This is a genomic window from Aromatoleum sp., assembly GCF_032027225.1.
Taxonomy (GTDB): domain Bacteria; phylum Pseudomonadota; class Gammaproteobacteria; order Burkholderiales; family Rhodocyclaceae; genus Aromatoleum.
Map to the genome: position 1 here is coordinate 1 of NZ_JAVSMM010000004.1, position 56,929 is coordinate 56,929.

Here is a 56,929-nt window from a genome sequence, read left to right on the forward strand (position 1 = left end):
CCAATTGCCGTTGCACAATCGGCTGAAAAAGCAGCTGGAATCGTCATCAGGGCGGCTCAGGTCGGATCTTTTCAGCATCGATTTTTTTCCAGGCGGCCGGAAACCGAAGGTGAAGGCGGAATTTTCAACACCCTGCTAGGTTCTGGATCCCAGAAGTCTGGTTGATCGACCCAGTCGTCAGCCGAACCGCGTAGGCGGCGGCGTGAACGTACCTCCAAAAGGATGGACACATATCGGGAGCAAGCACCATCCGAGCGACGAAGTTGGAGCAAACGGCAGCCCTAGCATCGTCATACATGACAACACATCCGACGGGCTGCTTCTCACCGCCGCCGGATTTCTCAAGCAATAGATTGCCTCTTTCAAGCAAACGCCCGACACGTTCCCTTATCCCGATATTTCGTATAGTCGGGTCGGAAAGGGTTACGGTCAGGCCGGTGCGATCGAAGTCAGCGACGCGAACACAGGGAACGTCATTTTCATCGCCTTGCGCTTCGTTGCCCCAGATTCCGTTCGTGCACGTCGCGATAGAGCGTTTAAGTCTGTGAATTTCCCAATGCGCCGGCACCTCCCCCAGCCACTCGACGCCGGAGTCCTTGTATTCCTCATACCGTCGAAAACTCATTCCTCTCCCCCCGCGTCCGCGGCGTTCTGCAAGTAGAACTCGTGCAGCTTCGCCTGCAGCATCTTCTTGTCGGGCAGCTGGGTCCGATACTCGGCGATCAGCGCGGGCGACAGGCTGCGGCTCAGCGCGTATTCGACGACCTCGTCGTCCTTGCTCGCGCATAGCAGCAGGCCGATGGCCGGGTTCTCGTGCGATTTTCTGACGTCCCGGTCCAGCGCCTCGAGGTAGAAGCCGAGTTTGCCGAGGTACTCCGGCTCGAAGCGGCCGACCTTCAGTTCGATCGCGATCAAACAGTTCAGGCCGCGGTGGAAGAACAGCAGATCGAGCGCGAAATCCCGATTGCCGACCTGCAGCGGAAATTCGGAGCCGACGAAACAGAAATCGCGCCCCAGCTCGATCAGGAAGTTCTTCAGCTGGTTCAGCAGGCCGCGGTGCAGGTCGGACTCGCTGTGGCCGTCCGGCAGGCCGAGAAATTCGACCATGTAGGCGTCGCGGAAGACGCTGAGTGCCTGGGGGTGCATTTGTGTCACCAGCGGTGACACTTTTGCGGGATTCAGCATGACACGCTCGAACAGCGCGGCCTTGAGCCGGCGTTCCAGCTCTCGTTTGCTCCACTGCTCGCTGATCGCGGCGCGCAGATAGAACACACGCTCCTCCGGGCGCTTGCACTGGCCGAGGATTATAAGGTTGTGAGTCCACGGCAACTGCCTCAGCAGCGTCGCAACGCTTTCGTCATTTTGATAGGTTTCGTAGAACTGCCTCATCCGGAACAGATTGCGCGCCGTGAAGCCGCGCAATCCGGGATGGGCGCTCGCGATATGCGTGGCGAGCTGCGCTACCACGCCGTCGCCCCACTCGGCGGCGGCGATCCTGCGGCTGATGATCGCGCCGATTTGCCAGTACAGGTCGATCAGCCCGCTGTTGACGGCCTGCACCGCGCGTTGCCGTGCCGCAGCGATCAGTCCGAGGATTTCGCCGAAGCTAGCTGCGGCGTCGGGGACCGGGGGTTTCATGCGCGGCCCCTTACAAAAGAGTAACCCGCCGGTTTGAGGATGCGCACGAGCGTAAAGCCTTGGCGGGTTTTGTTGGCGCGATTTATACGCAATGCAATTTGCAAGTACAAACCAGAGCGCCTTTTCATCCCGCCAGCCCCTCGATCATCTGCTTGATCCGGTCCGTCGAGCGTTTGAGGTCGGCGTCGATCTGGGCGAGCGGGCGCGGCGGCTCGAAGACGTAGAAGTGGCGATTGAACGGGATCTCGTAGCCCACCTTGGTCCTCACGTGATCGATCCACGCGTCGGGGGCGTGCGGCAGCACCTCGCGCCGGAAATAAGCATCGATGTCCTCGGCCAGCGGCACGTTCTCGGTGTCGCGCAGGCTGCTGTCGGGCTGCCGCTTGCCTTTCTGCTTGCCGCGCTCGCCGAGCACGACATTGCCGGCCGCGTCGCGCAGCGGCCGTTCGACCGTGATCGTGCGGTAGCCGAACTCTTCGTTGCGGAACACCTTCGCGATCGGCACGCGCCGGACCTTGCCGCCCTCGGGCGCCGATGGCAGCGGCACGTCCGGGAAGAGCGCCACACGCGCGAGATCCTTGCCTTGCGCATCGGTCACGACCGCCTGGTCGAGCTCGAGGAAGCCGCCGAAGATGCGCGTGATGTCCGCGATGTGCGCCTCGGACAGCTCCTTGCGCTTCGAGCCCAGGCTCTTCCGCATCTTCTGCCAGAAGCTCGACGCATCGATCAGCTGCACCCAGCCGCGCCGGTCCTCGACCTTGTGGTTGCACAGGATCCACACGTAGGTCGAAATCCCGGTGTTGTAGAACATGTCGGTCGGCAACGCGACGATCGCCTCGACGAGGTCGTTCTCGAGCACGTAGCGCCGGATTTCCGACTCGCCGGAGCCTGCGCCGCCGGTGAAGAGCGGCGAACCGTTGAGCACGATCCCGATGCGGCTGCCCCCCTGCTCGGCCGGTCGCATCTTCGAGATCAGGTGTAGCAGGAAGAGCAGCGAGCCGTCCGACACGCGGGGCAAGCCCGGTCCGAAACGGCCGGCGAAACCCTTTTCCTCGGCCTCGCGCCGGACTTCCTTCTCGACCTTCTTCCATTCGACTCCGAACGGCGGATTCGACAGCATGTAGTCAAACTGCCGTCCGGGCAGGCCGTCGTCCGACAGCGTGTTGCCGAGGACGATGTTGCGCACGTCCTGGCCCTTGATGAGCATGTCAGCCTTGCAGATCGCGTAGGACTCGGGGTTGAGCTCCTGGCCGAACATCGTCATGCGCGCGCCGGGATTGACGTCAGCCAGATGCTCGCCCGCTACCGAGAGCATGCCGCCGGTGCCAGCGGTGGGGTCGTAGATCGTGCGCACGGTGCCGGACTTCGTCAGCGCCTCGTCGTCCTCCACGAAAAGCAGACTCACCATCAGGCGGATGACCTCGCGCGGCGTGAAGTGCTCGCCGGCGGTCTCGTTCGAGATCTCGGCGAAGCGGCGGATCAGCTCCTCGAAGACCAGGCCCATCTGTGCGTTGTGGACGGAATCGGGATGCAGGTCGATGCCGGCGAACTTCTCGACGACGAGGTACAGCAGGCCGGCTTTATGCAGACGCTCGACGGTGTTGGCGAAATCGAAATGCTCGAAGATGTCGCGCACGTCCGCGGCGAAGCCCTGGACGTAGCTGTGCAGGTTCGCGCGCAGGTTGTCCTGATCGCCGATCAGTTTCGGCAGGTCGAGCGGGCTGATGTTGTAGAACGAGGCACTGGCTTTCTTCAGCACGAACGGCTCGAACGGCAGATCTGCGGCGACCTTGGCCTGATGCTCGGCAAGCACCGCCATCTTAGTCGGCGCGAGCGTACAGTCGAGGCGACGCAGCACGGTGAAGGGAAGGATGACGCGGCCGTACTCGGACTGCTTGAAGTCGCCGCGCAGCAGGTCGGCGACGGACCAGATCAGAGCGGAAAGGGCTTGCTGATTCATATGGCGTAATTGGACCGGGAACGTTTGCGGGAGATTATGGCCGAGTCGGTCCGAAATCCGTCGTCCCGGGATGAATTGAAGCACGGCCGGCGTACCATTTATCGTTTTCGCTGCGCCCGCTGACACGCGTACTTACGCGTCGCTACGCGTGCAATACGCGTGGTGCACGCGTGAAGGCAGAACGTATCGCTGTTCTAGCGCTCGAGCGGCAGTGCAAGATTGCAAGGCGCAAGGAGGCGGCGAGCTCTCTGCATGACCGCATGGCGCAGAACCTCGTCCGGCTCATAGCCTTCGACGCGCAGTTTCGCGAGCGCATTCAACGCAAGGTTAATGGCGCGCGGCGTAAGCGGAGCTCCGATTATCCCTCTCATCCGCACGAAGGCGGTCCACGCTGCACTCGGCAGCCAATCCGGCAACGGCGTGACGCTCGAGTCCGGCGACATCGAGACACCCGGCTCGGCGAGGCCGACACGTTTCGCTCGCGGCTTCACCTTGCTCGCCGGGCCGGCTGACAGGCGTCCCTCCGACGCCGCGTGTTCGTCGACCATTCGTCGCGCATTCGCCAAGCGCTCGACCGAAAGCTCGTCCGGCCAAAAATCACACTGAATGCCGTAGACGGGCTCACTCATCCTTTCCCTCCGCCCGAACAGCCTTGCGGCGATTCAGCTCGTCGAGCCAGTCGCCCGAAACGGACGGGATCACGACATCAACCTCGTACCGGAGGCGTGACAACCGCTGTGCCGCTAATGCGGCTGCCTGCTCGCCTACAGCGTTCGGGTCATTGTCCGCGAAGAGGATCACCTTTCGAACCCCGTCCGGCGGCTGGAAGGAGCTCATGCCGTTCGCCGAGATGCAGGACCAGCAGGGGACGTTGAAGAGCTCGCTGACGGCGAGCGCCGTCTCGATGCCTTCGGCGACGCCCAGGCAGGGTGCGAGCGGCGCAAGTCGGATGGCCGCCCCGGAGATCGGCTGCAGAGCGGGCATGAGACGCTTAGGATTGGGAACGGGTGCCTTCCGAGCGTCCTTCAGATAGGTTCGATGAACGGTCAGCGCCTTACCGCTCGGGGCGGTGACCGTCCCGATCATGGCAGGGAAGCTGTCGACAATATCAGCGTCGCGGAACTGGAGGCAGGGATGCGTGCGAATCGCGTTGGGGAGGTGATCGAGTTGAAGCCCGCGTGCGCGCAAGTACTGGAATACCTCGTCGCCCATCTGGATCCCCGTCGCCCCTTCCCACACTCGGCGCAGCGCTCCGCGCTTATCCTCGACGGTGCGCTTTGTCTTCTCGACGCTCGGCAGCCCGCGTTCGACCACGCGCTCGATTTGTTGTGCGGCAGCATGAAAATTCTGACCGGTGCAGCGCATGACCAGCTGAACGCCGTCGCCGGCCCCGCACTGCGAGCAGAAGTAGGTTCCACGCCCCTCTTGGTCATCAAAGCGGAAGCGATCAACGCCACCGCACATCGGGCAGGGGCCGTGTCTGCCGGACAGCGCGCTCGCGTCGATACCCACAAGGGGCAAGATCTCCCGCCAACGGCCTTGCGCGACTTGTCGCACTTTCGGCTTCGTGCTCGCGTACTTGATCAGAGCCTTCATGCATTCCTCCCATCGCCCACACCCTCGGCCATGCTCACGTCGTTTTCGAAGTCGTCGCGCGAACACACCTTCCCCTTGGCAAGGGCCGCTGCCGGTCGAGCCGCCCCGAAGGAGGGGGTCGGTATACTTTCGTTTGGGACAACGTCACGTACGTCGTCATGGGCCGCTGTCCGGACCTTACGTGCTGCGGTAGCGGCCTTGGTACGCGCGTGGTTCTTATTGATAGCGACGCACGCTGCCTCCAATTCTTCGTCGAGCTGACCGTGCAGCCACTCGCCTTGCCGCACGTCGAAGAACACTTCGACTTCGCGCCGCAGCTTTTGCCATTTGCGCACAGGCAGCCCTACGATGCGAGCCAGCACCTCATCAACGTCCTTCGGCGGCCCCACGCGCCAGTAGGACACGAGCAGCCGGATGTAGCAGCCGAACGCCTCCGGCGGGAGATGCTGCGTATCGGCGATCAGGTCGGACGCGTGGATACTGAAACGGTACGGCCGCCGCATGTTTGCGCTCGCGCATTTGACCGTCATCACAATCCCCGCGCGCCGACGGAGACGAGCGCAGCCCCGACGGAGACTGCGAGCGCGAGCAGAGCGGCGACGTGCGGGGCGACGAAGCCCTGCTGGCGACCCATGCAGCCCGTGCTGTCGTCGGTATGCTCGGGTCGGGTCAGCTTTTTTTCGACGCGCCCCGCCTTCTTTCGGCCGGCTGCGAGCCGTTCTCCGACCGCCGGCGCCTCGTTCGCGCGTGCTCCCGCAGCCAACGCGTCGATTTCGTCCGCGGGCCACAGCAGCCGGCCGTTCGGGAGGCGCGCCGGGACGACGCCGCAGTAGTGTCCGTGGCGGTACAAGGCGGTCGCGAGGCTGGCGGGCCGAATGCCGCCGAGCACGGTGGCGGCGCGACGGGTGTTGTAGTAGCTGCGGGGGTGTTGATTCTGTTGCATGAGGATCGCTCCATGTCTAGGAAGGCGATCCAAATTAATCCCCGCTAAATCGGGTTGCGGTTTAGCGCGCTTGGCGCGTGTTCCGCACGCTTAGCGCGTGTTCCGCGAGTATTCTGCGCGTTTTGTGCGCCTCGCGATCTCTCTGGCGGGCGAGGCGGTCGTTCAGATTTTTGACGGTCAACTTTTCGTGCTGTCCGTTGCTGCTGCGGATCCAAATAACGCCCTCGCGGATGCACTCATGAATGCAGCTACCTTTCGTGCCGGCGCGAGCTTGTAGCCGGGCCATCACCGTCGCGGCGGTTACGCGCTCATCTCCCGCATGCATCTTCTCGAGGACGTCATACAGTTCGATTGCCAAGTCGTCTTGCTTCGTTGACGTTTCGACACGGTTCGTGCGCAGGATCTCGACGGGCGGTGGCGGCGTACGGCCGGGATCGTATTGCTCTTGTGCGAGGCGGAGGGGCTTTTCCTCCTCATCAAGGCGGCGCAGCCGTTCACGCAAGTCCTTCAATTTCTCATCCTTCACGACAATCTCGGCAACGGTCTGCGGCGGCAACCGTTCCAGTGCATTAATCTCGTTCGACAGGAATAAAGATTGAATCATCAGTTGCTCGACCCGCTCGCGATCGGCCTGCGTTTGAGGATCATGGTTGTAGTCCCAGCTGACCGCCCGTCGGCGACGTTGATCCGACGAAAGCTCGTCCCACCGGCCCGGAAAACACAGTGAGGCGACGCGACGCTGATGTCGTTTAGGCAGTTCAGCGAACCGTGTCTCGAACCAGTCGGACAACACGGCAGAGACAGGTTCGTACGGCGGTTCGACGGAAACTGGCGTCTGCCCTTTGCCTCCCCCCCACCGTAGGAGCGCCACCAAGATGTGATGTTCCAGTTCGTCGAGATATTTAGCCGATTCCAGCCTCTGCACGACGGACTGCCGAACCCATTGAAGGAACTCGCGCGCCTCTACGAATTTACCATCTGCCCGAACGGTGACCGCAGGCGCGGATCCGTCTGTCTGGGCCAGATGGAAAGCCGTCATCACCAGATCCTGGTCTACTTCACCAGCCTGTTTTTGCGGCGGCTCGAGCAGCGGATCATCGTTGTCATCCCAGCCCACCGGAATATATCCCGCCCCCAGTTTGATCGCGTCGTCGAGCCGCCACCATATACGTTTGTCCTCGGAAATATGCAGCACTGGATCGTAGTTCTTGTTCATCTTTAAATTGCCTTCCACCGCAGCGGAGCTGGTTGTGACGAGGGCGAAGTGAGCTGTTATGACAGCCTCAAATTGCGTCGAGCTCGGCCTCCCACGCGAGCAGGGCGGCCCGCTTCTCGGCCGCGTAGCTGTGTCGGTCGTAGTGCGCGGCTTGAACGCCGCTGATACCGTGCGAGAGAAGCTGTGCCCGAACATCGCGCGATATCCCCATGCCGGCGAGCATCGTTTCGCACGTACGACGTATGTCGCGGAGGTCGAACGGCTCGCCGCCCATGGCAGCGCTAATTTCGGCGACGCGTTTGCCCGGCGTCGTCTCGGTCATAGGTACGCGGCCGTGAGTTGAGAAAAGCCACAGGCGCGTCATATCGGGCGTTCGCCCCTCCTCAGCTGCCCGCACCTGTTCGTGCTTCTTCGCGCGCTCGGCAAGACTCGCAGCGATCGCGGCCCCCTTGGGGGCAAGCGGCAACAGATGTTCGCGTGCTTCGGCGCGCTTGCCCTTCCCATCCCAAAGCCTGAGCGTGGCCGACGCGCGATCGAAGTCGGCGACCTTCGCGCGCAGTAGTTGTGCCATGCGTTGGCCCCCGGCCAGCAGGGCGAGCAGCAGCGCCTGGTCGGGCAAGGCAGCGCCGTCCACATCGGCTCGCCCGACCCGTAGCGCGAACCCAACGTACGCTCTCAACTCCTTCGCCGACAACGTCCGGTCACCGCGCCGTACCGCAATCGCCGGCACCGCGTCCACGGGGTTATGCTCGATCTCGAACGCGATCAGATCTGATGGCAGCGAGGAATCGAAGGGCGCTCGCTTAGCCGCGTTGTAGGCGGCGGATAGGTACGAGCGCAAAATGCCGGCAGCGCGCTCCTTGCCCGCCTCGCGAACTTTACGAACCATGGCCGCGATTTGATGAGGAGTGACTTCGCGGGCCGGTAAGAGTGCAATTTGGGTGTTTGGGAACACATGGCACTTGAAGGCCGAGCGCGTCGCGGCCGCGCTTTTCGCCTTGCCGACCCGCTGCAGAGCGTCGGTGTAGGCGTCGCACAAGGCACGAAGGGTAAAGCGCTGCCGCCGTTCGGCGTCCGCCCTTGCGGCCTCTATCGCCGCCAGGGTTGCCGCTTTCGCCTCCTTCTGCTGTCGGTCGAGCTCGCGCGGGTCGACACCTTGATCAACGAGAGTTGTCAGCCGGTTCGCTTCGGCGCGCGCGTCCTCGACCGTCCACGCGCGCACGTCGCCAATCTTGCGCCGGATAGTCTGGCGGTTCAGCTTCGTTTCGAAAATGAAAGCCTTCGCGCCTGCCGTCGCACGGACGGCCAACCGGGGCGACAGGGTGTCCCACAAGAAAGCCTGCTTCGTGCCGTCGGGGCAAGTGAAGCGGCGGATCCGCTCAGGGGTGAGGCGTTCGCGCTGCATAGCATCGGCTCCCGACGAGGGGTGGTAACAGGCGGCTGGTGTAGCCACGGTGTAGCCAAATTCTACCGATGGATGTCCGTTTCTGTCTATTGCCACGAGCATGACGAAATCGTCTATCACTATGAAAGTACTGGCATTTTACGGGTATAGTGGGGGCAAGCGATGATATATGTCTATGATCCGAAAGCCGGTTTTTTTGTGACTCTTAATCAGTAGGTCCTAGGTTCGAATCCTAGTGCCCCCACCACGGACAGCAAGCAAAAAGGCCAACTCTTCGAGTTGGCCTTTTTGCTTGCTGTCCGTTTTTACCGCTTCGTTACCGCTCTGCCATTAGCTGCCCGTGCCACGGTTAGCGGCCAGTGCAGCACGCGACGACTCGCCGAGGCCCCGGAGCGGCGCGCGCCTCAAACCCTAGCCCCGCATCGCCCCCCACTTGCGCCCCCCCAGAGGTGCCCCTACTGACCGCACGCAGTCATGCTCGCGGCTCTCTACCCCCAGACGGCAAGCATGCCCATTACCCCGCTTCTTGCTTGCGGGGGCAATCCGTCGCGGATATCATTTGTTACACATGAAAGGGCAAACCCATCGAAAGGCGGGGACGCAAAGCTTCTGAGCTAAGGCGAGATGGTCGCTACGCTAGCAGGGCTGCCGGAATTCCGCCGTCACTCCGGCGCATCCCGCCATCCAGCTAGCCAAAGCCCCATCGGGGGCATCAAGGTTATCCTTCTAGTCGAGGAAAGGCGATGAATCACAAAGCAGTGTTTGCAACCGTGCTCACAATTTTGGCGTTCAGTGGTCCCGCTTTCGGAGAATGCACATTCAATTGGGAACACTATGGACCAACCCAAACATACAATCGCATAGAGAAGGATATCGGCTCAAAGGTTACCGAACAATACTGCAATAAATACAATAAGACGCATCAGCTTGTCGTAATAACGGACGCGTACGTAAACAGCAGTAGGACGCTAGTACATGTTGCTGTTGCCCTGCGTAAGCGCGGCTCGAAGGAAGTGCCCGTCAAAAGATTTAGCGCCTACAAGTTTGAGGACGGGAATTTTGTCATAGCCAAGGGATACGAAATGGCTGCTTCCCTTGCACTAGATACGGTTATGGACGTCATGTCAGATCTCGACAGCTACGCCAATTAACGCGCACGCTCGTCCAGCGTGGGCGCGAGCCACTAGTGATAAGCAGTTCGCGCACCGCTGAAGGCCAATGACGTCCTACCGAAAAGGCGCGTCAGCGTCGCACACCCGCCGTCCGGGCTTCTTTATCTTCCACATTCCCTTTTCTACTGCCGTTGCCGATAAGCGCGCTGACGTTCGCCCGCGCTCGCGTGGTCGGGGCCACCCAGCGGCGCTGAGCGCCCGCGTGACGGGAAGCATGTCAATTACGTCAATGTCGACAACCTCCTTGATCTCTGCCACTCCGTTACGGAATTACAAAAATGTATAGTCAGTACGCAGTGTAATTAAACGATTCCCCTTGAGGTCACCGTTGGCGTCAATGGGATGTGCACCGCGTAGCCGTCAGCCGGGGGATGCTTGCTCCCCCGCAATCCGACGATCGATCGTCACCCCTTTTGGATGAGATATCGTTTTTGCTTCACGTGATATGCTGCGATCATTTTACACGACGGGAAATTGGGGCGGATGGACCAGAGTCGATTGGAGCAGTTACTTTTGCCGATCTCGGACGCGTGCCCGCAAGGGGAGGACTTGACCTATTCGGCGCTGTTCGACGAGATACGTGAAGCACGACGCGCGGATGAGCCCGCGCTCGCGCAAGGCGATTGGGAGACTGCACCGAAGCGAGCGGAGTGGGCACGGGTCGGGCAGTTGTGCGAGGAAGCGCTCTGCCGTCGCAGCAAGGATCTCCAGATCGCCGCATGGTACGCCGAAGCATTGGCCAGAATCGAGGGCTTCGACGGACTGACGATCGGATTGCGGCTCGTCACCGGCCTATTGCAGCGTTACTGGGACATTGGCTACCCCTCGTTGGAACGCGACGGCGCGGATGAACGGGCGGCGCGGCTCGACTGGCTATCGACGCAACTGGCGGACGAAATCCGTCGGATTCCCCTGACCGCGCCCGCCCACGGAGGTTACGACTGGTATCGCTACAGGGAGTCGCGCGAGGTTGACAACCTGGCGCTGCGGGACGCCGGCGCCGCTGAGCGCTCCGCCGCCGAAGGAAAGCTCACGGGGGAGCAGTTCGACCGCAGCGCCGCGCTGTCGGGACGGGCCTGGTTCGAGGCCCTCGACGAGCAACTGTGCCTGGCGCAGGCGCATTTCGCTGAACTCCGGCTGGAAGTCGATGAGCGCTTCGCTACCGAAGCGCCAAACCTCGCGCCGATAAAGGACGCGCTCGACGCATGCGGCGAGGTATGCAGACGGCGAATGGATCGTTTCGAACCGACCCAGGGCGCCTCCCCACCGCCCCCGGAGCCGTCCGTTCCGGATCGGTTCTCCGCTCCAATCACGCCTGCTTTGGACACCGCGGGGCTCGGCTCGATCGGTTCGCCGCCATCCCGCGTTCAAGCGATCGGCCTGCTGCACGAGGCCGCCCGCTATTTCCGCACCTACGAACCCCACAGTCCGGTCGCACTTCTGGTCGAGCGCGCGGCACGCTGGGCTGAAATGCCGCTCGAAGACTGGCTCGCAACGGTAATCAAGGACGGCTCGACGCTCGGCCAGATCGACGAATTACTCGGCATCCGCCGCGGCTGACGCGGGGGCGCCAGCCCCTCACGTTTCCTCGTCTTGCACCTTCAACTGACCTTCACGCGGGTCATCCCGTCGCTTGCCGACACCGCAACGCGTTTGACCGGTTTGCCCTTCGCGATCCGATCGAGGAGTTGCGACGAGATGTCGGCCAGCACGGTCCGGGTCAGGACTGCTTCAGCGTCGCGCGCGCCGCTATCGACGTCGTAGCAGCGTCGAGCGATCAGTTCGACCAGAGTCGGCGCGAAGTGAACGCGTGCGCCGTGATGGGCGGTGATGCGCTCGCCGATACGTTGCAGTTTCAGCGCGACGATCTGTTCGAGGACATCCTGTCCGATCGGGAAATAAGGCACGACCGTCAGGCGACCGAGGAGCGCGGGTTTGAAAACCTTCTGCAGCGTCGGACGCAGCAATCCGACGAGTTCCTCGGGCGTCGGTGCGCGCGGCGTCTCGTCGGTCGCCGTCGCCACACCGCCTTCGACCGCACGCATCACGAGGTCTGCTCCGGCGTTCGACGTGAGCAGGATCAGCGTGTTCCGGAAATCCACGGCGCGCCCTTCGCCGTCTTCGAGCACGCCCTTATCGAACACCTGGAAGAAGAGTTCGAGCACATCGGGGTGCGCTTTTTCGACTTCGTCGAGCAACACAACGGAATACGGCCGGCGGCGCACCGCCTCGGTCAGCACGCCCCCTTCGCCGTAGCCGACGTAGCCCGGCGGCGAGCCCTTGAGCCCGGAGATGCTGTGCGCCTCCTGATACTCCGACATGTTGATCGTGACGACATTGCGCTCTCCGCCGTATAGCGCTTCGGCGAGCGCGAGAGCGGTTTCGGTCTTCCCGACGCCAGACGGACCGACCAGCAGGAACACGCCTTTCGGCTTGACCGGGTCTTCGAGCCCGGCTTTCGCGATCTGCACCCGCTCGGCAATCAGCCCGAGCGCATGGTCCTGCCCCACGACCCGCTTCGCGAGAGTTCCCGCGAGATTCTGCACTCGACCGAGTTCGTCACCGATCATCCGGCCGAGCGGAATGCCGGTCCAGGCACTGACAACATCCGCGATGACGTTGGCGTCGACGCACTCGAACGCCAACGGCATCGCTCGGTGTAGCTCGCGCAGCACCGCACGCCGGCCCGTCAGCTCGTTGTTTGCGGGAGATGTACCCTTCCGATCCTTCCCCTTCAGCGCGTCGATTTCGACGATCAGATTCCTCTGCGCCGCCCACGCCTCGCGCAAGCGGTCGAGATCGCCTTCCAACTCCGCGCGGCGCCGTTCGAGCTCCGCGGTTCGCTCCGCCGCCCCGTTCTCGTCGCGCAGCGCGGCAAGCTCGCGCCCGATGTTCGTGACGAGCGTTTCGACGTCCTCGACCGGGCCCGGCCGCCCCGCTCGCGACAGTGCGACACGAGCGCAGGCGGTATCGAGTACGCCGATCGCCTTGTCGGGCAATTGCCGTCCCGCGAGATAGCGGCTCGACAAATCGACCGCGGCTCGGATCGCCTCTTCGCGAATGTTCACGCCATGATGTGCGGACATCGCCTGCGCGATGCCGCGCACCATGTGGACGGCCGTCTCGACATCGGGCTCCTCGACCTTCACGACTTGGAAGCGCCGGGCCAGCGCCGCATCCTTCTCGAAATACTTCTTGTACTCCGACCACGTCGTTGCCGCGATCGTGCGCAACTCGCCGCGGGCGAGCGCCGGCTTCAGCAGGTTCGCCGCGTCGTTCTGGCCCGCCTGCCCACCTGCGCCGATCAGCGTGTGCGCCTCGTCGATGAACAAGACGATCGGCACACTGCTCGCTTTCACCTCATCGATCACCTGGCGGAGCCGATTTTCGAACTCCCCCTTCACGCTCGCTCCCGCCTGCAGCAGGCCGAGGTCGAGCGTGCGCAAGCGGATGCCGGCGAGGGCTGGTGGCACCTCGCCCCGCGCGATCCTGAGCGCAAGCCCCTCGACGACCGCGGTCTTGCCCACCCCCGGCTCTCCGGTGAGGATCGGATTGTTCTGTCGCCGGCGGAGCAAAATGTCGACGAGTTGGCGGATCTCTGCTTCGCGCCCGATCACCGGATCGATCTTGCCGGCCTCCGCGAGCGCCGTTAAATCAATCGTGTATCGCCGGAGCGATGTCGAGGTCGCGCCCGAAGAGCACCGGGACGGGGGAAGCTGCATTCCGCCAATCGCGTCGGGATGGGCCTCGGCGCCGCCCTCGCCGCCGTGGCGCCGCAGGGCCTGGTACGCTTCCGCGAGCCTGGCCGGCTCGATCGTAGCCAGGGTCGGCGTCGTCTGTGCGATGCCGGACCGCAAGCCGTCGTCGACGAGCAGCGCAAGCAACAGATCGAGACTCGACACGTGCTCCTCGCCCCTTTCGGCGCAGGCGAGGAGCCACGCGCGTTCCAGCCACGTGACCAGGCTCGCCGACAGGAGCGGATGGCGCATGTTTCCGCTGCGGAACCGGTCCGTCGCGCCGTTCAACTCGCGCTCGACGTCGGCGCCCACGATGCCCGACGCGTGCAATGCCGCAGCCAGCGCATTCGTGTCGGTGCCGAGCAGCGCCAGCAGGACGTGTTCGATTTCGACTTCATGGTTCGTCCGCGACACGGCGCGGCCGACGGCGTCCTCGAATGCGGCGCGCGCCGCCGGAGTGAGACGGGCAAACAGCGCCTTGAGCAGGCTTTGCATACTGGAATGTCCTCGTTGTGGAAATCGGTCTGAGCGGCGCTATTGCAGAAGCCGGTAACACATCTCGTCGGGGTCGGTCGTGGGCATCCCATCCGCGAGCCAGACGTTGGCACCGAGGCGTAGCTGAGCGTCCGCTGCCAGGCGCGGTGCGGGCACGTCTCCCCGGTCGAGAACGAGGATCACGTCGCAGGCGAGGCCGAACCCGACTGCGAAGCGCATCAGTTCCGCCAGACCTTCGGTGCCCCGTTCGCCAGGCAGAAACTGCTCGAACCTCTCCCGCCGCATCGGCCCCAGGCGCAATTGCACCTTCGTCTGCCGATCCCATAGCCGGCCGCCGATGAAGGCCGAGCAGCCGAGTTCGCCGCCACCCGACCCGAGGCGGGTCTGCTCACCGAGTGGCAACTCGACCCATTGCCCAACGAACTGAACGAGTTCGGCGGGGACACGGGCGAAGGCTCCGACCAGGCTCGCAACAGCGGACGCGGAAAGCGGCTTCTGCGCGAGCAGGCCGGCGTGACGGATGAAGAAGTTCTCGCCGCAGCCCGCCTTGCCGCCCGAATCGAGCGCCTCCCGCAGCCGTCCGAATCCGAGCCCGGCGAGATCCAGCAGGTTGCGGGTCAAGCCGTCTCGCTCCCCGCTTTCGACCCCGAGCCAGTGGCGGTACTTTCGCCACGCGCCGTGAAACAGCGCAATCGCGCGGTGGCTGAAGAGGTCGAGAAACGCGTGCGCCGCAGTGTCGCCGAAAACGTCGCGCCGCTCGATCAACAGTTCGGTGTAGACCGCCGGAAGCGCACCGCTCGGCCCGGTGAGTCCCATGAAGGCGACACTCATCTCGTCGCGGATTTCGTCGACCGCGGAGACTTCCGCGGGCCGGTAGCGGACGAGTTCACTCGGGGGAAACGACAGCGTCGGGGGCGTGCGAAAACGCAGCCCGGATGGCAGTCCGTCCCGCGACGGATCACCGGCTCGCTGCGCCTCGAGCGCCAGCAATCGCACGGCCTGAAAGAACTCGTAGGCACTCGCGTCGCCGGCGAGTTCGTCGCTCAGATCACGAGCGCTTCGCCCGAACGCGGCGGCCATGCGGCGATCTCCCTCTGTTGCCGGGCGCTTCGGACGCGAAGGCGGACGAAGCTGTTGGGGGCGCAGTAGAGCGCGAAGAAGCGCTCAAGCACGCTCGCGAAGAGGTAGCCGCTCGCACCGACGAAGTAATCGTCATCGAGCGTCAGACTGATATCGGTACCGCGAACGAAGCCGCTGAAATCACGCCCCGCGACACGCACCAAGCTTGGTTCGCTGCCGATCGCCACGATGCCCTCGATCTGGCGGGCAGTCACTGACGAACCGGTCAGGTCATAAAGGCCGAGAAGTTCCTGCAGCGTCTCCTTGCCCTCACCGACGATAGACAGATAGTTCAGCGACAGGTGCGAAATCAGTCGCCACTGCAGTCCGCGGCGAGTGGGCGGACGCAGGCTGGGGCTGGGCTTGCGGAGCAGACGAACGCGCTTGACGAGCGGGTGGCCGGGGACGCTGAAGTCGGTGAGTGGTGCGCTCTGACTGCCGCCGAACGGAATCTGTTCGGGGAGATCCCGGTTGCTGCACAGGAGTTCGAGGCTCAGCACTTCGGCGGCGGGGCGCACGGGTTCGAAATCGAGATCTACCAGATGCAGCGCGACGTCGGTCCCTTTGTCGTCCTTCCGCACCGAGCCTTCCCGACTCGCGTGCCAATGAAAGCGTGCTCCTTGTCCGACGCGGTGGTCGCCAGCGTAGAACGCCGGGACCTCCTCGCTGCACTCCCTGCCACCGCCGCGCTCGACCCGCCGCACACGCCGGATCTGAACGACCTCGTACGCGTGCGGTTTGCGCCGGTCCGCGCGCACCGGATAGGACGTCTGCTGGTGCGTCACGCGAATCGGCTCGGCGGCGTGGGCGAAGAGATTCACGACTGGCGTGCAGCCCAGCTTCAGATGCTGCGGGCCGAGCTTGTCGAGAAGGCGCGCATGGCGCTCGGTGTCGGGCCACTGCCGAATCGCGCAGCGGACCACGAGTCGGCCGCCGCAAAGCGATGCCGCTGCTTCGTCGAGCCGCGTGAAGTCGACAAACAGGAACTTGTCGGGAAAGCTGAAATATTCCGTCAGCAGCCTGTAACCGAGGAAGGAGCGTTCGTCGTACTCGAGCATGCCCTCCTCGCGACCGAATCCCACCGCCTGGATGGCGCCGACCGGAAGATCGCGTTCGCGCGAAGCGCTGCCGCTGCCATCATCGACGCGAATTCGTTGCACCGACGAGAGCAGCACTTCATACAGCAAATGCATCAGCGGCGGCTCGCCGTCCAGGAAGAAGCGCAGGCGCTGAACGCCGATTTGCGAAATCTCGAGGTCGCCGTGGGTTTCGAGCTCGAGCGTCAGCACTGCTGCGGCGTCGGTAGCTAGCCGGCGCAGATGTTCCGAACCCGACGTCAACTCGAGCCGCGCCGCCGTCAGGGATAGCGGAAGAAGTTCCACTGGATAACATGTGCGGAAGCGGCATTCGACCCCCTGCACTGCGGGCGAATGGACCGCCTGGTGGCGCTCGACGGTGTAGCGCCGAGCCAGTTCGGGACGCGCCCGGTCCGTTTGAAACTGGACAATCGTCGACGCCGGGATAGGCTGCAGGTAGTGCGGGTACACGACATCGAGGAGGCTCGTCGCGATCTCCGGATATTCGTCGTCGAGCTTGCGATGGATACGCGCGGCCAGAAATGCGAATGCCTCGATGACGCGCTCGGTATGTGGGTCCTCGCACCGGTCGCCTTCGAGTTGCAGGCGACCAGCGATCTTCGGATAGCGCCGCGCGAACTCGCCCGACAGCTCGCGCAGGTGGGCGAGCTCACGCTCGTAGTAGGGGAGGAGGGATTCAAGCATGACATCGCACCGGCACGGTCATCGCCGTCACCGCTTGCCGAAACGACCGGTGCTCGCCAGCAGCGCTGCGCCGCAACTCGTCTTGTGCCCGTCGAAAGCGACCGGAACGCCGTCGACGGTCACCGACGCATCGCCCTCCACAATCGTGCAGTTGTCATGCCCCTTGAGCGGGCACGTGCAGCGGTCTCCAACTCGCGCGACGGGAATGCCATCGACGGTGTAGTGGGTGGCGGCAACGGCGATCACACTGCCGCCGTGAGAAGTCGCATCGCCGAGTCGAATTACGTTTCGCATGAATGTTATTTCGTTTGTTAAGCACGGAAGGCTTTTGGGCGCCGCTGCCCCGGACATGGTTCCATGATCACGCGCGGGACGCGTACGCTGCGACTCGGTCGCATCATCACGCGCTTGACGAGTGGTAGCCGGCCCGTTCGGATGTCTGCAGTGAGCCGCTGAATCAGGAAAGCGCACTGCCCAGCATTAGCGGAAGAGCGCAATTGCATAGCAAACGTAGCGCTGCGCATGAATCACGCACGCCTACGCAAGCCGGTCGGGGGCCGAGGACTCGGGATCACAGGCAGGATTCGGACTACTTTCCTCAGAGTGGGGGCGCGCGCCTTCGGCCCGAGCTACTTCATCCCTCGGCACCTCGTCGTATGCCACGAGTTTCCAGACGGCGGCCGCGCGATAGGCAGGCTGCACACCGCGCAACTTGTCCCACAGGCCCGGGCTGCTAAGAAATGCAGCCTTGGGCATCGTGTCGCCCTCGTTGAGGTAGCGGCGCCGATCTTCGGAAGCCACTCAGGCCTCGTCGCATTCCCACCAACCTGCCTGGGGGCAACTGCGACCGGTGACGAGTTCCGTACCAAGCGGCGTCCTGGGGGGCCTCGCGTCGCTTGTTGTCGCAGTACCTCCCGTGGGGCGTAGTCGAAAACTGCTCACGATGCGATCCCACAACTGCAGCGCCTGCGCGTTCGTCAGTCGCGTCGGCTGCGGATTGCCATTAGCGTCCTGGCGGCCGGAAGAAAACTCGATGCTGATGAAGGGCGTATCAAGGGTGCCTTCGCCCTGCGTCTCCCAGATGAAACTATGCGCCCGCGACCCGCCGCTGCCCGGGGTCGAGACCAGATACTCCTGGCCCTTGTAAGGTCCGATCTGGCGCTCGCCCTTGCGCAGCACCTGAACACCCGAAGCGAGGTTGCCCAGACCCTGCAACACGCCGCCCACCCGGTCGAGCAATGGCGTGTCGTGTTTGTGCGAAGCGAGCGGAAAGATGTCGATCGACAGCACGACGTCGGGGTGATCGGGCAGGTCGATGTCGACGCCCGCCTCTTCGTTTTCCCAATCCTCACTGGCGATGAAACCACTTTTGAAGCAGTAGCCCGGCTCGTTAGGAATTTCTATTTCCAAACGGGGGCGGAAAGAAGATAAATAGCGAGCGACAGCGGCCATGGCAACGCCCTGCTTCTCAGTGCTTGCATCAATGTCGAGAAGGACACTCGCTCCGTCCACCCATCGATATCCTTCAACCTTTACCATTCTCGTCGTAAAGTCTTGCTTTCTGAATGCCATCACTCGGGCGCCAATTTCCGGCCGAGTGACCTTTCGTAAAAGGCTAGACTCTTTCTCATGCTTCATTGCCCGAAGCTCTTTCTCTTTAGCATCGACATTTTTCTCAAACTCTTCAAAGGTCTGAAAGACCACCCTCTCCACCTGAAAAAATCCATATTTATAGCTCCCGCCAATTAAACTGCTTCCTTCTGGCACATCAATCAGAAATCGCCCCATGCAAAAAGTGGCGACCCTAGGATTAGCGGTATCTTGCATTGCATTTTTCATGAAATAACTGGGTTCCGCGCTGCAAACTGCCAATAATGCCCCGAGCAGTGCGCCGGCAGCGCCTTTTGTTAATCCTTTCCTATTCATACGTTTTCTTGGCGGGGGACACTCGGCTTTCTACGGAATCGTCGCTGGCCAATATTTTACATATAGAGTAAAGAGTTACCGCCTGCGCGATATCGGAACTGTAGGCCATCTGATGGTCATAGCTGGTGTGCCCCTTTGCCTTGCCTTCATGGCAAAAAATCTGCTCTGCATAAGTCGCCGGGGCAGCGCCAGATTCCTGTGATACTGTGCCATCTCCCAGGCCCCGCGGACCATCAATCTTAAAATCGCACTGCCCGTCGCCAATCGAAAGTTCGACCTTACCGTTTAGATCGTCGTGGACCAATGCAGCATTAAGGTATTCGCCATCCACTTTTGACCTTCCGACCTTCCACACGACTTCGCTCCAAGCTGGGTGTTCCGGGTCCGCTGCATAGAAGACAAACGAGCAAGGATGGTATCGATTTTCAATGGAAGTATGAAATTTTGCGGCGAATTCAATATTCTCCGCATACCGATCAAAATCGGATCCAAAAATATTAAATTTTTCTTGAACCTGTCTCCCCTTCCGGCTGACCTCCAGCTTTTTGCGACCAGCCGGATTAATCAACTCTTCCTTGATCAACCGCCACCACGCCTCGCGCATCTCGCTAAGGTAAATATCTGCATATGGATCGCCCTCGCCCAGTGCCCGCTTCTGCCCGTTGTACTCGACAGTGAGCCAATGACCTGATTGCCCGCCGCTTTGGGCACGATACTGCCGCGTCGGCAGCAATTCGAGTGCACCGGGAGAATTGGCCATTACCGCCGTGCAGTCGGCCGCATTGCGTCCAAGCACTAATTGAGGGAGTCCCTCGAAGCCTGCGCGAATGCGTTTATAGGTAGCCGGGGCACCGAGCGCAGGCATCACGCCATGGACAACACCCAGGATCTTTTCCTGCATTCCGGGCAACTGCGCGCAGGCACGCGCCACGAGCCCGCCCATGCTGTGGGTAACCAGGACCACCTGCTCGGCGTCTTTGTTTCGACTACGGTAGTAGGCAAGGATGCGGTCGATTTCGCGGGCGAGATGTTCAGCGGACGTCTTGTTGCTTTGAAGCCAGTTGTAGCCCACCGCATGTACGGGCAAAAAGGCGTCCGCCGCACGCCGCAGATCCGCTTCCGTGAGCGCGATGAAATCCTTCTGCGCACCGAGCTTGTCTGCGTCTTGCCATTTCATCACCGCTTCATGCCAATCCTGGGTAACCACATGGCCGTTTTCAAGCATGTGAGCAAGGCGCACTTCAAGCGTATGCAGAATTTCCTTGTAGCTGTCTGCATGGAGTTGCCCCCAACCGCGCCATTTCCCCCGCTCGGCATCGGTTGCGCCAGGAGCGTCCCCCAAAAGCGTCGCGGCATCGGACGAAGGACTGGCTCGTCCATTGTCATCGACTTCGGTCGTGTCGGGATTGAGGAGACGCTGACGAGCGGCGGCGTTGCGAAAAAGCCCCGCGAGCCCCTGCACAATCTCCTCCCAGGTGTTTTCCGGCGGAAACCACGCGGACTTCCTTTCCCGACCTCGCACGCGCAGCCTCGTGCCCATGATTCCAGGCAGGAAGATGATCGGCACGACGCGCGTCGGCAGCACGTGGCACAGGGCGCGCAACTTCAGCTCAGGTGAAGAGGTCACCGAACCGGCGGTGATGGAACCGTCATCGTTCAGGCGTCCGAGCACCGGACGGACCAGATCCGCTTCGTGTGTCTTAATCATCTATACGGTCTCGGCAGCCTCAAATGGCAGAGCAACTACTCAGTCGTCAAATACAGTCAGACGCGCGATACGCACTACATCCGCTTCCGCCAACGAGGTTTGCCCTTGCTCGTCGGTGCGCCCCTCGAGGCGCGTGCCGTCGTCGAGTTCCAGGCAATACCTGCGTCCCACCACTGCTAATCCGGAGTTGCGCATGCGGAGGACAAACTTTTCGTCCGTCGTGAATATGCTTGTCGGCAAGTTCATGCCGGGGACGCTCCCACCGGCGGGCCCGGTCTGGCTGAAGCTCGCTGATCGGATCTGGTGGGCTCCGCTACTGCTCTGCACGATAGCTCCGCCGCCGACCTCGACCTGCGCACCCTGGGCAACCTGTCGAATGCGCGGAGCTTGAAGAACGATTTCGTCGGCCGCCGTAAGCACGATTCGCCGGGCGGAAACGAGCTCCAGGTCGTCCTTGTGAGTAACAAGCTGCAGTTTCTCCGTCGCTGCTATGAGCTGGATACCGCGATGAGCGAAGCCGCTGATCAACTCGGTTGCGCGCATCAATAATCGCCGTCCGGCCGAAATCTGAGTATTCCCCGCACAGGCCAGATCGATGTGCTGCTGCGCGCCGATCAACACGTTGTCAGCGCTTGCAAGCGCGATCCCTTCGGGGGCGCTGACCGCGACCACGGGTGCGCCGCCGCCACTGCCCGTGCCGGTATTGGTTCCCTGCTCCCAGTTCTGCAGCCGATCAACCAATTTCCCCAGCAGTGTTCCATCCGTACCGCCTGCCTGATGCGTTTCGGCAAGCCCTCCGAGTTGGTCGACGATCGACTGGAGCGTGCGGGTAAGGCCGACAAGCTCGGCTCGATCGAGCTGCCCGCCACTCGCGCCGGGGCGTCCATCCGCCGAAATCAGCACCCCCTCCGCCGCACGCAGCGCGAGCGCGGCGTCCGTTCGCAATTCGGCGCCCTCTCCCCGTGGCTCCACACGACCGTCGGTGCGCGGGTGGCCGAGCCAGCCGAGATTGAGCTGGGTCTTCGCATGTTCGGACGAGAGTCGCGCGCGCAGTTCGGCGGTGCTGTCGTCGAAGAGGAGTTCGTTGTAACCCGAGCCCTGATATTCCTTGCTCTTGATTCCGGAAAGCGCACGGTTGGCGGGCAGGCTGCCGGCACCTGAAAAGGTGGGCGGTGGATGGAGAGCGTTGTGCAGGACCGCGACGACGAGCGGGCGGTCTATGTCGCCTTCGAGGAAATCGACCAGCACCTCCTGGCCGATGCGCGGAATGAACTGGTGGCCCCACTGTGCGCCGGCGCTGGGATAGGCGACACGCAGCCAGCACGAAGACCGCTCATCGAAGTTCGCACCGAACGAAGGATGCTCGGCGGGACGCTGCCAGTGGAACTGCACCTTGACCCGACCGAGGACGTCGGTGTGGATTTCCTCGCTTGCGAGCCCGACCACGGTGGCGGTCTGCGGGCCGGCCGCGGTGGGGCGGGCGTGCGGCGTGTGCGCGAACTCAGGCACGAGAGGGAGGCCGCGGCGCTGGGCGTCGAAGCTCGCGCGATATGGCGTAGGCGCCGACGCGCCGAGGGCGCGGGAAAGCGGGTCGGGGAGGTTGTTGTGGGCGGTGAAGCGAAGGGCGGTGACAACGAACTCGCGTGTCTCGGGAGGATCCTGCTCATGCGCGGGATGGCCGGCGAGCACGAACCAGTGGCCCGCTTCGAGGGCACGCACGGTGCCTTCCCCCGAAAATCGCTTCTTCGTGCCATCGTGCGCCTGCTGCCGCAGGCGGGCGTAGCGGGCGAGCTCGTCGCCGTCACGCCCGTAGTAGAGCCCCGGCGCGTCGTAGTCCTGCAGCGACGCTTCAGCGCGCGTCCCGTCGGCTCCCTGCTCGACCGCAGCCGCCTCGACGGCGACGAGCGGGCCAGGCCGGCGATAGTCGTAGCTTGCGAGCGCAGCCTCCGCGGGACCGAGGCGGCGCTGCGCGTCCCACGCGGTAAGGCTGTCCTCGGCCTCGGTTGCGTCCGCGCGGTGAAAGCGCACGTTTCCCTGGGCTGAGCGGGGCAGCCGATACGGATCGTCGAAACCGACACAGGCGACATGCGGCATTTCCCCGCGCCCATGTTCGAAGCGATATCCGATCCCTTCCTCCGCGAGCAGTCGGGTGATGAACGCGAGGTCCGACTCCCGGTACTGGAGGCAGTACGAGCGCGAGGGGTAAGTGCGAGCAAGATCGAATCTCAGCTCGAACGCTGCGGCGAAGACCGGGTTCGCGGCTCGATGTTCGGCGAGCACGGACTCGACGATGTCCGGAACCGGAAGATCCTGGAACACGCGGCTGGTGTGCCGGTGCCGCAGGAGGGCGAGCGGCGGCTCGACCGTCAGCTCATAGGCGGCAAATCCCCCGTCAGCCGCCAGTCGCTTGACCTCGCTGATGACTCCGCAGCGCCGCACGGTACCGCCGCCAGCGTCGACGATTCCGAAAGCGGTGGGCAGGCCCAACAGGTATTTGAGCTCGATGGCGGCATCGGGCGAGAGGCATCTCAGCCGGTACCGATACGGCGATGACAGCGCCTCCTCGCCGACGACCGATTGGGGCAGGAGCTGCCCCGGAAAATGCGAGCCGTCGCCGAGCTCGAGAGTGAGCAGCCGCTGCGCCTGCGTGAAGGCGCTCGCGAAGGAGGCGAGGAGTTCGGGACGCACGGTCGTCAGGCGCTTGGCGCGGCGGTAAATGGGCGGCGGAGAACCGGACCGCCGCGGGCGGCGGATCGCGCTCGCCCGCGCGCATCGACGGCCGCCGTCACTGCAACTCGACCTCGGCCGCGTGCATCTTGCGTTCCGTGTTGTACCGGACTCGCATCGAACGGGCAGGCACGCCGGCCTTGAGCAAGACCTTGCGTACTGCCTGCGCACGCGCGATTGCCGCGTCCTTCGCGTTGCCGACCTCGGTGCGGTCACAATAGCCACGGATAAGGATCGAGTCTGCGCTCCTCGCCTGCTCGGCAAGCGCAGCGACGTTCGCCTTCTCACCTTCCGAGAGGCTGACGCTCATTTTGTCGAAGTGGAACAACTGCGGGCGTCGGTCCGCGTGGCGCTTCTCACCGCGGGTTTCCTCGTTGCGCGGCGCCTCGACCGTACGCTCACTGGTGGCGTCCGGCTCCTGCGAGGCGAGCGGCGCCGGTGCGGTTGCGCACGCGCCGAGCAGCGCTGCGCAGAGGACAGCGGCTGCAGCGCGGACCAGCGGCTTCGGGCCGGGCACCGAGCAGATCCCCCGCGGAACGGCCGCGGGACGGAAGGGGAAACCGCTCATGCAATGACCTTGTTGGCGGTGAGATCCCAGCCCGCGCCGACGTTTCCGCCGCCCGCACCGTCTTCGCGCTTCTGCTGTGTGTAGGTCCAGCGGATCTTGCCGTAGCTGAAGCTCACGCTTTCCTGCGGGAAGCCCTGGTCATTCGCTGCCCCGCCGGATTGCACGCGTGATACCAGCACCTGCTCGAGCTTCACTTCCATGTACTTCACCTTGTCGCCGCCCGCACGGCACAACTCGAGGACGACCTCCTTGATGTGCTTGCCGGTGCAGCAGGCTTCGTAGAGCTTGGGGCTCGACTTGTCGAGCAGATGCACGATATCGAAAGTTCCATGATTGACGCGTTCGGCGGTCGCACCGCCAACCGAGCTGGCGGTCGCCGAGGCCGGCTGCTCCATGCCGTGCGCGAAAGACAGGATCTCGATCCAGTCCTTGTGCTTGTCGTCGGTGCATTCGCCCGGAATGCCGTCGATCTTGAGAAATGCGTCGAATGCCATACTGATCTCCAGAAATGGTGGTAAGGGATGATGAGGAGGGGCGGGTTCACGACTCAGCGGACCGCCTTGGGGAGTTCGGCGACCAGGCGGAGCGAAATCGTCAGTTCGTCGAGCTGGAAATGGGGGCGCAGAAAGGCGGCGGCGCGATAGACGCCTGCTTTGCCCGGAACTTCGACGACGTCGACCCGTGCTTCGCGAAGCGGATACTTCGACTTCGCTTCCTGCGACGCCGAGTCGTCGAGCAGCACGTACTGCGCGAGCCAGGCATTGAGGAAATCCTGGACGTTTTGCCGCGAAGCGAAGCTGCCGATCTTGTCGCGCATGATCGACTTCATGTAATGCGCGATGCGCGACACCGCGAAGATGTAGGGCAGTTGGGTCGATAGGCGCGCGTTCGCGTTGGCCGCGTCGGTGTTGTAGCTTCGCGGCTTCTGCGCGGACTGGCCGCTGAAGAACGACGCGTAGTCGGTGTTCTTGCAATGCACGAGCGAAATGAAGCCGAGGTCGGCGAGGAGCTTTTCGCTACGGTCGGTAATCGCCACTTCGGTGGGGCACTTCAGCGCCACTTCGCCGTCATCGGTGCGGAAAGTGTGTGCGGGAAGTCCGTCAACCAGCCCTCCCCCTTCGACGCCGCGGATCGCCGCCAGCCAGCCGAATTGGGCGAACGCCTCGGTCAGCCGCGCCGCATATGCATAGACGGCGTTGGTCCAGAGGTACTTGTCGTGCTCGGTGCCATCGACGTTTTCCTCGAAATCGAACGCATCGACGGGGCAGGTCTCGGCCCCGTAAGGTAGCCGCCCAAGCACCCGCGGCAACACGAGACCGGTGTAGCGCGCATCCTCGGAATCGCGGAACGCTTTCCACTTCGCGTACTCGACAGTATCGAAAATCTTCGCGAGATCCCGTGGCCGTCCGATGTCGGCGAAGCTTTGGATGCCGAAGAGCGCCGGCGCAGCGGCGCTGATGAACGGAGCATGGGCGGCCGCGGCGACGTGAGACAGCTGCTCGAGGAGATAGAGGTCTTCCGGATGACGGGAGAACGCGTAGTCGCCGATGAGCGCCGCATACGGCGCGCCGCCGAACGTACCGTACTCTTCTTCGTAGATCTTCTTGAACAGCGCGCTCTGGTCGAAGTCGGGCGACGCCCGGAAGTCCTTCACCAGGTCCTTTCTGGAGACGTTCAGCACCTTCAATCTCAGCATCGTGCCCGTTTCGGACTTGTCGACGAGGTGCTTCAAACCCCGCCACGACGCCTCGAGCGCCTGGAAGTCGGGCTCATGGAGGATTTCGTTGAGCTGGCCGGAAAGGAGCGCGTCGATCTCGGCGATTCGCGCGTCTATGCTCGCCGCGAGATCCCCGCTCACGGCGACGGCACCTGCTAGCACCTGATCGACGAGTTCGCCGATGAGATCGTGAGCGCGGGTTCGTTCGGAGTCGCTGGTCGCGACTCGGCTCTGTTCGATGATGGTGTCGAGCAGCGACGCGTTGGACGCTACGAGCGGCGCGGAGGCGGCGGCTACGTGAGCCTGCATCTGGGCGCTCATTCCCTTTCCTCGCCATGCGGCGACGCGTCAGGACGTATCTCGCGCAGCCGTGCGGTATCGCGCAACACGTCGTCGAGCAACTCCTCCAGCCGGTCGTTGGCGACCATTTTGTTGCGCAGTTCGGCGAGCCGCTCCCGTGCCTCCAGCAATCGGCGCAGCGGCTCGACCTGGCGCACGACGTTCTGCGGCTCGAAGTCGGCCAGTGCGTTGAATTCGAGTTCGACCCCCAACTGGGTGTCGTCGTCGCGCAAGCGATTGGCGACGCGCATTTCGAGTCGAGGCCCCATACCCTTCAGCACCTCGTCGAAGTTGTCGCGATCGACCTGGACGAAACGCCGCTCCTTGAGCTTCGGGAGATCACGGCTGCCATGGCCCGAATATTCCCCGAGGACGCCGAGCACGAACGGAAGCTCCTTGGTTTCGATGGCGTCACCGAGCTCCACGTCGTAGGTGATCTGAACGCGCGGCGGGCGGACTCGCGACAGTTTTTTCTGGGTACTTTCTTTTGACATTTGGATACCTCCAGCCGCGGGATTATATATGTGTTTATCATATTTTCAACCGATGCTGCAGGCGAGCTGTTCGAGGATCCCGCACAAGCCATGAAGGCTCAGCGACGGGTCGGCAAGCTGCCCACCGAGGATGTACGCGGCTTCCACGTAGGCGTGGTGCCTGCACCAAGGCGATGTGTCGTCGTGCATGTCGATGACACTCGGCGCGTCCGGCGGCCTGCCCCACAGGAGCCCGAGAAAACGCTCCGATAAGCCGTGCGGCGCCAGCGCGAGGTAGCGCCGCCCCGCGAGTTCGACGACGAAACCTTGCGGTATCGGCGCGCCCTGCACGCGCGTCGCCGCACGGTACAGGGCAAGCCAAGCGCCCCAGCCGAGGGCATCCTCCCCGGCGCGGGCCGGAAGCGGCAGCAACATGACCTGCCGCGGTGCGCTTCCCGCGTAACGCCGCGCGAGCGAGACGTAGAACAGGAAGGCGAGCAGGTGCGCTTCGAGCGGCCCGCGCGTGGCATCGAGCAGGTCGCGCTGCAGAGAGGCTGCCGGCGTCCGGTGCAGGTGACGCGCGAGAACAGTGCTCGCGAGCTCGAAGTCCGAAGCGCGTCCAGCGAGGAGCGCGACATGCGCTTCGAGATATTGGCGGCACGCGATCAGTTCGCTCGCGTTGGCGACCGCGCTGTCGAGTTGCTCGCGCAACCCCAGCAGGAACAGCTCGTTGGCGACCGCCCGCTCGGCATCCAGCGACCCGACCCGCAACGCCGGCAACACGACGCCGGCGACGAGCGGGTAGAGCCGGCCGGCGCGATCGCGACTCGGGCGCAGGACACCGAAGAATGCGCTCCGTCCGTCGTCCGACCCGAAGTGGAATTCGCTGCAGCCCCGGGCCAGATACGATTCATCGGTCCAGCCGGGTTCGGCCGAGGACCAGGCGAGACTCTTTCCGAGAAGCGTGTCGAAATCGACGACAGCGGAGTGATCGGCATTCACGCGAACGAAATCGTCGCGCCGTGCGACCTTGCCGAAGATCGCGAACTGCGGCTGCACCTCGCGGCCACGGATGAAACCGATGGACATGGGTTGGCGACCTCAGGGCGTGATCCGCTCGGGCAAGCTGAGCCGCCGCAAGCTGGAGAGCTGGAGCGGGCTGACGCCGGCAAGATTGCGAAAGCGCAGCTTCACGACGCGGTCTCCGCGTTCTCCTTCGACCCGCCACGCGAGCTGCGCGGTGCCGTCACCGAGCTCCTGTTTGCTCGCGTCGCCGAGGAGGCGAAGGAAGCCCATCCTGCCCGCCTGGTTCGCGACAACGGCGACCGCACCGCCGAAGTCGACGACCTGGATGCGGGCGCCGCGGCGGTCGTCCTCTCCCGGCCACTTGAACTCCTGCCACGGCTGCGGCCCATTGCGGTAACGAAGCATCTTCCCGCCGATCTCGACGCTGATTTCGCTCAGGCCGGGCGTCGGCACAGGCTGCAATTCGAAGCGTCCCTCGGCGCCGTCCTCGCTCAGCTTGTCTCCGAGAACGGACAGGCGACCGACACCCGACAGGAACGACGCATTGAAGCGCAGCCCCTGGTTGCCCCACGTCCGCGGAGCCATCTGCTCGCCGCGGCGCACAACGAGCCCCTCGAGATGCCGGTCGACGAAGCGCACGAGCGTTCCATCCGCTCGCATGAAGCGGGCGATGTCGGCGAGCGCCGCGTCGTGCTCGGTGTCGCTGAACGGATACTTGTCGGCAAGCGTGCGCCACGACGGATAGATCTCGCGCTGCCAGGCCAGGTTGAGGTCCTGCTCGACCGGGGGGATCAGCGCACCATAGGCGAGGATCAGCGGACGGACCAGAACCGGCCGCAGCATGCGCCGGGAGGCTTCGTTCGCGCTCGCAAGCATCACCCCGTCGACATACTGCAGTGCCTGGGCGAGCTCCGATCCCGACCCGTCGAGGGTCGAGCGCATCAGTTGCCGCGCGACGGAAGCCGGGTCGTCGTGAGCGGCCGCCGCCACGAGCCTCCCCCGCACGCGCGCGAGTTGTTCCAGATAGCCTGCCATCATCGAAGCCGCGTCGCCCTCGCCGGCGATCGCCGCGACGGTCTCGAACTCCCGCCCGAGCTCGCCGCGCCGAGGCGGATGCGGTGCCGGCACCGACAGTCCGTCTGCTCCAGTCGACGCCCCCCCGGGCGCAGACGTCGCCCCCGGCTCGTTGTCCCAGGAAGTTTCGTGCGCCATCCGCGCGAGCAGCAATCGGATCGGGGAAGACGGCGGATCGGCGAGCCGCGCGAGCGCGTCGGCCGTCTCGGCCAGTCCGCCCTGTTCGAGCACCGCGATCCCTTGCAGGAATGCAGTCCAGGCCCGGGCATAGTCGTCGCGATACAGCGCTTCGAGCTCGAGCCGGTTCTTTTCCGCAACGGCCCCGTCGCCCAAGCTGTCTTCGTGCGCCAGCGCGAGGACCCAGTCGTCACTCTTGATCCCGCCGCGGCTGACGTCGCGCAGCGCACCGCGCACGTACTGCTCCCAGGCTTCGCGCGTGAACACTCCCGGGACGACGACGCTGCCGCCGACGATGCCCGCGTCCTTGCCGGCGAGGATGCGCGACACCGAAAGCGGCGCGAAGCGAGTGTTTGCGCGCGTCTTCAATTCGTTGTAGACGCGCTCGGTGGCCGACATCTGCTGCAGCGAACCGCGCAAGGCGCCGCGCGCGCGCTCGATCACCTGCTGCTCGTTGTCGATCAACGGCAGATCCGGCGCCCCGATCTGCGCGATGTAGAACGCGGCGACCCGCTCCGCCAGCGCGATGACCGCCGCCGTATCGTGCTCACCACGGTTCTGCTCCAGCCACGGACGCCAGTGACGCGGCAGCTGGTCGCTCAAGTGCGCCTCTTCCATGCGCCGTTGCTCGTGCAGCATCAGGTAGGTCTTGAGTGCGTTGTAGCTGTGTTCGAGATTGGCGCCATTGCCTTTCGGACGCGGCCGGACCGGTTCGGTGACTGCCTCGGCTGCGACAGGCGGCGGCATTTCGGAGGGCGCGACGGCCATCCCGCGAAGAGGAATGATCGGTAGCCGGGAGGACGCGGGCGGCGGCACCGGACGGCTGGCGTTTCGGGGAGCGCGCGCCTGCGCGAGCTGGGGAGCCGGCCCGCTCCCCGACAGGGTCTCTTCCAGACTCGCCTTCACCGGCGCGAGCATCACCGTTCGCAGGCCCGCGAAATACTGCTTTCGCAACACCGTCTCGAGGGGCTCGCCGCGGTATAGCCCCATCCCGATGCGCCACGGATGCCCGTGCTCGCGGTAGCGCTGGAACTCCTCCAGGCGCCGCTGCAGCAGCACGAGCCCTTCGAGGCGGTCCAGGAGATGCGCGCTCGCGATCAGTTCGGTGGCCTGCTGCGATTCGGTATGCGCCGCCTCGATCAGCTTCTGGTTGCCGACGAAAGCCCACGTCAGTCCCGCCGACAGCACGGCGAGCATCGTCAGCCCGCCAGCCAGACCCGCGAACCGCCAGCGGTTGCGGGCCGGCCGGGTCTGGCGCGCGATGAGGTGCTGATCCGGGAAGAGCACTTCGCCGAAAAGGTCGCGCAGGAAATAGCTGTGGGACGTCGGCGTCTGCCTGCTTTCCAAGCCGCCGCGGGCGATACCGAAACGCTCCCCCACCCGCGCGGCCGCAGCGACCTGCGGGCTCCCGTGCTGCAGCGCGCTCGTCAGATAGAAGCCGCGCAACAACAGGCGGGAGTGGTAGGGATCGTCCTCGTGCAGTAGCGCGACGAAGCGGCACAACGCATCGCGAAGCGCACGGAACTCGATCGGAAACGCGAACAGCGACGCGTCGGAGCGGCGACCGCGATTCGTCCGGAGCCGCTCGTCGCTCATCTCGCGCAGTCCCTCGCACAGCGCATCGAAATGCTGGCCGACGACCCGCTCCGCGTCGAAGTCGTCGCCCTGGTCGTGCGCGAGCGTCGCCCCCCATACTCCGCTCCGCTCGTCGGGAGAAAGGTGCGAGAAGAACTGCGCGAAGCCGGCGAGCAGGTCGAGCTTCGTGACCACGAGGTAGATCGGAACCTGAAGGCCGAAGGCCACGTCGATCTCGTGGATGCGTTCGCGGATCTGGCGCGCGTACACGGCGAAGCGCTCCGAGCGCCAATCAGCGAGTTCCGTGAGGCTGACGGCGACGAGAATTCCGTTTACCGGCGCGCGCGAGCGATGGCGCTTCAGCAACTTCAGGAACGCAAGCCATTCGGCGCGATCCTCGCTCTGCGTCGCATAACGCCCGGCCGTATCGAGCAGCACCCCCTCCGCGGCGAAAAACCAGTCGCAGTGACGGGTGCCTCCGACGCCCTGGACGCCGTGCTTGTCTGCGAGCGGGAAGGTCAGCCCGGAGTTTTGAACCGCGCTGCTTTTCCCGGCCGCCGGGTGACCGATGACCATGTACCAGGGCAGCTCGTACAGCGCCGCATTTCCACCTGCGTCGCCAATGCGCGACTGCCGGAGGGTGGCGATCGCCGACAGCAGGCCCTGACGCAGCGCCGCGACTTCGGCGCGCCGCTCGGGCCGGGCGTCGATGACCGCCTCGTCGGCCTGGCGCTGCAGCATCTTCGCTATGAGGCCCCCGGAGCGTCGCGCGAGAATGCTGCGGCCGATCAGCGCTGCAACGCCGATCGCGACGAAGATGACGATGCCGAGCACGCGCGATGACGTGCTAGTCAAGCCGAACAACGGACCGACATACCAGATCAGTGCCGCAATCAGCAAATAGCCGGTACCTGCCGCAAGTGCGGCGATATTGAATCTTTTGTTCATCGTCTTGAATCTGCAGAAAGAAAGGGGACTGCTCAGCCCCCGGTCGTCAGGGGCCGATTTGCCGACTCGACATGACCGTAGTCGCGCAGCGACCAGCGTCCGCCCCATACCAGCCCGGCGGCCTCGACCTCCTCGCCGAGCGCCTGGTAGGCCTGCCACGCCCACGGGTCACGCTCGGACAGGATGATCCGTCCGTCCCGCAGCGGCGCGAGGTCCGCGGCCAGTCCGAACTGGTGCCTGCTCTGGAAGCCGCGCGCCTGCGTCAGCCGTTGCTCACTGTCGGCCAGAAGGTCCTGGCGTTCCGGCGAGCGATAGCCTTCGATCAGCACCACCGGATAGCCCCGCCGCTCCATCTTCGCCGCGATGTCGAGCACTGCACGCGCGAAACGCGGTTCGAGCCTCCCCCAGTCCCGATCCGCAGTCGCGAGGGTCGGCCTCGCGTCCGAGACGAACGACGACGGCGGTAAAAACGGCGGCGAAACGAGCACCTCCGCGTCTGAGCGGAACGGAAGACGCAGCGCCTCCGCGTCGGACGACGGCACGGCGCTCTGCAATCGGCCGGCGAGCCCTGCCGAAAAGGCGGCCATCCCACCTACGATGAGCATCACGAGTGAAAGCCAGCGCACGGACGGCCGACCGAACGGCGCTGCGAGTTTCGCCCGCAACCGACCCCTACCCCTTCCCACCGGCGGCGACGGCGCGTTGCGTGCCGGCACGGAGGACTCCGCGAGCGGCGCATAGAAAAACCGTCGGGCGATCCAGCCGAGACCGAGAATCAAGCCGACGAGCGCCGAAAAGAGCCACAGGGAAGCGGGGGAATGCATGAGAAGTGGAGGGTTTTTGGACATGGGCGAGCGTCCGCAAAGGGGCGCCGTCAAATGCGAATAGCATGATATTTTATTCACGCGTCACATGTACAACAATTTGCAATTGACATAAAATCGCCGCTTTGCCGCTCTCGGCACCCGCTCACCCTCTTGCTCCAGCATGGTTTCCGATGTCGCCCGTCGCCGCCCCGCCGGTATTCCGCACCGTCATGCCGCCCGTCGCGGCGTTCGTTCTTGCCCCCCGCGAGCGGTTCAGGCGCGTTCTAAAGACGGCCCGCGGCGTCGCCATCCTGGCCGCCGTGGTTGCGGTCGGCGGCTGCGCGACGAAACCACCCTCCCTGCAGATCAATGTGGTCGCCGCGCCGACCATTAACCGCGACGTCGACGGCGAGCCGCTTTCGATGGTCGTGCGCCTGTACCAGCTCAAGGACCGGAGCGCGTTCGACCTTCTGACGTTCGATGCGGCAGCACGAGTTGAAGATGACAGGGAGCTTTTCGGCGACCAACTCGTGTCGCGCCGCGAGCTCCTGCTGGTGCCCGGAGGAAGCCGCTCGGAGGTCGAGACGCTCGCGCCCGAGGCCCGCTACCTCGGTATCGCCGGACTCTTCCGCGAGCCGGACAGCCAGCACTGGCGCGTTCTCGTCGACGCCCAAGCGATCAGTGCGAAAGGACTGCGCTTCCGGGTAGACGACTGCCATCTGACTCTGTTGGAGCCCGCAGCGCTCGCCATTCCGGGTCAACAGCCCGGCCACAAACCGCGCTGCCGCCCTGCGGCGAGCAGGGGCTAGGTCGGACAGGACGGGAGCGCAGGATGCTCAAGGCAAAACGCGTGCTTTGGGGCGAAGGAATGTTCCTGCGCCCGCAACATTTCCAGCAGCAGGCGCTATTTCATGACAACGCGATCATCGAACGCGTACGGTCGCTGCGACGCCATGCCTGGGGTGTGGACGCGCTCGATCTCGACGAGGCTGCGCTGAAGAACGGGCTGGTCCGCGTGGACCGGCTCGACGTCACGTTTCGCGACGGCACGCGCTGTGTCTCGCCCGGGTACGAGCCGCTTCCGCCGTCGCGCGATCTCGGCGACATCGCACAGGTCGACGTCGCGACGATCGTTTATGCATGCCTTCCCGACCTCAGCGCGTATGGACGCAACAGCCGGGACAGTGAAGTTACCGCGTCGCGCCCTCCGCGCTTTCGCAACGGCCGCGCGATGACGGCGGACCTCTACACCGAGGCACTGGAGGCGGAAATCACGATGCTCGAGCTCGACCTGCGCCTGATGGCGGCCGAGGAGAATCGCGACGGCTACGAGTGCGTGCCCATCGCGCGCGTCGTGAAGGACGCGAGCGGCCAATGGCGCATCGACGCCGACTGGCTACCGCCCATGACCTGCTGCCGGGCGGTGCCGCAGCCTCTGCGCCTGATCCGGCGTCTGCTCGACATCCTGCTCGTGAAGAGCGACGCCCTCGGGCGGATCCACCGCGAGCGCACGAAGAGCGTGATCGAATACGGCACGAGCGATATCGCGTCGTTCTGGCTGCTGCATACGGTCAATCGCAACTTCGCGCGCCTCAACCATCTTTTCGACGCCGCGCCACTGCATCCCGAAGAGCTGTATCTCGCACTCGCCGAACTCTACGGCGAGTTGCTGACGTTCTCGAGCACCCGTTCCCTCGCGGACCTGCCGCGATACCGTCACGAAGACTTATTCGCGACGCTCGACGTCCTCGACACCGGCATTCGCGAGTTGCTCGACACGGTGATCTCGTCCCGTTACGCCGTCATCCCGCTCGACACGCCGAGGCCGTCGTTCCATATCGGCCGTATCGAGTCAGACCGGCTTGTCGAGGGCGTGGACTTCTACCTGTCGGTGCAGGGCGAGATTCCGGCGGCGCAGATCATCGAGACCGTCCCGTTGAAGCTCAAGGTCGGCGCTCCGGACGATGTCGACAAGATCCTGAACTCCGCGCTGCGCGGCGTGAATCTGACCCACGCGGCGCAGACACCGGCGGCCATCCCGGTGCGCGTCGGCAACCATTACTTCGCGCTGGAACCGCAGGGCGCGATTTTCGAGCGCATGCTGCGCGCACGCTCGATATGCATCTACGTGCCGCAAACGCTGGCCACCCTCAAGCTGGAACTGATCGCCGTATTCCGATGACCGCCTCTCTCTCCCTGGCCAACGAATTCGCGCCGTCGGACGGATCGTTCCGGCCGTCCCGACCGATCGCCGTCGGCACGCCCGACACCCCGACACTGCGAGGCCTGCTCGAAGACGGCATCTATCTGCTGTTCCTCCTGCGCGACCGCAACGCGCCCGAATCGCTCGGCACCTTCACTCAGCGCATCGACGGTTTTCTCGCCGACTTCGAACGCCACGCGCACAATTTCGGCAAGCCCGGCGAAGCGATCGAGCACGCGAAATACGCCTTCTGTTCGCTGCTCGACGAAATCGTCCTGGCTTCGGAATTCGGGATTCGCGAGGAGTGGGAGCGGATGCCGCTGCAGCTGCGGCTGTTCGGAGAACATCTCGCCGGCGAGGCGTTTTTCGAGCGACTGGAAACATTGCGCGTCGATCCGGCGCAGAACATCGAGGCGCTCGAAGTCTTCCACACCTGCCTCCTCCTCGGCTTCCAGGGGAAGTATCTTCTCGAAGGGGAAGAGAAGCTCGCCTATCTTACCCAGCGCGTCGGGCAGGACATCCGGCAGGTACGCGGCGGCAAGGCGGAATTCGCGCCGCACTGGAAGCTCCCCCATCGCTTTCCGGCCTACCTTCGCAACGAACTGCCGATCTGGCTCTATTTCGCGCTGCTGGCCGCCGTGGCGGCGGCGATGGTCCTCGCCTACGGCACGCTGCTGGATAACCGGCTCGACGATCTGTTCGGTCTGTGAAGCATCCGAGGTGAGCCGATGAAGACCGCTCGCGGGCCGGACCGAGGGCTGCCCTCGTTACTGGACCGCCTTCTCGACGACGAGCCGGACACGACGTTGGATGCCGCTCCCCCGCCTTTGGGCGCGACCGGGGCGAAGGCCGCGCTCGCCCGTGACCTGGAAGCGCTTCTCAACACGCGCGCCAGCGACCTCGCTGCAATCGACGCGTTTCCGTTCGCGGCGCAATCGATGCTCACGTTCGGAATTCCCGACTTCAGCGGACTGAGCCTCCTGAGTACCGACGACTGCGAAACGCTGCGGGAACGGGTGCGGCGGACGATCGGAGCGCACGAGCCGAGGCTGACACGAGTCCGCGTGACGCTCGACGCGCTCCCCGGCGCCGAGCGCAAACTGCGCTTTCGCGTCGAGGCGGTGCTCCGCAGGCCCTACGAAGCCCCGGTCCGCTTCGACGCGGTGCTCGACCTTGCGTCTTCCGCCTACCGCGTGGAGGAGTGACGCGACGAAGTCAGGCACCTGCGGCATCCGGCGCCGCGTTCAACTCGGCCATCGACTCGCCGATGACTTCGCGCGCGGCCGTCGTCTGATCCTCGCTTATCGTGTGAGCGAGCAGGATCACGTGACCCTTCGATAGCGCGTCCTTGACGAGATCGGAGACGTCGCCCTTGTTCCGCTGCGCGCCCGCTGCGCCGCCGACGATCGCACCGGCGCTCGCGCCCCAGCCGAGCATTGCCAGCGGGGCGAGCAACGGACTCGCGACGAACAGGCTGAGGTTTGCCGCGGCGATCGCGACTGCGCCGACGGCTCCCGCCGCGGTTCCGACGACCGTGCCGATCGCGGTCTCGCGCAACACTTCCTTCAGCACGTCATCGCTGTCGGCGGAAAGCGCCTCGCGGTCGCTCTGGCGGAACGACGCGAAGACCTTCACCTTGTCCGGAGCGAGCCCTCGCTCGACGAGGCGATCCCGTGCCGCCTGTGCTTCGACTCGCGTCTCGTAGATCCCCAACACCCTGTGCAAGTAATGCTCCATCGCAATTCTCCTCGTCGGCAAGTTTCGGGATCGGCGCGCTTCGCCGTGGACGGCTGGGCCGTCTACAGAAGACACCGCGATTACGGGAAAGTCCCGCGGTGCTTCTTCTCCATCTCCTCGGTGTTGTGCTCGGGCGTCACGCCGATCCGCTCCTGGTTTTCGCGCTGCTTGCTCGCGTCGCCGCGCGCATCCTCGCCGGCCATGCCGCCGGCGCGGTGGTGGCCCGCACGCTGCGGGTCGTGGGTCTTGTCGGGTTGGGGTCGGTTCGCCATGTCGTGATCCTCCTCGCTTTACGCACCTCCGATGCCTTCGATGACGACACCGGTGCCGTCGCAGTTGGCGCAGGGTTTGCCATTGACCTTGCCGGTTCCCTGGCAGGTCCGGCAGGTGTTCTCGCCGGTGCCGGGCGTTCCTGGCGGTGCCTGGTCCCCCGGATGCGTTTCCGGCTTGGTCGGCCGGGTACTCTCGTTGCTCATCTCTTTCCTCCTTCTTCCCTTTCCACTCCCCACTCCCGGGCTAGCGGATGCTGGTCGGCGACGCGGTTTGCGTGCTGCCGCAGGCGACGGAGCGCATGGGCGTGATAGACGCTCGAGCCGCGGTCCGGCACAGCCGAAGCCGCGATGCAAAAGCCGTTCCCTGCCCCGGTCGCGCAATGTTCGGAGCGGCTTCCGATGCGGGTACACCCCTAGCCGCGTCGCATTGACGCTTTCCGATGCCCGGTGTTAACTTAGCCCGGCAGCAAAGGATCGAAATTCCATATGCGTTCAACATGACGACTTATCGCCGCTCGATAAGTCGGAGCCGTATGTGGATGTCGTTTGGCGCCGCGCACCTGCTGGCGGCACAGTTCAGCTTCGATAGCGGGACAGGATCTGCCGGACCCGATGAGCAGCGATTTCATCCTCGAGACGCGAAACCTGACCAAGGAATTCAAGGGTTTCATCGCCGTCGACAATGTAAACCTGCGGGTGCGCAGGGGCTCGATCCACGCGTTGATCGGGCCGAACGGCGCGGGCAAGACTACGGTCTTCAATTTGCTGACCAAGTTCCTGACGCCGACCCGCGGCACGATCCACTACAACGGCCATGACATCACCGGCGAGAAGTCCGCGCAGATCGCGCGACGCGGCGTCGTGCGCTCGTTCCAGATCTCCGCGGTTTTTCCGCACCTGACCGTGCTCGAGAACGTGCGCGTCGCCTTGCAGCGCAAACTCGGCACGAGCTTCCACTTCTGGCGCTCGGAGAAGAGTCTGGACGTCCTGAATGGGCGCGCCGCCGAACTCCTCGCCGCCGTCGACCTGCAGTCCTTCGCCGACACGATGACGGTCGAATTGCCCTACGGACGCAAACGCGCGCTCGAAATCGCGACGACGCTGGCGCTCGACCCGGAGTTGCTGCTGCTCGACGAGCCGACGCAGGGCATGGGCCACGAAGACGTCGGCCGCGTCGCCGACCTGATCAAGCGCGTGTCGGCGAATCGCACCGTGCTGATGGTCGAGCACAACCTCGGCGTCGTGTCCGATCTGTGCGACACGATCACCGTCTTGCAGCGCGGCGCGGTGCTCGCCGAGGGGCCGTACGAACAGGTATCGGCGGACTCGCGGGTCCTCGAGGCCTACATGGGGACGCAACATGCGTGACGCGAGCGAGCGCGGCGCCGCCGTCGAGATGCTGCGCGTCAGCAAGCTCCACGCGTTCTACGGCGAATCGCACATCCTTCACGGCATCGACTTCGACGTTAACCGCGGCGAGCTCGTGACGCTGCTCGGCCGCAACGGCGCCGGCCGCACGACGACGCTGAAGGCGATCCTCGGACTCGTCGGCCGGCGCAGCGGCTCGGTGATGATCAACGGCCGCGAGGTCATCGGTCTGCCGACGCACCGCATCGCGCACTTAGGCGTGGGCTACTGCCCGGAGGAACGCGGCATCTACGCGAGCCTGTCGGCCGAGGAGAACCTGCTGCTGCCGCCGACGGTGAACAGCAGCGGGATGTCGCTCGACGAGATCTACGAGATGTTCCCGAATCTCTCCGAGCGCCGGCACAGCCCGGGCAGCCGCCTCTCGGGCGGCGAGCAGCAGATGCTCGCCATGGCGCGGATCCTGCGCACCGGCGCGCGGCTACTGCTGCTCGATGAGATCACCGAAGGCCTCGCGCCGGTGATCGTGCAAACACTCGGGCGCGTCATCACGAAGCTGAAGGAAAAGGGGCTCACGATCATCATGGTCGAGCAGAACTTCCGCTTCGCCGCGCCGCTCGCCGATCGGCATTACGTCATCGAGCACGGACGGGTCGTCGAGACGGTCAGGCGCGAGGAACTCGACGCGAAGATGCACGTGCTGCAGAAGCTGCTGGGCGTTTGACGCAACAGAACAACAAGGAGGAGACAAATGAAACGGAGAGCTCTCGCTTCGGCGGTCGCCGCGGCAGTGATCGTTGCAGGGCCTGCCTTCGCGCAGTCAGCCAAGATCAGCGACGGCGTCGTGAAGTTCGGCGTGCTGACCGACATGTCGGGTACGTATTCGGACCTCGCCGGGCCGGGCACGGTCGCCGCCACCCAGATGGCGATCGACGACTTCATCGCGAAGGAAAAGCCCGACTTCAAGATCGAGATGATTTCGGCCGACCACCAGAACAAGGCTGACATTTCCGCGAACAAGGCGCGCGAATGGATCGACACGCAGAAGGTGGACGCGCTCGTCGACCTCGTGACGACCTCGACCGCGCTCGCAGTGATGAAGGTCGCCAACGAGAAGAACCGTGTCACGCTGGTTTCGGGCGCCGGCTCGACACCGATCACGAACGAGCAATGCAACGACACGACCGCGCACTGGACCTATGACACGTATTCGCTGCCGGTCGGCACCGCGAAGGCCGTCGTGGCGCAGGGCGGCAAGACCTGGTACTTCATCACCGCGGATTACGCGTTCGGCCATTCACTCGAGAAGAACACGTCGGACGTCGTCAAGAAGAGCGGCGGCAAGGTGCTCGGCAGCGTCCGCCACCCGTTCCCGGGCAGCGACTTCTCGTCCTTCCTGCTGAGCGCGCAGGCGTCGGGCGCGCAGGTGATCGGACTGGCGAACGCCGGCAACGACACGATCAACTCGATCAAGCAGGCGAAGGAGTTCGGCATCACGCCGAAGCAGACGCTCGCCGGCCTGCTGATGTTCATCTCCGACGTCCACAGCCTCGGCCTCGACGCGACCCAGGGCATGTATCTGACGACCGGCTTCTACTGGGACTACAACGACGAGACGCGCGCGTGGTCGAAGCGCTTCTTCGACAAGATGAAGCGCATGCCGACGATGGTGCAGGCCGGCAACTATTCGTCGGTCTACCACTACCTGAAGGCGGTCAAGGCCGCCGGCACCGACGAGGCGAAGGCGGTGATGACGAAGATGCGCGAGATGCCGGTCAACGACTTCTTCGCGAAGAACGGCAAGCTGCGCATCGACGGCCGCATGGTCCATGACATGTACCTCGCGCAGGTGAAGAAGCCGTCGGAGTCGAAGTACCCGTGGGATTACTACCACATCCGCCAGGTGATTCCGGCCGACCAGGCCTTCATCCCGCTGTCGGAAAGCACCTGCCCGCTGGTGAAGAAATAACCCGCTGATCCGCCCGCGACCGTCGGCGCCTGCTGCTGCGCCGAAGGCCGCGGGTCGAAACCAGGCTCCCCCAAATGGACATCCTCGGCGTTCCGATCCAGGCCCTGATGGGCCAGTTGCTGATCGGGCTCATCAATGGCTCGTTCTACGCGATCCTGAGCCTCGGTCTGGCGATCATTTTCGGCCTGCTGAACATCATCAACTTCGCGCACGGCGCGCTCTACATGGCCGGTGCGTTCTTCGCGTGGATCGCGATGGATGCGCTCGGCATCGACTACTGGGTCGCGCTGGTCGCGGTGCCGATCGTCGTCGGTGCGATCGGCATGCTGATCGAACGCACGATGCTCAAGCACCTGTACCGGCTCGATCACCTGTACGGGCTGCTGCTGACCTTCGGCCTCGCGCTGATCATCGAAGGCCTGTTCCGCTACCGCTTCGGCATTTCCGGGCAGAGCTACCCGGTGCCGGAGCTGCTGTCCGGCGGCTTCAACCTCGGCTTCATGTTCCTGCCGAAGTACCGCGCGTGGGTCATCGCGGTCTCGCTCGTCGTCTGCTTCGGCAGCTGGTACATCATCGAGCGCACGAAGCTCGGCTCCTATCTGCGCGCCGGAACGGAGAACCCGCAGCTGCTGCAGGCCTTCGGCATCAACGTGCCGCTGATGATCACGCTGACCTACGGCTTCGGCGTCGCGCTCGCAGCATTCGCCGGCGTGCTCGCGGCACCGCTGTTCCAGGTGAACCCGGTGATGGGGTCGAACCTGATCATCGTCGTGTTCGCGGTCGTCGTGATCGGCGGCATGGGTTCGATCATGGGCTCGATCATCACGGGGCTCGGCCTCGGGCTCGTCGAAGGGCTCACCCGCGTGTTCTACCCGGAAGCGTCCGCGGTCGTGATCTTCGTGATCATGGGCGTCGTGTTGCTGCTGCGGCCGGCGGGCCTCTTCGGGCGCGAGCGCTGAGCCGCCGAGCGCGGAAAGCACGCATGCATCGCCACCTCCACCAACCCTCTGAACCGGACCGGGCGCAATGAAAGGCAAAACCATCGGTTGGGTCGTCCTGATCGTTCTCGGACTCGTCGCGCCCTTCATCATCTATCCGGTGCTGGTGATGAAGATCCTGTGCTTCGCGCTGTTCGCCTGCGCGTTCAACCTGCTGCTCGGTTACACCGGCCTGCTGTCGTTCGGACACGCCGCCTTTCTCGGCTGGGCGGGCTACGTCTGCGGCTACGTCGTGAAGGAAATCGGCCTGACGCCCGAGCTGGGGGTCCTCGCCGGCACCGCGATGGCGGCCGCGCTCGGCTTTCTCTTCGGCAGCCTCGCGATCCGCCGCTCGGGAATCTACTTCGCGATGATCACGCTCGCGCTCGCGCAGCTGATGTATTTCCTCGCGCTGCAATTCCCCTTCACCGGCGGCGAGGACGGGCTGCAGGGCGTGCCGCGCGGACGCCTGTTCGGCATCGTCGATCTCGGCGAGCCCTTGAACATGTACTACTTCGTCCTCGCGATCTTCCTCGGCGGTTTCTGGCTCATCCACCGCACGATCCACTCGCCATTCGGCCAGGTGCTGAAGGCGATTCGAGAGAACGAGCCGCGGGCGGTGTCGCTCGGCTACGACGTCGACCGCTACAAGCTGCTCGCCTTCGTGCTGTCGGCCACGCTCTCCGGGCTCGCCGGCGCAACGAAGACGCTGGTGTTCCAGCTCGCGTCGCTGACCGACGTGCATTGGCACATGTCGGGCGAGATCGTGCTGATGACGCTGCTCGGCGGCATGGGCACGGTGTTCGGCCCCGTTGTCGGCGCAACCGTCGTCGTCGGCCTGCAGAACTACGGCGCCCAGCTCGGACAGTGGGTCGGCGTGCTCACCGGTGTCATCTTCGTGATCTGCGTGCTCGCGTTCCGCCGCGGAATCGTCGGCGAGTTGGCGGTGCTGATCAAGCGCTCGGGGATCCGGATCTAGGCTTCTCCCCTCCCGCCATCGGCCCGCGCGATGCCTTCCTCCCGCCGACTGTCGGCAGCGCGCCAAAGTGTTGTTTTTTTGGCGCGCGACGGATCCCGCACCGCGCCGGAACTCGGGATAATGCCGCCATTGGATAACTCGGGCGGAACCGTGTCCGGCAACACTGCAAACAAGCCGTCACCTCACCGGTGGTGGAGAATTTTCAAACGTCTCGTCCTCGTCCTGCTGCTGCTCGCGATCATCGCGGCCGTGGCCCTCGCGATGTTCGAGATGCGCACCTCCTGGTTCCAGTCGAGCGAGATCTCGCGCTATGCCGACGACCTCCGCTTCCGGGTCGAGTCCGGTCCGAGCGACGCGATCCGCTTCCCCACCCACGGCCCGTTCGACGTCCGGCTCGGCTACGCGCTGCTGCCGAGCTTCATCGAGCGGTTGCAAGCCCGCGGACTCGCGGTCGAAAGCCAGGCGCGGTTCTCGCCCGCGCTGATGGACTTCACCGCGCGGGGGTATTTCCCGCCTTATCGTGAAAAGACGCGCGCCGGGCTCGACGTCGACGGCGCGTACGGCGAGCCGGTGTACAGCGCGTCATACCCGATCCGCAATTACGCGTCGTTCGAGCAGATCCCGACACGCGTCGCGCAGAGCCTGCTGTTCATCGAGAACCGCGACCTGCTCGACGCCGAGCGACCGTACTTGAACCCGGCGGTCGACTGGGCGCGATTCGGACGCGCCGCGCTCGCGCAACTCGCGAAGATCGTCGACGAGGACCTGAACACCCCGGGCGGCAGCACGCTCGCGACGCAGATCGAGAAATTCCGCCACTCTCCGGACGGCGTTACTTATTCGGCTCAGGAAAAGCTGCGCCAGATGGTGTCGGCGAGCGTGCGGGCGTATCGCGGCGGACGCGAGACGCTGCCGGTGCGCCGCGACCTCGTGCTCGACTACCTCAACACCGTGCCGCTGTCGGCGGCCCCGGTCTACGGCGAGGTGCACGGGCTCGGCGACGGCCTGTGGGTATGGTTCGGCGCCGACTTCGCGCGCACCAACGAACTGCTCGCGGGCGCCGAGGGCGAAGGCGACGTCCTCGCAGCACAGGGCCTCGCATTGCGGCAAGTCCTGGGACTGATGATCGCCCACCGCCGGCCGTCGCATTACCTCGGCCGGGGCCGCGACGACCTCGCGCAACTCACCGACGCGCACCTGCGCGTCCTCGCCGAAGCGAAGGTCATCGGCCCGGGCTTGCGCGACGCCGCGCTCGCACAGCGTCTGAAGTTCCGCGACAGCATCGCGAACCCGCCGCGCACGCCGGTCACCGCCGACAAGGGTTCGACGCTCGTGCGCACGCGTCTCGCCGGCATGCTCGGCGTGTCGCTGTACGACCTCGACCGCCTCGACGTCGACGTCTCGGCGACGCTCGATCAGCGGCTGCAGCAGGCGGTCGGCGAGCATCTCGGACGGCTCGCCGACCCCGACTTCGCGCGTGAAACCGGCATCATCGGCGAGCGGCTGCTGACGCCCGCACAGCTGAAGGACGTGCGCTACAGCTTCACGCTGTTCGAGCGCACCTCCGACGGCAATCGCGTGAGGGTGCAGACCGACACCACGGACCAGCCGCTCGACATCAACGAAGGCAGCAAGCTCGAACTCGGCTCGACCGCGAAGCTGCGTGTGCTCGCGACCTACCTCGAACTCGTCGCCGAGTTGCACCGCAAATATTCCGAAGAGTCGGTCGAGACGCTGCGCAAGACGCCGGTCGACCATCAGGACCGACTGACGCGCTGGGCCCTCGACTACCTTATCGCGACGAGCGACCGCAACCTGCCGGCGATGCTCGAAGCCGCGCTCGAACGGCCGTTCTCGGCGAGCCCCGGCGAAGCCTTCTTCACCGGCGGTGGTCTGCACACCTTCAACAACTTCCGCAAGGAAGACAACGGGCGGGTGCCGACGATCCGCGAAGCGCTGCAGGAATCGATCAACCTCCCGTTCGTGCGCCTGATGCGCGAACTCGTGCGCCACACGATGTATCAGGTCCCCGGCAGCACGGCGAAACTGCTCGAGGACGACAGCGATCCGCGCCGCGACGAGTACCTGTCGCGCTTCGCCGATCGGGAAGGCCAGGTGTTCCTGCGCCGCTTCTGGCGCAAGTACCGGGGCCTGAAAGCCGAGGAAATCCAGGCGACGCTGCTCGACGGCCTGCGCCCGACCGCCGACCGCTTCGCCGCCGCCTACCGCTACCTGAATCCAGCCGCGCCGGCCGCCGCATTCAACGAGTTCCTGCGCGGCCGTCTGCCCGGCGTCGAACTCGGCGACGCGCGCCTTGCCGCCCTCTACAAGCGTTACGCGCCCGGCAGCTTCGATCTGCCGGACCAGGGTTACATCGCGCGCGTCCATCCCCTCGAACTCTGGCTCGCCGGCTATCTGATGGCGAACCCCGGCGCGAGCTATGGCGAGGCCGTCGAGGCCAGCGAGGACGAACGCCAGGCCGTCTACCGCTGGCTGTTCCGGACGCGCTTCAAGAACGCGCAGGATTCGCGCATCTACACGATGCTCGAAGTCGAAGCCTTCCTCGAGATCCATCGCCGCTGGGCGCGCCTCGGCTATCCGTTCAACCACCTCGTGCCGTCGCTCGCGACCGCGCTCGGCAGCGCCGGTGATCGTCCCGCCGCACTCGCCGAATTGATGGGGATCATAGTCAACGACGGGGTTCGCCTGCGCAGCGCGCGCATCGAGCGGCTGCACTTCGCGGCCGGCACCCCTTACGAGACGCTCCTCACGCGTCGGCCCGACGCCGGCGAACGCGTGATGGCGCCGGAAGTCGCGGCGGCCCTGCGCGGCGCGCTGTCGGAAGTCGTCGAAGGGGGCACCGCGCGCCGTCTCGCGGGCGCTTTCACGCTACCCGACGGCACGCCGGTCAAGGTCGGAGGCAAGACCGGAACCGGGGACAACCGCATTGTCGTCTCGGGCAGCCGTGGCGTCGCGCTGAACCGCACCGCAACCTTCGTGTTCTATCTCGGCCCACGCCATTTCGGCACGCTGACCGCCTACGTCATCGGGCGCGAAGCGGCGTCGTTCCGCTTCACGTCGGGCCTGCCGGTTCAGATCCTGAAGTCGATGACGCCGATCCTCATGCCGTATCTCGCCGCGCCGCCGCCCCCCGTTCCGCCAACGACGCAGGCACCGCAAGCGGCTCCGCCCGAAGAGGTCGTCGTGCCGGACGAGACGGATCCTCTGCAGGAGACCGATCCGTCGGAGAATCCGACTCCGCCACGAGACTCCGGCGCGTTGTAACGAACACCGCGATCGCGACAAACCCGATCGCGGCCGCCGCCGGCACGAACGGCCCGTCGCTCCCGGCAGCGAGCATGGCCCAGCTCAGGGTCAGCAACACGACCATCGCGAGCTTGGCGCGCGGCGGCACTTCGCGCCGCGTCTCCCAGTGATGCAGCAACGGGCCGAGACGGCGGTGCGAGCGCAGCCAGCGGTCGAGCGACGGGCAGCCGCGCCGGGCCGACCATGCCGCGGCAAGGACGAAAGGCGTCGTCGGCAAGCCCGGCAGGACGACGCCGAGGACCGCGAGGGCGACGCATCCGTACGCGAGCAGCGCGAAGGGCCAGCGCACCCGGTCATCCTGCGTCGCGTCCTTGTGGCGCGCGTGCCGGCGCTGCTCGGCGCCGGCGTCCGCGACTCGAGGCAGTTCCGGCCGCGAAGCGTGACCGGCATGCGGCGACGCGCAGACGTCCGCCCGACCATCGCTTCCGGCGGTACGACCTTCTTCCATCATCGCGTTTTCCTGCGTCCGACCGTCATCCGCTGGTCGCTCCCGTCTTCTGCATGCCTCTCAGGAGGTGCACTGCATCACGCGTGCGCACCGGGTCGCCTTGCGTTTCGTCAATCCTCGCCGCCCGCGACGCGCTGCCGGGCCAGCTATCGTTATCGACCCGACTGCCGGAAAACGCAAATCCGCGCGCTTGCGCCGAGTCCGCCAAAGCCCGTCGCGGCCCCGGGACGAAGTTGGCCGTACCGGCTTCCCGGGCTACTGCCGCAGCGCTCCGACGGGCAAAATCCTCACTGACGCGTTTGCGGTAAAACGACCGGCCCAACCGGCCTTCGACAGCCAGCGTGGCGCAAAGTCGAACGGCCCGCGCGGAACGTTCGCGCTGCAGCAACACTGCGCGCCGCGCATTTTTCCCTTTGAATATCTGCACCGGACCTTGTCCGGGACCGAGATGGAGACGCTGATGAAAGTATTCCAGATGGAGGAAGACTGGTTGCCCGAAAACCTGCGGCTCGGCACGCGCCCCGATCCGCAACCGCGTCGGGGCGAGGTGCGGGTGCGGATGCGGGCGTCAGCGCTGAATTACCGGGACCTGCTCGTGCCCAGGCACGGCTATGGCTCGCGGATGCAGGCGCTGCCGCTGATCATGCTCAGCGACGGGGTCGGTGTCGTTGACGCGATCGGCGAAGGGGTCACGCGATTCGCGCCCGGCGGCCGGGCGTGCCCGCTGTTCTTCCAGAGCTGGATGGGCGGCGAACCGAATTCCGCGCGTCTCGCGCGCAGCCTCGGCTGCGAGATCGACGGCACGATGGCTGAATTCATGGTTCTGCCCGAGGACGGCATCGCCGCCGCGCCGGCGCATCTCGACGACGCCGAAGCGGCAACGCTGCCGACGGCGGCAGTCACCGCATGGCGCGCCCTCGTGACCGAAGGCCGGCTCGCGCCCGGCGACAAGGTGCTGATCCAGGGCACCGGCGGCGTGTCGCTCTTCGCGCTGCAGTTCGCGAAGATGCTCGGCGCGTACGTCGTGTGCACCTCATCGAGCAACGACAAGCTCGCGCGGGCGAAGAAGCTCGGCGCCGACGAGACGATCAATTACCGCGAGGAGCCCGAATGGGGACGGCGCGCGCGAGAGATCGTCGGCGGCGAAGGCCTCGATCACATCGTCGAAGTCGGCGGCCAGGGGACGCTGCCGCAGTCGCTGCGTGCGATCCGCCCCGGGGGCACGCTCAGCATGATCGGCGTCCTCGCCGGGTCCTCACTGAGCGCATCGCTCGGCCTCGTCGTCACGCGCCACGTCCGCCTGCAAGGGATCACCGTCGGCAGCCGCGACGATTTTCTCGCGATGAGCGCGGCGGTTGCACAGCACCGGATGCGGCCTGTCGTCGACCGCGTGTTCGCCTTCGACGAACTGCACGCCGCGCTCGAATATCTCGCGAGCGGCGCGCATTTCGGCAAGGTCTGCATCGCGCACTGATACGCCGGCCGGCGTGGGCGCGACGCAGGCCGAACCGCTCCGTCAGGCCGCTTTGCGCCGGCGCGTCACCGCGAGCCCGCCGAGACCGATTCCGAGGAGCGCCAGCAGGCCGGGCTCGGGAACCGCGGCAACCGGAAGCGCGACCGGTGCCGCGACGGAACCCACATCGAAGAGGAACAGACGGTAGGTGGCGCTGAAGGTCCTCTGCTGGACCGTCTCCTCCCAGACGGCGAAATCGGTCGCTGTCAGCGCAAGCGGAAGCACGTCGTCGAGGCTCCCGATCTCCGCCGAGCCGATGCCGAGGTCGCTCAAACCCAGCTCCGCCTGCTCGAAATCGAGCGAAAACAGCCGCCAGCCGAAGGACGTCGGCGCGTGGCCGGGAAACAGCGACCTGAAATCGACCATGAACTGCGACAGACCCGGCGCGACCGACACCGCGTAAGCGTAAGGACGGTTCGCGCCGTTCCATACCATGCTGTAGCTCGTGACCTGCTCGGCTTTGCCCGACGCGCCGGGCGAGGCCTTCGTCACCGTGACCGTCGCGATGCCTGCATAACTGTCAAGATTCTCGACATCGACGAGCGCCAGCGCCTGAGCGGCCGACGGCAACAACGCCGCCGCTGCGGCAGCCAGTACGAACGGGAACGTTTTCTTCGAGTTAGTCATCCGTGACCTCTGTTTTTATCGGGAAGACGCCCCGGAGGAGCAGCAATTTGCGATTTCAGCATAATTCATGCCATTTCCAAAGATGCTCTTTCCGACAATGACATAGCCGTTAACGTGGGAAAAATACCCGCGTCAACCGTAAAGAATTCCGACACTTTGTTACCCCGCCGAAGAACTGCGGACGTCCACCGGGAAGCGGACGGAGGCAATATCTGCATGTCGTCGATTCGCTGCCGCGAAACGTTGAATGGGCAGCAGTCCGTTTTTTCCGCAGTCCGAAGTCCCGCGCCGACCGTCCTTCCCGCCGGTCGCGCCGTCCGGAGTTGAAACTCGACATGTTTTCGCATCTTCGTTACTGGCTGGCCCTGCCGCTGCTGATCGTCTTCGCGTGCGCGCAGGCCGCGCCGTCCAATCCGCCGTCGCGCGTCGGCCGTCTTTCACTGCTCGACGGCGACGTCTCGATGCGGCGCGAGGACGGCCGCCGATGGGAAGACGCGACGCTGAACTGGCCCTTGACTGGCGGCGACGAAATCGCGACCGGGGACGACGGTCTCGCCGAAATCCGGATCGGCTCGAGCGCGCTGCGCCTTGGCAACCGGACCGCCGTCGACATCCTGAGGCTCGACGACGAGCGCATCCGCGTGCGGCTCCAGGAAGGAAGCGTCGCCGTTCGCCTCCGCAGTGCGGAGCGGGCTGCCGCGATCGAAGTCGAAACGCGACACGGCCTCGTCGCCCCGCTCGGCCCCGGACAATTCCGCGTGGATCACGACGACGCGACGGTTACGCTGACGAGCTACCGGGGCGACGTCAATTTCCGCTCGGACGACAGCGACATCGTCGTCACGCAGGGGCGGCGCGCCGATGTCTACAGCGGCGAAGGAACGAGCGTGCGCTGGAACGCCCCCGAGCACGACGACTTCGCGGAATGGGTGCTCGCGCGCGACGAGCGCGACGATGCACTCGGCACGCCCCGACATGTGTCGCCGGAAATGACCGGCGCCGAGGATCTGTACGAATACGGCGACTGGCGCAGATCGGACGAATACGGCGAGATCTGGTACCCGCGCGACGTCCCGTCCGGCTGGGCGCCCTATCGTTCCGGGCGCTGGGTTTCGGTCGCGCCGTGGGGCTGGACCTGGGTCGACGACGCCCCGTGGGGCTTCGCGCCGTTTCACTACGGCCGCTGGGTGCTGCTCGGGCAGCGATGGGCGTGGGTGCCGGGGCGTTATGCCGCGCGACCCGTCTATGCGCCGGCGCTGGTCGTGTGGCTGGGGATGCCGGGCGTCGTCGTGTCGTCGGGGCCCGCGTATGTCGGTTGGTTTCCGCTCGCGCCGCGGGAAATCTATCTACCGAGCTACCACTACAGCCGGTCCTACGTCCGCGAGATCAACATCACCCACGTCACGAACGTCGTCGAGATCACGCGCGTCGAGCGCGACCGGCGGCATGCGCGCTACGCGTACCGCGACCATCGCAACGCGGTGACGCTGGTCCGCGGCGACGTGCTCCGCGAGTCCCGCCCGGTCTTCCGCGACGCGAGACGGCTCGACGACGATCGCTGGCAACTTCCCCGCGTCGCCACGCCCGTCCCGCCCTTCGAGCCGGTGCGCAACTTCCGGCAGGAGCGCAGCGAACGCTCGCCCGAGAAAGACGTTCGCTCGGAGCGGCGCACGGCGCCGGACCGCGACGACCCCGACGACCTTCGCCGCCGCCAACGCGATGCTGCGCGCGACCGGGATGTGCGCTCATCGGTCGCCGGCGAAGACAGGCGTCCTGCACCGCTCGAACCCTTCGGCACGATCCCGCGGGAACGCCGTGACGATGGTCGCGATCGCGATCGCGACCAAGTGCAACGCGATGCCGAGCGCCGCGAACGCTTCCGGGAGTCGCGCCAGCAAGACGGGCTCGTGCCTCAACCGCGGCAGTCGCCGCCGGAACGCGAACAGCGCCTGAACGCACCGCGGCAGCAGGAACAGGAAAGACGGGAACGGGACCCGCAACAATTGCGCCAGCAGCAGTTGCAGCAGCTCGAAGCCCGGCGCCAGGCGGAAGCCTCGCGGCGAGAGGAGCAGCAACTCGAGCAGCGCAGCCGGCAGGATCTGCAGCAGCGGACCGACGAACGACGTCGCGAGCAGGAACTGCGCGATCGCACGCAACGTCAGTTCGAGCAGCAGCAGCGGCGGGACGCGCAGGAGCGACAGCGTTTCGACGAGCAGCAGCGCGAACACGGGCGTGACCGGCACGAGCAGCGTCAGGCGATCGAGCAACAGCGCGAGCTGCAACGGGAACAACAGCGGCTCCAGCAACAGCGCTCCGCTCAGGAACGGGACGCGCGACGCCGGGGCGGGGAGCCGGGCGGGCGGGACGACAGGGACATGTCCCGGGATCGCCCGTAACCGTCGCGGACGGCGCGACGAGGAAGGGCTGCGCGTGAGGCGGCGGCCCTTCCACGAATGCTGCGGCGCAGCGGTTGCTTTCGTATCGTTCGCGCTCTATCGTGGCGTGCCCGTCGCATCCGCCCCGATCGCCTTGTCGTCCACCTCCCCGAAACTTCGCTCCTTTCCCGATCGCGTGCGCCAGATCGCGCTGTTCGAACTCGGCGGGCTCGCACTGATCACGCCGCCGTTCACATGGGCGAGCGGCGTCCCCATCGCCGACTCGATCGGATTGCTCGCGGTCATCGCCTTGATCGCTGCAATTTGGAACGGCTGCTACAACTTCTGCTTCGACTGGGTCGAAGGACGCTTGACCGGCCGGCCCGCCGATCGCCGTCCGTTCCGACTGCGCGCGCTGCATGCGATCGGCTTCGAAGGCGGACTGCTGATGATGAGCCTGCCGGTGATCATGGCCTGGACCGGCATGAGCTCGCTCGAGGCGCTGCTTGCCGACATCGGGCTCGCGAGCGCGTACGTGCTGTATGCCTTCGGGTTCAACTTCGCGTACGACCGCATCTTTCCGATCGAACAGGACAAGGCTGCGGCCGGTGCCAATTAAGGACATGCCACCGCGCGATCTCCCGTCGGCGCTGCCGCGGATCGAACACGACGCCGATCTGCAGTCGCTGAACACCTTCGGCTTGCCGGCGCGCGCGCGCCAGGCCGCATCGATCACCGACGCCGCGCAACTCGCCGCGCTCGCCGCCCGTCCGGACTGGCGCGAGACACCACGGCTCGTGCTCGGTGGCGGCAGCAACGTGATCCTGACCGGCGATTTCGACGGCCTCGTGCTGAAAGTCGCGATCCCGGGCCGCCGTCTCGTCAGCGAGGATGCGGACGCGTGGTACGTCGAAGCAGGAGCCGGCGAGAACTGGCACGAGTTCGTGCGATGGACGCTCGACCAGGGCTGGCCCGGTCTGGAGAACCTGTCGCTGATCCCCGGCACGGTCGGCGCGGCACCGATCCAGAACATCGGTGCGTACGGCCTCGAAATCGCCGATCGCTTTCATGCATTGACCGCGGTGCCGTTCGAACCCGGTCCCGCGCTGCAATTGACCCGCTCGGACTGTCGTTTCGGTTACCGCGACAGTGTGTTCAAACATGAGATGGCGCGCGTCGCGCTGATCACGTCGGTGATCTTCCGCCTGCCGAAACACTGGCAGCCTGTCGCGCGCTACGCGGACCTCGCGGCGGAGCTCGACGCGCAGCGCATCACCGAGCCGACGCCCCGCGCCATCTCCGACGCGGTCGTCGCGATCCGCCGCCGCAAGCTCCCCGACCCTGCGGTGATCGGGAACGCGGGCAGCTTCTTCAAGAACCCGATCGTCGACCGTCCCACCTTCGCCCGGCTCGCGGCCGACCATCCCGACCTGCCCCACTATCCGCAGCGCGATGGCAGCATCAAGCTCGCCGCGGGCTGGCTGATCGAGCGCGCCGGCTGGAAGGGGCGAAGCCTGGGCCCCGTCGGGGCCTTCGAGCGGCAGGCGCTGGTGCTCGTCAACCGCGGCGGCGCGACCGGCACCGACGTGCGACGCGCCTCGGCCGCAATCCAGCGCGACGTCGCGGACCGCTTCGGCGTGCGCCTCGAACCCGAACCCGTTTTCGTCTAGGCCGCCGGCATCGACGCGCTTTCGTTGTTAGAATGCGACGCACATATACCGGCGCGCCGTCTTCCGGCGGCGGCGCGCTTCGTTTGCGGAGATGCTCAATGGGTTCGACCGGCCGCCTGGCGCTCGTCGCCGTTCTGACAGGCCTTCTGTGCCAAGGCCCGTCGGTCCACGCCGCGACGACGGCACGCGAGCATCTGCAACAGGCGGCGGCAGACGGCAAACAGCGCGACAGCCTCGTCCGCGAAGGCCGCAGCGCTTCCTTCTTCTGCGCGAACTGCCATGGCGAGAGCGGCACCAGCCGCTTCCCCGAAGTGCCGAACCTCGCCGGCCAGAATCCGGCGTACATCCTCGCGCAGATCGACGCCTTCCTCGCCGGCAAGCGTCGCGATGAATTCATGGAAGGCCTGATGAAGGTTCTCGGCGAGCGCGACAAGGCGGCCATCGCGCTGTACTACGCGAATGCGCCGGCGCGGCCATCAGTCGCGACCGCCGGTCCGCGTGCCCGCGAAGGCGCGGAGCAATACCGGCGCTTCTGCGGCGCCTGCCACCAGGCGGACGCGCACGGCTCCGAGACCTTCCCGCGCCTCGCCGGCCAGCAGCCGCAGTACCTGCGGCTCAGTCTGAAACGCTACGTCGACAAATCCGGCATCCGGAATTCCACCGAAATGAGCGCCGCAATCGCGCGCCTCGGCGAACCGGACATCGAGCCGATAATCGAGTACCTGGCGAGTCTCGACTAGGCGCAACAGCGCATTTTCGCAGCAGGTCGTCCGGCGGCGATCCTCGGCGCGACCAGTTCCCCACGGGCCGGCCCACTCAGGCGCGGCGGCAATGAGTATCGGGTTGTAATCGCTCCTTGAAGGCGAGCAGATTTCTTCCCTACTCTCTGTCCTATGGACACGCGCCCCTGCTCGTTCTGCAGTCACGAGAATCCGGAAGACGCGAAATTCTGCAACGCGTGCGGCTCGTCGATGCATTTGCAGCTTTGCCAGCACTGCGGGGCGATCGACAACGCGGCCGCGACCGCGTGTTACAAGTGCGGCGCGTCGTTCTCGGGCCAAGGCCAGGATGAAGATGCTCGACAGGAACCCGAAGGGGTCGCGAGCACTCGGGCAGATGTCATGCCCCCCAGTTCGACCGCTTCCGCAAACGCGGCAGCGGCCGCTCGCGCTCTCGACCCGTCTCCGGTCTTTCGCCGCGGGCAGCGGAAAGACGTCGGCGCGCGCGCGCTCCTCTTCGTAGTGATCGCGGCGACCGCGGCGCTTCTCTACCGCGCCTACACCCCCTCCGAAGAAGGAGACGCCGCCGACGCGGAGCGGGCTCGCGCCGCCAGCCCTTCGTCGCCGGGGACGATCGACGCGACGCTCGGCGCCGTCCCTCCCTCATCCGCGATCGTCGCGGCGGAAGTCGTTCCTGTGAGAACACCGCCGCCCTTGCCGGACGTCGCTCCGTCTCCCACAGCCGACGACCCGCCGCTGTCGGTCGACGAGACGCAGCCGACCGCAAGTCGCGAAGCACCAGCCGCCACCGCGGCGGACGGAAGTCAGGCGCCGCCCGGCAGCTATTCGTGCACACCGGAAGTCGCGGCGCTCGGGCTGTGTAACTGAGAATTCGAACAAAACCGAGGGGAGGCAACATCATGAGACACCGGGCAGCCGGGTTGTTGGCGTTCGTCGCGCTCGCGCTCCACGGCGCGGTCGCGTTCGCCGCCGCGGAATTCAAGATCGTGACCGCTTCGGAGCGCGGCACGTACATCCAGATCGGACGCGACATCGCGAAATTCGTCGCACCCAGCGCGGACATCTCGCTCGAAGTCCTGCCATCGGCCGGCTCGGCCGAAAACGTGCGGCGGCTGCGCTACGAGCCGGGCGTGAAGTTCGCGATGGTCCAGTCGGACGTCTACCAGGCCTTCCTCGACCAGGCGAACGAGGGCAACGCCGAGGCCGCACAGGTGCTGCGCCCGTTGCGCGTGATCATGCCGCTCTACAACGAAGAGATTTACTTCATCGTCCGCGCGAACGCGCCGTTCGATTTCGTCCACCAGATCCGGGACGCGAAGATCAACGTCGGCCCGATCGGCAGCGGGACCGCTCTGTCCGCGACGACCCTCTACCGGCAGATGTTCGGTTCGGCGATCCCGGAGAGCAATGCGAGCTTTCTTTCCAACGAGGATGCGCTGGTCAAGCTGCTGACCGAAAAATCGCTCGACGTCGTCGTCGTCGTCGCGGGTCAGCCCGCGAAGCTGCTCGTCGAGATGAAGCCCGAGGTGCGTCAGTACATCAAGCTGCTCAAGCTCGATCGCGATCACGAGGCGACGCGCGCGGCGCTGCGCACTTACTTTCCGGCGACGGTCCGCGCCGCAAACTACCCCAACCTGCTGACGGACGATATCCCGGGCATCGCCGTCAAGGCTTTCCTCGTCACGTACAACTACAACCGCCCGGAGACGATCGGCTACCTGTCGAAGTTCGCCGCGTCGCTGTGCGAGAACTTTCCGAAGCTGCAGGCCGAAGGGCATCCGAAGTGGAGCGAAGTCGATCTCGCGCTGCCGGCTCTCGGCAAGGGCTGGTCCTACTTTTCGCCGATGGAGCGGGAGTTGCGCGGCTGCGCGAACGCGAGGGCGGCGTCGAGGGCTGCGACGAAAACTCGCGCCTGCAGCCAGCAGGAGCAGATCCTGGGGCTGTGCCAGTAGGACGCGGAGATCGGCGGGTGCGTCGCTAGCGCCGGGTCGCCGCCGCGCCCGCATTCGTGGTCGGCGTTGCAAATAGGTCGGGCCGGTCGGGTCTGTTAAGCTTTTCGCCGAACCTCCCGCTGCCGCCCGACCGCGATGCCTTCCGAATTCGACCTGATTCGCCGCCATTTCACGCGCCCTGCCGCACACACCGAACTCGCCGTCGGCGACGACGCGGCGTTGATCGCGCCACGCGCCGGGATGCGGCTTGCCGTGTCCACCGACATGCTGGTGGCCGGCACCCATTTCTTTGCCGACACCGATCCGGAAGCGCTCGGCTGGAAAACGCTCGCGGTGAACGTCTCCGATCTCGCGGCGATGGGCGCCGAGCCGCGCTGGGCGCTGCTCGCCCTCGCGCTGCCGACCGCCGACGAAGCATGGATCGCCGCGTTCGCGCGGGGACTCTTCGCGTTCGCCGCACGTTTCGGCGTCGACCTCGTCGGCGGCGACACGACGCGCGGCCCGTTGAACCTGTGCGTGACGGCAATCGGCGAAGTGCCGGCCGGCGAGGCGGTCACCCGCGCCGGCGCCCGCGCGGGGGATGACCTCTGGGTGACGGGCCAGCCGGGTCGCGCCGCGCTCGGCCTCGCCCACCTGCGGGGCGACGTCGTGCTCGATGCGGACGCCGCAACCTGCTGCCTCGACGCACTGACTCGCCCGCAGCCGCGCGTCGACGCCGGTCTCGCGCTGCGCGGCATCGCGACCGCGATGCTCGACGTCTCGGACGGTCTCGTCGGCGACCTCGGGCATATCCTCGAATGCTCCAACGTCGGCGCGCTCCTCGACGCCGCGACATTGCCGCTCGAGCCGCTGCTCGCGACCGGTGCCGATCCGCGCCTCGCTCGCCGCTGCCTGCTCGCAGGCGGTGACGATTACGAACTGCTCTTCAGCGCTCCGCCGTCGGCGCGCCCCTCACTCGCCGCGCTGCAGAGCCGCCTTGGGCTTCCGCTGAATCGCATCGGCACGCTCACGCCCGACGCCCGCCAGTTGGTGATCCGCGAAGCGGACGGGACGCTGCGCGCGCCCGACGCCCGCGGCTACGATCATTTCGCCTGACGCCTTCCCGAAGTCTCCGCCGCCCTCGCGATGCACGCCTCCTCGATGACGCGCCCCACTCTGCGCCTCTTGCTCAGCCATCCTGCCCATTTCATCTCGCTCGGCTTCGGCGCCGGCCTGTCGCCGCGGGCGCCCGGGACTTGCGGGACGCTCGTCGCCTGGCTGTTCTACCCGCTGCTGCGGACGCCCGTTTCGGACCCCGTGTTCCTCGCGCTGCTCGTGAGCTTCTTCGTCGCCGGCGTGATCTCGGCGGATCGAACCGGACGCGCGCTCGGCGTGTCGGACCACGGCGGGATCGTCTGGGACGAGATCGTCGCGTTCTGGCTGGTACTATTCTTCACTCCGGTCGGACTCGCGTGGCAGACGGTCGCCTTCGTGCTGTTCCGCTTCTTCGACATCGTCAAGCCGCAGCCGATCCGCCTCGCGGACAGTCGCGTGAAGGGCGGCTTCGGCGTGATGCTCGACGACCTCATCGCCGCCGGTTATGCGATTCTCGCGCTCGCCGTGCTGAAACGTTTCCTGGGGTAACTGGATGGACGCCGAACTCGCCACCTTGTCTGCTGAAGTCGGAACCTGGCTCTCCCGGGCGGGCTGGAAGCTCGCGTGCGCCGAATCCTGCACCGGCGGCTGGATCGCGGAAGTCGTCACCGCAACCGCGGGCAGTTCCGAGTGGTTCGACTGCGGCTTCGTCACTTACTCCAACGACGCGAAGCAGGACCTGCTCGCGGTGTCCGGCGAGACGCTCGCGCAGGCCGGAGCAGTCAGTGAGGACACGGTCAGCGAGATGGTCGCCGGCTGCCTCGCACGCAGCCGCGCCGACATCGCGCTCGCGGTTTCGGGCATTGCCGGACCCGGCGGCGGCAGCGCGACGAAGCCCGTCGGCCTCGTGTGTTTCGCGTGGGGGCAGCGCGGCGCTCCGGTCCATTGTGAAACCCAACAATTCAGCGGCGATCGCGAGTCGGTGCGCCGCCAGGCGGTTGTTTTCGCGTTGCGCCGAATGATGACAAATGCATTACTCTTGGCGCGCTGAGCGCCGTTCTGCGCCGCAGCAAGCGCTGTGCCATAATTCGCGAAAGTTTTGAAAGGACAGGACATGGACGACAACAAGGCGAAAGCCCTCGCCGCCGCGCTCTCGCAGATCGAGAAGCAGTTCGGCAAGGGTTCGATCATGCGGATGGGCGACGGAAACGTCGAAAAGGACATCCAGACGGTGTCGACCGGCTCGCTCGGACTCGACATCGCGCTGGGCCTCGGCGGACTGCCGCGCGGCCGCGTCGTCGAGATCTACGGCCCGGAATCGTCGGGCAAGACCACGCTCACGCTGCAGGTCATCGCCGAGATGCAGAAGATCGGCGGCACCGCGGCCTTCATCGACGCCGAACACGCGCTCGACGTCGGCTACGCCGAGAAGCTCGGCGTGAACATCCAGGACCTCCTGATCTCGCAGCCGGACACCGGCGAGCAGGCGCTCGAGATCGCCGACATGCTCGTGCGCTCGAGCGGCGTCGACATCGTCGTCATCGACTCGGTCGCGGCGCTGACGCCGAAGGCCGA

General features: G+C 65.2%; 49 protein-coding genes, 2 pseudogenes and 1 riboswitch (1 of these 52 cut by a window edge). Of the genes and pseudogenes, 24 read left to right on the forward strand and 27 right to left on the reverse strand.

The window, feature by feature from the left end; genetic code table 11:
- Positions 1-621: 621 nt before the first annotated feature.
- The 8 genes from ROZ37_RS06235 to ROZ37_RS06270 all read right to left on the reverse strand — a co-directional run bounded on the left by ROZ37_RS06235 (position 622) and on the right by ROZ37_RS06270 (position 8,758).
- Positions 622-1,638 carry a PDDEXK nuclease domain-containing protein gene (locus ROZ37_RS06235; protein WP_312658331.1) on the reverse strand — a complete coding sequence of 339 codons (1,017 nt, stop codon included), beginning with the start codon at positions 1,636-1,638 and terminating at the stop codon, positions 622-624.
- 124 nt (positions 1,639-1,762) lie between these two features.
- Complete coding sequence (locus ROZ37_RS06240; RefSeq protein WP_312658332.1) at positions 1,763-3,598, reverse strand: class I SAM-dependent DNA methyltransferase; 1,836 nt, start codon at positions 3,596-3,598, stop codon at positions 1,763-1,765.
- A 194-nt stretch (positions 3,599-3,792) separates the two neighbouring features.
- Positions 3,793-4,227: a hypothetical protein gene (locus tag ROZ37_RS06245; protein ID WP_312658333.1), complete on the reverse strand. Its 435-nt coding sequence runs from the start codon at positions 4,225-4,227 to the stop codon at positions 3,793-3,795.
- A complete protein-coding gene (locus tag ROZ37_RS06250; protein ID WP_312658334.1) occupies positions 4,220-5,194 on the reverse strand; it encodes a primase-helicase zinc-binding domain-containing protein in 975 nt (324 codons plus the stop codon). Before ROZ37_RS06250 ends, ROZ37_RS06245 begins: the two co-directional genes overlap by 8 nt.
- Entirely contained in the window at positions 5,191-5,724 is a 534-nt protein-coding gene (locus ROZ37_RS06255; protein WP_312658335.1) for a DUF1376 domain-containing protein, read from the reverse strand. Before ROZ37_RS06255 ends, ROZ37_RS06250 begins: the two co-directional genes overlap by 4 nt.
- Positions 5,724-6,137: a hypothetical protein gene (locus tag ROZ37_RS06260; RefSeq protein ID WP_312658336.1), complete on the reverse strand. Its 414-nt coding sequence runs from the start codon at positions 6,135-6,137 to the stop codon at positions 5,724-5,726. The genes ROZ37_RS06255 and ROZ37_RS06260 overlap by 1 nt, the downstream gene beginning before the upstream one ends.
- Before the next feature lie 61 nt (positions 6,138-6,198).
- Complete coding sequence (locus ROZ37_RS06265) at positions 6,199-7,353, reverse strand: hypothetical protein (protein WP_312658337.1); 1,155 nt, start codon at positions 7,351-7,353, stop codon at positions 6,199-6,201.
- A gap of 67 nt (positions 7,354-7,420) precedes the next feature.
- Positions 7,421-8,758, reverse strand: coding sequence for an integrase family protein (locus ROZ37_RS06270; protein WP_312658338.1), 1,338 nt, complete (start codon positions 8,756-8,758; stop codon positions 7,421-7,423).
- A gap of 565 nt (positions 8,759-9,323) precedes the next feature.
- Positions 9,324-9,411, forward strand: a riboswitch (cyclic di-GMP riboswitch).
- A gap of 90 nt (positions 9,412-9,501) precedes the next feature.
- Here ROZ37_RS06270 and ROZ37_RS06275 point away from each other — a divergent pair.
- Both ROZ37_RS06275 and tssA read left to right on the forward strand, forming a co-directional pair.
- The gene (locus ROZ37_RS06275; RefSeq protein WP_312658340.1) at positions 9,502-9,909 is read left to right on the forward strand and encodes a hypothetical protein; all 408 of its coding nucleotides are present in this window, start codon (positions 9,502-9,504) and stop codon (positions 9,907-9,909) included.
- Positions 9,910-10,413: 504 nt separating this feature from the next.
- The gene (gene tssA, locus ROZ37_RS06280) at positions 10,414-11,490 is read left to right on the forward strand and encodes a type VI secretion system protein TssA (protein ID WP_312658341.1); all 1,077 of its coding nucleotides are present in this window, start codon (positions 10,414-10,416) and stop codon (positions 11,488-11,490) included.
- A gap of 41 nt (positions 11,491-11,531) precedes the next feature.
- Here tssA and tssH read toward each other — a convergent pair whose 3' ends face one another.
- From tssH to ROZ37_RS06350, 14 genes are all read right to left on the reverse strand, one after another.
- On the reverse strand, positions 11,532-14,162 hold the full coding sequence (gene tssH / locus ROZ37_RS06285) for a type VI secretion system ATPase TssH (protein ID WP_312658342.1): 2,631 nt from the start codon (positions 14,160-14,162) through the stop codon (positions 11,532-11,534).
- 39 nt (positions 14,163-14,201) lie between these two features.
- On the reverse strand, positions 14,202-15,242 hold the full coding sequence (tssG, locus tag ROZ37_RS06290) for a type VI secretion system baseplate subunit TssG (RefSeq protein WP_312658344.1): 1,041 nt from the start codon (positions 15,240-15,242) through the stop codon (positions 14,202-14,204).
- Positions 15,206-17,062: a type VI secretion system baseplate subunit TssF gene (gene tssF, locus ROZ37_RS06295; RefSeq protein WP_312658346.1), complete on the reverse strand. Its 1,857-nt coding sequence runs from the start codon at positions 17,060-17,062 to the stop codon at positions 15,206-15,208. Before tssF ends, tssG begins: the two co-directional genes overlap by 37 nt.
- Before the next feature lie 27 nt (positions 17,063-17,089).
- The gene (locus ROZ37_RS06300; protein WP_312658347.1) at positions 17,090-17,356 is read right to left on the reverse strand and encodes a PAAR domain-containing protein; all 267 of its coding nucleotides are present in this window, start codon (positions 17,354-17,356) and stop codon (positions 17,090-17,092) included.
- A 507-nt stretch (positions 17,357-17,863) separates the two neighbouring features.
- Entirely contained in the window at positions 17,864-18,988 is a 1,125-nt protein-coding gene (locus ROZ37_RS06305; protein ID WP_312658348.1) for a T6SS immunity protein Tli4 family protein, read from the reverse strand.
- Positions 18,981-20,696 carry a hypothetical protein gene (locus ROZ37_RS06310; protein ID WP_312658349.1) on the reverse strand — a complete coding sequence of 572 codons (1,716 nt, stop codon included), beginning with the start codon at positions 20,694-20,696 and terminating at the stop codon, positions 18,981-18,983. The genes ROZ37_RS06305 and ROZ37_RS06310 overlap by 8 nt, the downstream gene beginning before the upstream one ends.
- 39 nt (positions 20,697-20,735) lie before the next feature.
- Positions 20,736-23,594 (reverse strand): type VI secretion system Vgr family protein, encoded by a 2,859-nt coding sequence (locus ROZ37_RS06315; protein WP_312658351.1) that lies wholly within the window; start codon positions 23,592-23,594, stop codon positions 20,736-20,738.
- Entirely contained in the window at positions 23,482-23,940 is a 459-nt protein-coding gene (locus ROZ37_RS06320) for an OmpA family protein (protein ID WP_312658352.1), read from the reverse strand. Before ROZ37_RS06320 ends, ROZ37_RS06315 begins: the two co-directional genes overlap by 113 nt.
- A gap of 47 nt (positions 23,941-23,987) precedes the next feature.
- The gene (locus ROZ37_RS06325; protein ID WP_312658353.1) at positions 23,988-24,485 is read right to left on the reverse strand and encodes a type VI secretion system tube protein Hcp; all 498 of its coding nucleotides are present in this window, start codon (positions 24,483-24,485) and stop codon (positions 23,988-23,990) included.
- Between the two features lie 53 nt (positions 24,486-24,538).
- On the reverse strand, positions 24,539-26,029 hold the full coding sequence (gene tssC, locus ROZ37_RS06330) for a type VI secretion system contractile sheath large subunit (RefSeq protein ID WP_312658354.1): 1,491 nt from the start codon (positions 26,027-26,029) through the stop codon (positions 24,539-24,541).
- The gene (tssB, locus tag ROZ37_RS06335; protein ID WP_312658355.1) at positions 26,026-26,541 is read right to left on the reverse strand and encodes a type VI secretion system contractile sheath small subunit; all 516 of its coding nucleotides are present in this window, start codon (positions 26,539-26,541) and stop codon (positions 26,026-26,028) included. Before tssB ends, tssC begins: the two co-directional genes overlap by 4 nt.
- A gap of 45 nt (positions 26,542-26,586) precedes the next feature.
- Entirely contained in the window at positions 26,587-27,609 is a 1,023-nt protein-coding gene (tagF, locus tag ROZ37_RS06340) for a type VI secretion system-associated protein TagF (protein ID WP_312658356.1), read from the reverse strand.
- A 12-nt stretch (positions 27,610-27,621) separates the two neighbouring features.
- Entirely contained in the window at positions 27,622-31,320 is a 3,699-nt protein-coding gene (gene tssM / locus ROZ37_RS06345) for a type VI secretion system membrane subunit TssM (protein WP_312658357.1), read from the reverse strand.
- Between the two features lie 32 nt (positions 31,321-31,352).
- Positions 31,353-31,925: a M15 family metallopeptidase gene (locus ROZ37_RS06350; RefSeq protein WP_312658358.1), complete on the reverse strand. Its 573-nt coding sequence runs from the start codon at positions 31,923-31,925 to the stop codon at positions 31,353-31,355.
- A gap of 392 nt (positions 31,926-32,317) precedes the next feature.
- Between ROZ37_RS06350 and tssJ the strand changes: the two genes are divergently transcribed.
- The 4 genes from tssJ to tssE are packed head-to-tail and all read left to right on the forward strand — an operon-like array spanning position 32,318 to position 35,534.
- Positions 32,318-32,935: a type VI secretion system lipoprotein TssJ gene (tssJ, locus tag ROZ37_RS06355; protein ID WP_312658359.1), complete on the forward strand. Its 618-nt coding sequence runs from the start codon at positions 32,318-32,320 to the stop codon at positions 32,933-32,935.
- A gap of 23 nt (positions 32,936-32,958) precedes the next feature.
- Positions 32,959-34,308 (forward strand): type VI secretion system baseplate subunit TssK, encoded by a 1,350-nt coding sequence (gene tssK, locus ROZ37_RS06360; RefSeq protein WP_312658360.1) that lies wholly within the window; start codon positions 32,959-32,961, stop codon positions 34,306-34,308.
- Positions 34,305-35,039 (forward strand): type IVB secretion system protein IcmH/DotU, encoded by a 735-nt coding sequence (gene icmH, locus ROZ37_RS06365; RefSeq protein WP_312658361.1) that lies wholly within the window; start codon positions 34,305-34,307, stop codon positions 35,037-35,039. The genes tssK and icmH overlap by 4 nt, the downstream gene beginning before the upstream one ends.
- A gap of 18 nt (positions 35,040-35,057) precedes the next feature.
- On the forward strand, positions 35,058-35,534 hold the full coding sequence (gene tssE / locus ROZ37_RS06370; protein ID WP_312658362.1) for a type VI secretion system baseplate subunit TssE: 477 nt from the start codon (positions 35,058-35,060) through the stop codon (positions 35,532-35,534).
- 10 nt (positions 35,535-35,544) lie between these two features.
- On the opposite strand, the gene ROZ37_RS06375 is transcribed toward tssE, so the two are convergent.
- From ROZ37_RS06375 to ROZ37_RS06385, 3 genes are all read right to left on the reverse strand, one after another.
- On the reverse strand, positions 35,545-36,066 hold the full coding sequence (locus ROZ37_RS06375; RefSeq protein WP_312658363.1) for a hypothetical protein: 522 nt from the start codon (positions 36,064-36,066) through the stop codon (positions 35,545-35,547).
- 80 nt (positions 36,067-36,146) lie between these two features.
- Positions 36,147-36,338 carry a hypothetical protein gene (locus tag ROZ37_RS06380; RefSeq protein WP_312658364.1) on the reverse strand — a complete coding sequence of 64 codons (192 nt, stop codon included), beginning with the start codon at positions 36,336-36,338 and terminating at the stop codon, positions 36,147-36,149.
- Between the two features lie 18 nt (positions 36,339-36,356).
- Positions 36,357-36,542 (reverse strand): hypothetical protein, encoded by a 186-nt coding sequence (locus ROZ37_RS06385; RefSeq protein WP_312658365.1) that lies wholly within the window; start codon positions 36,540-36,542, stop codon positions 36,357-36,359.
- A 408-nt stretch (positions 36,543-36,950) separates the two neighbouring features.
- Between ROZ37_RS06385 and ROZ37_RS06390 the strand changes: the two genes are divergently transcribed.
- From ROZ37_RS06390 to ROZ37_RS06415, 6 genes are all read left to right on the forward strand, one after another.
- A complete protein-coding gene (locus ROZ37_RS06390; protein ID WP_312658366.1) occupies positions 36,951-37,706 on the forward strand; it encodes an ABC transporter ATP-binding protein in 756 nt (251 codons plus the stop codon).
- Positions 37,699-38,427 (forward strand): ABC transporter ATP-binding protein, encoded by a 729-nt coding sequence (locus tag ROZ37_RS06395; protein ID WP_312658368.1) that lies wholly within the window; start codon positions 37,699-37,701, stop codon positions 38,425-38,427. The genes ROZ37_RS06390 and ROZ37_RS06395 overlap by 8 nt, the downstream gene beginning before the upstream one ends.
- A 27-nt stretch (positions 38,428-38,454) precedes the next feature.
- Positions 38,455-39,672, forward strand: a complete 1,218-nt coding sequence (locus tag ROZ37_RS06400; protein ID WP_312658370.1) for an ABC transporter substrate-binding protein — start codon at positions 38,455-38,457, stop codon at positions 39,670-39,672.
- A gap of 74 nt (positions 39,673-39,746) precedes the next feature.
- Positions 39,747-40,631 carry a branched-chain amino acid ABC transporter permease gene (locus ROZ37_RS06405; protein WP_312658372.1) on the forward strand — a complete coding sequence of 295 codons (885 nt, stop codon included), beginning with the start codon at positions 39,747-39,749 and terminating at the stop codon, positions 40,629-40,631.
- Between the two features lie 67 nt (positions 40,632-40,698).
- On the forward strand, positions 40,699-41,628 hold the full coding sequence (locus ROZ37_RS06410; protein ID WP_312658374.1) for a branched-chain amino acid ABC transporter permease: 930 nt from the start codon (positions 40,699-40,701) through the stop codon (positions 41,626-41,628).
- Positions 41,629-41,748: 120 nt separating this feature from the next.
- A complete protein-coding gene (locus tag ROZ37_RS06415; protein WP_312658376.1) occupies positions 41,749-44,913 on the forward strand; it encodes a transglycosylase domain-containing protein in 3,165 nt (1,054 codons plus the stop codon).
- A gap of 49 nt (positions 44,914-44,962) precedes the next feature.
- Here the strand turns inward: ROZ37_RS06415 and ROZ37_RS22065 are convergent.
- Positions 44,963-45,406 (reverse strand): annotated as a pseudogene (locus ROZ37_RS22065) (YbaN family protein); the annotation flags it as partial.
- Between the two features lie 457 nt (positions 45,407-45,863).
- On the opposite strand from ROZ37_RS22065, the gene ROZ37_RS06420 reads away from it, so the two are divergent.
- The gene (locus tag ROZ37_RS06420) at positions 45,864-46,877 is read left to right on the forward strand and encodes an NAD(P)-dependent alcohol dehydrogenase (RefSeq protein ID WP_312658377.1); all 1,014 of its coding nucleotides are present in this window, start codon (positions 45,864-45,866) and stop codon (positions 46,875-46,877) included.
- A gap of 42 nt (positions 46,878-46,919) precedes the next feature.
- Here the strand turns inward: ROZ37_RS06420 and ROZ37_RS06425 are convergent, their stop codons facing one another.
- Positions 46,920-47,543: a PEP-CTERM sorting domain-containing protein gene (locus ROZ37_RS06425; protein WP_312658378.1), complete on the reverse strand. Its 624-nt coding sequence runs from the start codon at positions 47,541-47,543 to the stop codon at positions 46,920-46,922.
- Positions 47,544-47,878: 335 nt separating this feature from the next.
- Here ROZ37_RS06425 and ROZ37_RS06430 point away from each other — a divergent pair, with 335 nt between their 5' ends.
- The 11 genes and pseudogenes from ROZ37_RS06430 to recA all read left to right on the forward strand — a co-directional run.
- Positions 47,879-49,939, forward strand: a complete 2,061-nt coding sequence (locus ROZ37_RS06430; RefSeq protein WP_312658379.1) for a DUF6600 domain-containing protein — start codon at positions 47,879-47,881, stop codon at positions 49,937-49,939.
- Between the two features lie 133 nt (positions 49,940-50,072).
- A complete protein-coding gene (locus ROZ37_RS06435) occupies positions 50,073-50,537 on the forward strand; it encodes a PACE efflux transporter (protein ID WP_312658380.1) in 465 nt (154 codons plus the stop codon).
- A 4-nt stretch (positions 50,538-50,541) separates the two neighbouring features.
- Positions 50,542-51,588, forward strand: coding sequence for a UDP-N-acetylmuramate dehydrogenase (gene murB / locus ROZ37_RS06440; RefSeq protein WP_312658607.1), 1,047 nt, complete (start codon positions 50,542-50,544; stop codon positions 51,586-51,588).
- A 98-nt stretch (positions 51,589-51,686) separates the two neighbouring features.
- On the forward strand, positions 51,687-52,328 hold the full coding sequence (locus ROZ37_RS06445; RefSeq protein ID WP_312658381.1) for a c-type cytochrome: 642 nt from the start codon (positions 51,687-51,689) through the stop codon (positions 52,326-52,328).
- Positions 52,329-52,481: 153 nt separating this feature from the next.
- Positions 52,482-52,619, forward strand: a pseudogene (locus tag ROZ37_RS22070) (double zinc ribbon domain-containing protein); the annotation flags it as partial.
- Positions 52,620-52,709: 90 nt separating this feature from the next.
- Positions 52,710-53,195 (forward strand): hypothetical protein, encoded by a 486-nt coding sequence (locus ROZ37_RS06450; RefSeq protein WP_312658382.1) that lies wholly within the window; start codon positions 52,710-52,712, stop codon positions 53,193-53,195.
- A gap of 32 nt (positions 53,196-53,227) precedes the next feature.
- Positions 53,228-54,280 carry a TAXI family TRAP transporter solute-binding subunit gene (locus ROZ37_RS06455; RefSeq protein WP_312658383.1) on the forward strand — a complete coding sequence of 351 codons (1,053 nt, stop codon included), beginning with the start codon at positions 53,228-53,230 and terminating at the stop codon, positions 54,278-54,280.
- Positions 54,281-54,415: 135 nt separating this feature from the next.
- On the forward strand, positions 54,416-55,375 hold the full coding sequence (gene thiL, locus ROZ37_RS06460; protein ID WP_312658384.1) for a thiamine-phosphate kinase: 960 nt from the start codon (positions 54,416-54,418) through the stop codon (positions 55,373-55,375).
- Between the two features lie 45 nt (positions 55,376-55,420).
- The gene (locus tag ROZ37_RS06465) at positions 55,421-55,903 is read left to right on the forward strand and encodes a phosphatidylglycerophosphatase A (protein WP_312658385.1); all 483 of its coding nucleotides are present in this window, start codon (positions 55,421-55,423) and stop codon (positions 55,901-55,903) included.
- 4 nt (positions 55,904-55,907) lie between these two features.
- The gene (locus tag ROZ37_RS06470) at positions 55,908-56,405 is read left to right on the forward strand and encodes a nicotinamide-nucleotide amidohydrolase family protein (RefSeq protein WP_312658387.1); all 498 of its coding nucleotides are present in this window, start codon (positions 55,908-55,910) and stop codon (positions 56,403-56,405) included.
- Between the two features lie 63 nt (positions 56,406-56,468).
- On the forward strand, positions 56,469-56,929 hold the 5' end (the start) of the coding sequence (gene recA, locus ROZ37_RS06475; protein WP_312658388.1) for a recombinase RecA. The gene runs 571 nt beyond the window's last position; the window shows 461 of its 1,032 coding nt (coding positions 1-461); its start codon is at positions 56,469-56,471; its stop codon lies beyond the right edge, outside the window.

What these genes read in the sequence shown, in the direction of transcription:
- ROZ37_RS06235 (WP_312658331.1), bottom strand. Translation starts at nt 1,638, where the DNA reads ATGAAACCCCCGGTCCCCGACGCCGCAGCTAGCTTCGGCGAAATCCTC.
- ROZ37_RS06240 (WP_312658332.1), bottom strand. Translation starts at nt 3,598, where the DNA reads ATGAATCAGCAAGCCCTTTCCGCTCTGATCTGGTCCGTCGCCGACCTG.
- ROZ37_RS06245 (WP_312658333.1), bottom strand. Translation starts at nt 4,227, where the DNA reads ATGAGTGAGCCCGTCTACGGCATTCAGTGTGATTTTTGGCCGGACGAG.
- ROZ37_RS06250 (WP_312658334.1), bottom strand. Translation starts at nt 5,194, where the DNA reads ATGAAGGCTCTGATCAAGTACGCGAGCACGAAGCCGAAAGTGCGACAA.
- ROZ37_RS06255 (WP_312658335.1), bottom strand. Translation starts at nt 5,724, where the DNA reads ATGACGGTCAAATGCGCGAGCGCAAACATGCGGCGGCCGTACCGTTTC.
- ROZ37_RS06260 (WP_312658336.1), bottom strand. Translation starts at nt 6,137, where the DNA reads ATGCAACAGAATCAACACCCCCGCAGCTACTACAACACCCGTCGCGCC.
- ROZ37_RS06265 (WP_312658337.1), bottom strand. Translation starts at nt 7,353, where the DNA reads ATGAACAAGAACTACGATCCAGTGCTGCATATTTCCGAGGACAAACGT.
- ROZ37_RS06270 (WP_312658338.1), bottom strand. Translation starts at nt 8,758, where the DNA reads ATGCAGCGCGAACGCCTCACCCCTGAGCGGATCCGCCGCTTCACTTGC.
- ROZ37_RS06275 (WP_312658340.1), top strand. Translation starts at nt 9,502, where the DNA reads ATGAATCACAAAGCAGTGTTTGCAACCGTGCTCACAATTTTGGCGTTC.
- tssA (WP_312658341.1), top strand. Translation starts at nt 10,414, where the DNA reads ATGGACCAGAGTCGATTGGAGCAGTTACTTTTGCCGATCTCGGACGCG.
- tssH (WP_312658342.1), bottom strand. Translation starts at nt 14,162, where the DNA reads ATGCAAAGCCTGCTCAAGGCGCTGTTTGCCCGTCTCACTCCGGCGGCG.
- tssG (WP_312658344.1), bottom strand. Translation starts at nt 15,242, where the DNA reads ATGGCCGCCGCGTTCGGGCGAAGCGCTCGTGATCTGAGCGACGAACTC.
- tssF (WP_312658346.1), bottom strand. Translation starts at nt 17,062, where the DNA reads ATGCTTGAATCCCTCCTCCCCTACTACGAGCGTGAGCTCGCCCACCTG.
- ROZ37_RS06300 (WP_312658347.1), bottom strand. Translation starts at nt 17,356, where the DNA reads ATGCGAAACGTAATTCGACTCGGCGATGCGACTTCTCACGGCGGCAGT.
- ROZ37_RS06305 (WP_312658348.1), bottom strand. Translation starts at nt 18,988, where the DNA reads ATGAATAGGAAAGGATTAACAAAAGGCGCTGCCGGCGCACTGCTCGGG.
- ROZ37_RS06310 (WP_312658349.1), bottom strand. Translation starts at nt 20,696, where the DNA reads ATGATTAAGACACACGAAGCGGATCTGGTCCGTCCGGTGCTCGGACGC.
- ROZ37_RS06325 (WP_312658353.1), bottom strand. Translation starts at nt 24,485, where the DNA reads ATGGCATTCGACGCATTTCTCAAGATCGACGGCATTCCGGGCGAATGC.
- tssC (WP_312658354.1), bottom strand. Translation starts at nt 26,029, where the DNA reads ATGAGCGCCCAGATGCAGGCTCACGTAGCCGCCGCCTCCGCGCCGCTC.
- tssB (WP_312658355.1), bottom strand. Translation starts at nt 26,541, where the DNA reads ATGTCAAAAGAAAGTACCCAGAAAAAACTGTCGCGAGTCCGCCCGCCG.
- tagF (WP_312658356.1), bottom strand. Translation starts at nt 27,609, where the DNA reads ATGTCCATCGGTTTCATCCGTGGCCGCGAGGTGCAGCCGCAGTTCGCG.
- tssM (WP_312658357.1), bottom strand. Translation starts at nt 31,320, where the DNA reads ATGAACAAAAGATTCAATATCGCCGCACTTGCGGCAGGTACCGGCTAT.
- ROZ37_RS06350 (WP_312658358.1), bottom strand. Translation starts at nt 31,925, where the DNA reads ATGCTCATCGTAGGTGGGATGGCCGCCTTTTCGGCAGGGCTCGCCGGC.
- tssJ (WP_312658359.1), top strand. Translation starts at nt 32,318, where the DNA reads ATGTCGCCCGTCGCCGCCCCGCCGGTATTCCGCACCGTCATGCCGCCC.
- tssK (WP_312658360.1), top strand. Translation starts at nt 32,959, where the DNA reads ATGCTCAAGGCAAAACGCGTGCTTTGGGGCGAAGGAATGTTCCTGCGC.
- icmH (WP_312658361.1), top strand. Translation starts at nt 34,305, where the DNA reads ATGACCGCCTCTCTCTCCCTGGCCAACGAATTCGCGCCGTCGGACGGA.
- tssE (WP_312658362.1), top strand. Translation starts at nt 35,058, where the DNA reads ATGAAGACCGCTCGCGGGCCGGACCGAGGGCTGCCCTCGTTACTGGAC.
- ROZ37_RS06375 (WP_312658363.1), bottom strand. Translation starts at nt 36,066, where the DNA reads ATGGAGCATTACTTGCACAGGGTGTTGGGGATCTACGAGACGCGAGTC.
- ROZ37_RS06380 (WP_312658364.1), bottom strand. Translation starts at nt 36,338, where the DNA reads ATGGCGAACCGACCCCAACCCGACAAGACCCACGACCCGCAGCGTGCG.
- ROZ37_RS06385 (WP_312658365.1), bottom strand. Translation starts at nt 36,542, where the DNA reads ATGAGCAACGAGAGTACCCGGCCGACCAAGCCGGAAACGCATCCGGGG.
- ROZ37_RS06390 (WP_312658366.1), top strand. Translation starts at nt 36,951, where the DNA reads ATGAGCAGCGATTTCATCCTCGAGACGCGAAACCTGACCAAGGAATTC.
- ROZ37_RS06395 (WP_312658368.1), top strand. Translation starts at nt 37,699, where the DNA reads ATGCGTGACGCGAGCGAGCGCGGCGCCGCCGTCGAGATGCTGCGCGTC.
- ROZ37_RS06400 (WP_312658370.1), top strand. Translation starts at nt 38,455, where the DNA reads ATGAAACGGAGAGCTCTCGCTTCGGCGGTCGCCGCGGCAGTGATCGTT.
- ROZ37_RS06405 (WP_312658372.1), top strand. Translation starts at nt 39,747, where the DNA reads ATGGACATCCTCGGCGTTCCGATCCAGGCCCTGATGGGCCAGTTGCTG.
- ROZ37_RS06410 (WP_312658374.1), top strand. Translation starts at nt 40,699, where the DNA reads ATGAAAGGCAAAACCATCGGTTGGGTCGTCCTGATCGTTCTCGGACTC.
- ROZ37_RS06415 (WP_312658376.1), top strand. Translation starts at nt 41,749, where the DNA reads ATGCCGCCATTGGATAACTCGGGCGGAACCGTGTCCGGCAACACTGCA.
- ROZ37_RS06420 (WP_312658377.1), top strand. Translation starts at nt 45,864, where the DNA reads ATGAAAGTATTCCAGATGGAGGAAGACTGGTTGCCCGAAAACCTGCGG.
- ROZ37_RS06425 (WP_312658378.1), bottom strand. Translation starts at nt 47,543, where the DNA reads ATGACTAACTCGAAGAAAACGTTCCCGTTCGTACTGGCTGCCGCAGCG.
- ROZ37_RS06430 (WP_312658379.1), top strand. Translation starts at nt 47,879, where the DNA reads ATGTTTTCGCATCTTCGTTACTGGCTGGCCCTGCCGCTGCTGATCGTC.
- murB (WP_312658607.1), top strand. Translation starts at nt 50,542, where the DNA reads ATGCCACCGCGCGATCTCCCGTCGGCGCTGCCGCGGATCGAACACGAC.
- ROZ37_RS06445 (WP_312658381.1), top strand. Translation starts at nt 51,687, where the DNA reads ATGGGTTCGACCGGCCGCCTGGCGCTCGTCGCCGTTCTGACAGGCCTT.
- ROZ37_RS06450 (WP_312658382.1), top strand. Translation starts at nt 52,710, where the DNA reads ATGCCCCCCAGTTCGACCGCTTCCGCAAACGCGGCAGCGGCCGCTCGC.
- ROZ37_RS06455 (WP_312658383.1), top strand. Translation starts at nt 53,228, where the DNA reads ATGAGACACCGGGCAGCCGGGTTGTTGGCGTTCGTCGCGCTCGCGCTC.
- thiL (WP_312658384.1), top strand. Translation starts at nt 54,416, where the DNA reads ATGCCTTCCGAATTCGACCTGATTCGCCGCCATTTCACGCGCCCTGCC.
- ROZ37_RS06465 (WP_312658385.1), top strand. Translation starts at nt 55,421, where the DNA reads ATGACGCGCCCCACTCTGCGCCTCTTGCTCAGCCATCCTGCCCATTTC.
- ROZ37_RS06470 (WP_312658387.1), top strand. Translation starts at nt 55,908, where the DNA reads ATGGACGCCGAACTCGCCACCTTGTCTGCTGAAGTCGGAACCTGGCTC.